The organism is Oceanobacillus alkalisoli, from assembly GCF_022213125.1.
In the GTDB taxonomy this organism is placed as follows: Bacteria; Bacillota; Bacilli; order Bacillales; family Amphibacillaceae; genus Oceanobacillus; species Oceanobacillus alkalisoli.
In genome coordinates this window covers 576,714-634,384 of the sequence record NZ_JAKNRA010000001.1, presented here as the reverse complement: position 1 = coordinate 634,384, position 57,671 = coordinate 576,714, and the positions used below count along the sequence as shown (strand labels likewise).

53 protein-coding genes, 2 pseudogenes and 2 riboswitches (2 of these 57 cut by a window edge) are annotated in these 57,671 nt (G+C 37.4%); of the genes and pseudogenes, 49 read left to right on the top strand and 6 right to left on the bottom strand.

Annotated features, from left to right (window positions below; all coding sequences use genetic code 11):
- From L3V42_RS02875 to L3V42_RS02860, 4 genes are all read left to right on the top strand, one after another.
- A protein-coding gene (locus tag L3V42_RS02875; protein ID WP_238471241.1) for an aldose epimerase family protein crosses the window boundary here: on the top strand, positions 1 to 132 show its end. 909 nt of this gene lie to the left of the window's left edge; the window shows 132 of its 1,041 coding nt (coding positions 910–1,041); its start codon lies off the left edge, out of view; it ends in the stop codon at positions 130 to 132.
- Between the two features lie 62 nt (positions 133 to 194).
- Positions 195 to 1,538, top strand: coding sequence for an ArgE/DapE family deacylase (locus L3V42_RS02870; RefSeq protein ID WP_235763241.1), 1,344 nt, complete (start codon positions 195 to 197; stop codon positions 1,536 to 1,538).
- A 218-nt stretch (positions 1,539 to 1,756) separates the two neighbouring features.
- Positions 1,757 to 3,133, top strand: coding sequence for an MFS transporter (locus tag L3V42_RS02865; protein WP_235763240.1), 1,377 nt, complete (start codon positions 1,757 to 1,759; stop codon positions 3,131 to 3,133).
- A gap of 347 nt (positions 3,134 to 3,480) precedes the next feature.
- Positions 3,481 to 3,711 (top strand): hypothetical protein, encoded by a 231-nt coding sequence (locus L3V42_RS02860; protein ID WP_238471240.1) that lies wholly within the window; start codon positions 3,481 to 3,483, stop codon positions 3,709 to 3,711.
- Between the two features lie 244 nt (positions 3,712 to 3,955).
- On the opposite strand, the gene L3V42_RS02855 is transcribed toward L3V42_RS02860, so the two are convergent.
- Positions 3,956 to 4,105: a hypothetical protein gene (locus tag L3V42_RS02855; protein ID WP_235763238.1), complete on the bottom strand. Its 150-nt coding sequence runs from the start codon at positions 4,103 to 4,105 to the stop codon at positions 3,956 to 3,958.
- Positions 4,106 to 4,302: 197 nt separating this feature from the next.
- On the opposite strand from L3V42_RS02855, the gene treP reads away from it, so the two are divergent.
- From treP to L3V42_RS02825, 6 genes are all read left to right on the top strand, one after another.
- A complete protein-coding gene (gene treP / locus L3V42_RS02850) occupies positions 4,303 to 6,237 on the top strand; it encodes a PTS system trehalose-specific EIIBC component (RefSeq protein WP_238471239.1) in 1,935 nt (644 codons plus the stop codon).
- A gap of 125 nt (positions 6,238 to 6,362) precedes the next feature.
- Positions 6,363 to 8,024, top strand: coding sequence for an alpha,alpha-phosphotrehalase (treC, locus tag L3V42_RS02845; RefSeq protein ID WP_238471238.1), 1,662 nt, complete (start codon positions 6,363 to 6,365; stop codon positions 8,022 to 8,024).
- Between the two features lie 6 nt (positions 8,025 to 8,030).
- A complete protein-coding gene (treR, locus tag L3V42_RS02840) occupies positions 8,031 to 8,753 on the top strand; it encodes a trehalose operon repressor (RefSeq protein ID WP_238471237.1) in 723 nt (240 codons plus the stop codon).
- Between the two features lie 147 nt (positions 8,754 to 8,900).
- The gene (locus L3V42_RS02835; protein ID WP_238471236.1) at positions 8,901 to 9,455 is read left to right on the top strand and encodes a maltose acetyltransferase domain-containing protein; all 555 of its coding nucleotides are present in this window, start codon (positions 8,901 to 8,903) and stop codon (positions 9,453 to 9,455) included.
- A 460-nt stretch (positions 9,456 to 9,915) separates the two neighbouring features.
- A riboswitch (SAM riboswitch) is annotated at positions 9,916 to 10,023 on the top strand.
- Positions 10,024 to 10,164: 141 nt separating this feature from the next.
- Positions 10,165 to 10,653 (top strand): OsmC family protein, encoded by a 489-nt coding sequence (locus L3V42_RS02830; protein ID WP_235763233.1) that lies wholly within the window; start codon positions 10,165 to 10,167, stop codon positions 10,651 to 10,653.
- Positions 10,650 to 12,266, top strand: a complete 1,617-nt coding sequence (locus tag L3V42_RS02825) for a sodium:solute symporter family protein (RefSeq protein ID WP_235763232.1) — start codon at positions 10,650 to 10,652, stop codon at positions 12,264 to 12,266. Before L3V42_RS02830 ends, L3V42_RS02825 begins: the two co-directional genes overlap by 4 nt.
- Before the next feature lie 137 nt (positions 12,267 to 12,403).
- Here L3V42_RS02825 and L3V42_RS02820 read toward each other — a convergent pair.
- Positions 12,404 to 12,565: pseudogene (locus L3V42_RS02820) on the bottom strand (IS481 family transposase); the annotation flags it as partial.
- A gap of 288 nt (positions 12,566 to 12,853) precedes the next feature.
- Positions 12,854 to 12,961: riboswitch (SAM riboswitch) on the top strand.
- A gap of 117 nt (positions 12,962 to 13,078) precedes the next feature.
- On the opposite strand from L3V42_RS02820, the gene L3V42_RS02815 reads away from it, so the two are divergent.
- The 22 genes and pseudogenes from L3V42_RS02815 to L3V42_RS02710 form a co-directional block, all read left to right on the top strand.
- Entirely contained in the window at positions 13,079 to 13,978 is a 900-nt protein-coding gene (locus L3V42_RS02815; protein ID WP_238471234.1) for a MetQ/NlpA family ABC transporter substrate-binding protein, read from the top strand.
- 1,090 nt (positions 13,979 to 15,068) lie between these two features.
- Positions 15,069 to 15,842: a class I fructose-bisphosphate aldolase gene (locus tag L3V42_RS02810; protein ID WP_235763230.1), complete on the top strand. Its 774-nt coding sequence runs from the start codon at positions 15,069 to 15,071 to the stop codon at positions 15,840 to 15,842.
- A gap of 55 nt (positions 15,843 to 15,897) precedes the next feature.
- Positions 15,898 to 16,947, top strand: a complete 1,050-nt coding sequence (locus tag L3V42_RS02805) for a zinc-dependent alcohol dehydrogenase (protein ID WP_238471233.1) — start codon at positions 15,898 to 15,900, stop codon at positions 16,945 to 16,947.
- A 191-nt stretch (positions 16,948 to 17,138) separates the two neighbouring features.
- Entirely contained in the window at positions 17,139 to 17,666 is a 528-nt protein-coding gene (gene srlA / locus L3V42_RS02800; protein ID WP_235763228.1) for a PTS glucitol/sorbitol transporter subunit IIC, read from the top strand.
- A gap of 15 nt (positions 17,667 to 17,681) precedes the next feature.
- Complete coding sequence (gene srlE / locus L3V42_RS02795) at positions 17,682 to 18,683, top strand: PTS glucitol/sorbitol transporter subunit IIB (RefSeq protein ID WP_235763227.1); 1,002 nt, start codon at positions 17,682 to 17,684, stop codon at positions 18,681 to 18,683.
- Between the two features lie 261 nt (positions 18,684 to 18,944).
- Positions 18,945 to 19,298 (top strand): PTS glucitol/sorbitol transporter subunit IIA, encoded by a 354-nt coding sequence (locus L3V42_RS02790; RefSeq protein WP_238471232.1) that lies wholly within the window; start codon positions 18,945 to 18,947, stop codon positions 19,296 to 19,298.
- 8 nt (positions 19,299 to 19,306) lie between these two features.
- Positions 19,307 to 19,693, top strand: coding sequence for a transcriptional regulator GutM (locus L3V42_RS02785; RefSeq protein WP_235763225.1), 387 nt, complete (start codon positions 19,307 to 19,309; stop codon positions 19,691 to 19,693).
- A gap of 140 nt (positions 19,694 to 19,833) precedes the next feature.
- Positions 19,834 to 20,595 (top strand): aldo/keto reductase, encoded by a 762-nt coding sequence (locus L3V42_RS02780; RefSeq protein WP_439651876.1) that lies wholly within the window; start codon positions 19,834 to 19,836, stop codon positions 20,593 to 20,595.
- A 356-nt stretch (positions 20,596 to 20,951) separates the two neighbouring features.
- On the top strand, positions 20,952 to 21,764 hold the full coding sequence (locus L3V42_RS02775) for a GntR family transcriptional regulator (RefSeq protein ID WP_235763224.1): 813 nt from the start codon (positions 20,952 to 20,954) through the stop codon (positions 21,762 to 21,764).
- Positions 21,765 to 22,034: 270 nt separating this feature from the next.
- A complete protein-coding gene (locus L3V42_RS02770) occupies positions 22,035 to 23,456 on the top strand; it encodes an NAD-dependent succinate-semialdehyde dehydrogenase (protein ID WP_238471230.1) in 1,422 nt (473 codons plus the stop codon).
- A gap of 168 nt (positions 23,457 to 23,624) precedes the next feature.
- Positions 23,625 to 24,842: a CynX/NimT family MFS transporter gene (locus L3V42_RS02765; RefSeq protein ID WP_235763222.1), complete on the top strand. Its 1,218-nt coding sequence runs from the start codon at positions 23,625 to 23,627 to the stop codon at positions 24,840 to 24,842.
- A 12-nt stretch (positions 24,843 to 24,854) separates the two neighbouring features.
- Entirely contained in the window at positions 24,855 to 25,226 is a 372-nt protein-coding gene (locus L3V42_RS02760) for an HAD family hydrolase (RefSeq protein WP_238471229.1), read from the top strand.
- Positions 25,227 to 25,499: 273 nt separating this feature from the next.
- Entirely contained in the window at positions 25,500 to 26,459 is a 960-nt protein-coding gene (locus L3V42_RS02755; RefSeq protein ID WP_238471228.1) for a sugar-binding transcriptional regulator, read from the top strand.
- A 39-nt stretch (positions 26,460 to 26,498) separates the two neighbouring features.
- Positions 26,499 to 27,971 carry an NAD-dependent succinate-semialdehyde dehydrogenase gene (locus L3V42_RS02750; RefSeq protein WP_238471227.1) on the top strand — a complete coding sequence of 491 codons (1,473 nt, stop codon included), beginning with the start codon at positions 26,499 to 26,501 and terminating at the stop codon, positions 27,969 to 27,971.
- A 141-nt stretch (positions 27,972 to 28,112) separates the two neighbouring features.
- Entirely contained in the window at positions 28,113 to 28,508 is a 396-nt protein-coding gene (locus L3V42_RS02745) for a PTS sugar transporter subunit IIA (RefSeq protein ID WP_235763218.1), read from the top strand.
- A gap of 161 nt (positions 28,509 to 28,669) precedes the next feature.
- Positions 28,670 to 29,161, top strand: coding sequence for a PTS sugar transporter subunit IIB (locus tag L3V42_RS02740; RefSeq protein ID WP_235763217.1), 492 nt, complete (start codon positions 28,670 to 28,672; stop codon positions 29,159 to 29,161).
- Positions 29,162 to 29,172: 11 nt separating this feature from the next.
- Positions 29,173 to 29,925, top strand: coding sequence for a PTS mannose/fructose/sorbose/N-acetylgalactosamine transporter subunit IIC (locus tag L3V42_RS02735; RefSeq protein WP_238471226.1), 753 nt, complete (start codon positions 29,173 to 29,175; stop codon positions 29,923 to 29,925).
- 29 nt (positions 29,926 to 29,954) lie between these two features.
- Positions 29,955 to 30,782 (top strand): PTS system mannose/fructose/sorbose family transporter subunit IID, encoded by an 828-nt coding sequence (locus L3V42_RS02730; RefSeq protein WP_235763215.1) that lies wholly within the window; start codon positions 29,955 to 29,957, stop codon positions 30,780 to 30,782.
- 52 nt (positions 30,783 to 30,834) lie between these two features.
- A complete protein-coding gene (locus tag L3V42_RS02725; RefSeq protein WP_235763214.1) occupies positions 30,835 to 31,719 on the top strand; it encodes a class II fructose-bisphosphate aldolase in 885 nt (294 codons plus the stop codon).
- Between the two features lie 35 nt (positions 31,720 to 31,754).
- Positions 31,755 to 32,810, top strand: a complete 1,056-nt coding sequence (locus L3V42_RS02720; RefSeq protein ID WP_238471225.1) for a zinc-dependent alcohol dehydrogenase — start codon at positions 31,755 to 31,757, stop codon at positions 32,808 to 32,810.
- Between the two features lie 30 nt (positions 32,811 to 32,840).
- Positions 32,841 to 33,725: an EamA family transporter gene (locus tag L3V42_RS02715; RefSeq protein ID WP_238471224.1), complete on the top strand. Its 885-nt coding sequence runs from the start codon at positions 32,841 to 32,843 to the stop codon at positions 33,723 to 33,725.
- A gap of 121 nt (positions 33,726 to 33,846) precedes the next feature.
- Positions 33,847 to 34,203: pseudogene (locus L3V42_RS02710) on the top strand (magnesium transporter); the annotation flags it as partial.
- 103 nt (positions 34,204 to 34,306) lie between these two features.
- On the opposite strand, the gene L3V42_RS02705 reads toward L3V42_RS02710, so the two are convergent.
- Positions 34,307 to 34,507 carry a DUF2188 domain-containing protein gene (locus L3V42_RS02705; protein WP_235763210.1) on the bottom strand — a complete coding sequence of 67 codons (201 nt, stop codon included), beginning with the start codon at positions 34,505 to 34,507 and terminating at the stop codon, positions 34,307 to 34,309.
- A 598-nt stretch (positions 34,508 to 35,105) separates the two neighbouring features.
- On the opposite strand from L3V42_RS02705, the gene L3V42_RS02700 reads away from it, so the two are divergent.
- Positions 35,106 to 36,101: a LacI family DNA-binding transcriptional regulator gene (locus tag L3V42_RS02700; RefSeq protein WP_238471223.1), complete on the top strand. Its 996-nt coding sequence runs from the start codon at positions 35,106 to 35,108 to the stop codon at positions 36,099 to 36,101.
- A 52-nt stretch (positions 36,102 to 36,153) separates the two neighbouring features.
- On the opposite strand, the gene L3V42_RS02695 is transcribed toward L3V42_RS02700, so the two are convergent.
- Together L3V42_RS02695 and L3V42_RS02690 are read right to left on the bottom strand one after the other, a co-directional pair.
- Complete coding sequence (locus tag L3V42_RS02695) at positions 36,154 to 37,599, bottom strand: glycoside hydrolase family 32 protein (protein ID WP_188859720.1); 1,446 nt, start codon at positions 37,597 to 37,599, stop codon at positions 36,154 to 36,156.
- Positions 37,600 to 37,612: 13 nt separating this feature from the next.
- A complete protein-coding gene (locus L3V42_RS02690; protein WP_238471222.1) occupies positions 37,613 to 38,860 on the bottom strand; it encodes an MFS transporter in 1,248 nt (415 codons plus the stop codon).
- Between the two features lie 449 nt (positions 38,861 to 39,309).
- On the opposite strand from L3V42_RS02690, the gene L3V42_RS02685 reads away from it, so the two are divergent.
- The 3 genes from L3V42_RS02685 to L3V42_RS02675 all read left to right on the top strand — a co-directional run bounded on the left by L3V42_RS02685 (position 39,310) and on the right by L3V42_RS02675 (position 41,850).
- Positions 39,310 to 40,275: a carbohydrate kinase family protein gene (locus L3V42_RS02685; protein WP_238471221.1), complete on the top strand. Its 966-nt coding sequence runs from the start codon at positions 39,310 to 39,312 to the stop codon at positions 40,273 to 40,275.
- A 43-nt stretch (positions 40,276 to 40,318) separates the two neighbouring features.
- The gene (locus tag L3V42_RS02680; RefSeq protein WP_238471220.1) at positions 40,319 to 40,879 is read left to right on the top strand and encodes a sugar O-acetyltransferase; all 561 of its coding nucleotides are present in this window, start codon (positions 40,319 to 40,321) and stop codon (positions 40,877 to 40,879) included.
- A 575-nt stretch (positions 40,880 to 41,454) separates the two neighbouring features.
- A complete protein-coding gene (locus L3V42_RS02675; protein ID WP_238471219.1) occupies positions 41,455 to 41,850 on the top strand; it encodes a VOC family protein in 396 nt (131 codons plus the stop codon).
- 102 nt (positions 41,851 to 41,952) lie between these two features.
- Here the strand turns inward: L3V42_RS02675 and L3V42_RS02670 are convergent, their stop codons facing one another.
- Positions 41,953 to 43,965, bottom strand: coding sequence for a glycoside hydrolase (locus tag L3V42_RS02670; protein ID WP_238471218.1), 2,013 nt, complete (start codon positions 43,963 to 43,965; stop codon positions 41,953 to 41,955).
- Positions 43,966 to 44,168: 203 nt separating this feature from the next.
- Here L3V42_RS02670 and L3V42_RS02665 point away from each other — a divergent pair, with 203 nt between their 5' ends.
- From L3V42_RS02665 to L3V42_RS02605, 13 genes are all read left to right on the top strand, one after another.
- Positions 44,169 to 44,846: a GntR family transcriptional regulator gene (locus tag L3V42_RS02665; protein WP_238471217.1), complete on the top strand. Its 678-nt coding sequence runs from the start codon at positions 44,169 to 44,171 to the stop codon at positions 44,844 to 44,846.
- A 90-nt stretch (positions 44,847 to 44,936) separates the two neighbouring features.
- Positions 44,937 to 47,015: an alpha-glucuronidase family glycosyl hydrolase gene (locus L3V42_RS02660; protein ID WP_255783366.1), complete on the top strand. Its 2,079-nt coding sequence runs from the start codon at positions 44,937 to 44,939 to the stop codon at positions 47,013 to 47,015.
- Positions 47,016 to 47,430: 415 nt separating this feature from the next.
- Positions 47,431 to 48,600, top strand: coding sequence for an extracellular solute-binding protein (locus L3V42_RS02655; RefSeq protein WP_238471216.1), 1,170 nt, complete (start codon positions 47,431 to 47,433; stop codon positions 48,598 to 48,600).
- A 56-nt stretch (positions 48,601 to 48,656) separates the two neighbouring features.
- Entirely contained in the window at positions 48,657 to 49,790 is a 1,134-nt protein-coding gene (locus tag L3V42_RS02650) for an ABC transporter ATP-binding protein (protein WP_238471215.1), read from the top strand.
- Between the two features lie 5 nt (positions 49,791 to 49,795).
- Positions 49,796 to 50,659 (top strand): ABC transporter permease, encoded by an 864-nt coding sequence (locus L3V42_RS02645; RefSeq protein WP_238471214.1) that lies wholly within the window; start codon positions 49,796 to 49,798, stop codon positions 50,657 to 50,659.
- 15 nt (positions 50,660 to 50,674) lie between these two features.
- On the top strand, positions 50,675 to 51,559 hold the full coding sequence (locus L3V42_RS02640; protein WP_238471213.1) for an ABC transporter permease: 885 nt from the start codon (positions 50,675 to 50,677) through the stop codon (positions 51,557 to 51,559).
- Positions 51,560 to 51,707: 148 nt separating this feature from the next.
- Complete coding sequence (locus tag L3V42_RS02635; protein WP_238471212.1) at positions 51,708 to 52,253, top strand: D-lyxose/D-mannose family sugar isomerase; 546 nt, start codon at positions 51,708 to 51,710, stop codon at positions 52,251 to 52,253.
- 81 nt (positions 52,254 to 52,334) lie between these two features.
- Positions 52,335 to 53,426, top strand: a complete 1,092-nt coding sequence (gene uxuA, locus L3V42_RS02630; protein WP_238471211.1) for a mannonate dehydratase — start codon at positions 52,335 to 52,337, stop codon at positions 53,424 to 53,426.
- Positions 53,410 to 54,258 (top strand): SDR family oxidoreductase, encoded by an 849-nt coding sequence (locus tag L3V42_RS02625; protein ID WP_238471210.1) that lies wholly within the window; start codon positions 53,410 to 53,412, stop codon positions 54,256 to 54,258. Before uxuA ends, L3V42_RS02625 begins: the two co-directional genes overlap by 17 nt.
- A gap of 89 nt (positions 54,259 to 54,347) precedes the next feature.
- Positions 54,348 to 55,292 carry a sugar kinase gene (locus tag L3V42_RS02620; RefSeq protein WP_238471209.1) on the top strand — a complete coding sequence of 315 codons (945 nt, stop codon included), beginning with the start codon at positions 54,348 to 54,350 and terminating at the stop codon, positions 55,290 to 55,292.
- Positions 55,293 to 55,448: 156 nt separating this feature from the next.
- A complete protein-coding gene (locus tag L3V42_RS02615) occupies positions 55,449 to 56,108 on the top strand; it encodes a bifunctional 4-hydroxy-2-oxoglutarate aldolase/2-dehydro-3-deoxy-phosphogluconate aldolase (RefSeq protein ID WP_238471208.1) in 660 nt (219 codons plus the stop codon).
- Positions 56,109 to 56,131: 23 nt separating this feature from the next.
- On the top strand, positions 56,132 to 57,277 hold the full coding sequence (locus tag L3V42_RS02610; protein WP_238471207.1) for a Gfo/Idh/MocA family protein: 1,146 nt from the start codon (positions 56,132 to 56,134) through the stop codon (positions 57,275 to 57,277).
- Between the two features lie 41 nt (positions 57,278 to 57,318).
- Positions 57,319 to 57,671, top strand: the 5' end (the start) of a protein-coding gene (locus L3V42_RS02605) for a Gfo/Idh/MocA family protein (protein WP_238471206.1). The gene runs 721 nt beyond the window's last position; only the first 353 of its 1,074 coding nucleotides appear in the window; its start codon is at positions 57,319 to 57,321; the stop codon falls past the right edge of the window.

The following is a 57,671-nucleotide window of genomic DNA, read 5'->3' as shown; positions in this document are numbered from 1 at the left end:
TTAGGTGTTACCCTTGAAACCCAATCCTCTCCAGCTTCTTTAGAATTTGAAGGATTCCCAAGCATTGTTTTAAAAGCTAACGAACCTTATCAAAAGCAGACTTCGTATAAATTCAGTATTGTAGATAATTAATGGATAGAAAGTTCACTGTTCCACTAATCTTATAAACTCATAAAACAGCAGGAGGAGAAAAAATGCAACAAAAAGAAAAGGTTTTTGCGAGAATTGATGAAAAAAGAGATGAAATTGTTGAACTAGTTAGAAGTTTAATTAGAACTAAGCCTATAAATCCCGCTTATAATGATGATACAAACGAGCGGAAAGCCCAACAAATCATTACTGACAGACTCAAGAAGATTGAGAATATGAAGATTGATCATTTTGATGTGGAACTCGATAAACTAGAAAAATACCGTGATCTGCCAGGATTTATAACGGGGTATACTGACAAATTACCTTGGGAAGATCGACCAAATATTTTAGCGCGTTTATCTGGTAAGAATCCTGAAAAAGGACGTTCACTGATTTTAACGGGCCATACTGATGTAGTAGCAGCTGACGATGTTTCAGAATGGGCACATCCTCCATTTGATGCAGTGGTTGAAAATGGAATACTGTATGGGCGTGGTTCTGTTGATATGCTAAGTGGGGTTGGCGCTATGTTGGCGGCTTTAGAGGCAATATTTGAAAGCGGTATCAAGTTAGATGGTGATCTTTGGTTTTCCAGTTCCGTGGGTGAAGAAGCAGGTGGAACAGGTTTCCTTGCGACTGCAGATTATATTAATAAGAATGGTATTAAGATAGATGCTGGAATCATGACTGAGCCTACTAATCTTGACTTGAGTTTACTATGTCGCGGAATAATTTGGGGGGAAGTAATTATTAAGGGACGTACTGGTCATTTAGAAGTTACTCAACCCCACTGGTCAAGAGGCGGTGCGGTTGATGCTATAGAAAAAGCACGATATATTATGGATGCAATCGATGAGTTAAATAAGGAATGGTCTGCGAGGCCGGATAAGAACCATCCTTTACTAACTGAATCAAATCAAATTAAAGTTGCAATGATTGAAGGCGGCCATCATTTCTCTAGCTACTCTGACCATTGCAAACTATCTTTCAATATACAAGTACTACCACAAGAGTCAGATGAAAATGGTTTAGGAACTGGTTCTCGTAAAGAATTTGAAGATTTCATACAAAGAGTAGCGGAGTCAGATGATTGGCTCAGGGAAAATCCTCCTAAGGTTAATTGGGTATTAGAAGCAGACTGTGCAGAAGTTAAGGAAGATCATCCATTTGTAGATGTATTTAAAAAGTCTGCAAAGGATCTTAATCCATTAATGAACACTGTGGGATCCGGGTTTCATACTGATACAGGATCGCTGGATAGGATAAGTAATATTCCTACCGTAAATTTTGGACCAGGTGATCAGAAGTTAGCCCATATAACAAATGAACATTGTAAAGTAGAAGATATTATAACAGCTACAAAAGTGATAGCAGCAACTTGTTTAGAATGGTGCAATGAAGAATAGTCTCATCACAGGAAGTGACTTACAAAAGATACAACTTGTCTATTTTTGGTGCTAGGTGTTTAACCACAGTTTTTAGCACCAAAAATAGATTAAAGAGGATACCAAAATTTGACGAAAAATACGCCGATGTAAATGTGAAATACCCTTAAATTCAGAATATTAACAATCTTATTGACTTAATTAATGTAACCGCATACAGAAAAGGGAGGAAAAGAAATATGTCTTTACCACAAACTGCTGATAAATCACCTAAATCGAATGGTAAAATCGGGTTTACCGAGAAAGTTGGGTATGGACTAGGAGATTTAGCTACTAACTTTGCTTGGGCGTCCATGAGTATGTTTATTGTATACTTTTATACAGATGTTGTAGGAATTTCAGCTGGTATAATAGGAACAATAATTCTCCTATCCCGGTTTTTAGATGGCGTTTCTGATATTGCGATGGGAGGTATTATAGATAAAACCAAGTCTAAACACGGAAAGGCTAGACCTTGGATACTGTGGTTAACTATCCCATTTGTTGTTGTGATGGTTTTACTCTTTACGGTTCCAGGTGTCAGTGATTTAGGGAAAATAATCTATGTTGCAATCACTTATAACCTAGTAATATTATTGTATACGGGTGTTGTAATTCCTTATGGAACACTTAATACTCTGATGACCCCAGATCAAAATGAACGTGGAGTATTAAATGTCTATAGAATGTTTTTTGCTACTATAGGTATAATTGTAGTTGGTAACTTAGTGCTTCCAATGGTTAATTTTTTTGGCGGTGGTCAAGTCGGCTGGATTGGAGCATATTCCGTACTTGCACTAGTTGCGGCGATTATGTATATGGTTACATTTTTTACTTCCAAAGAAAGAACGGCATATCTAAATAAAGACGTTAATAAAGAACCATTCTGGATTGGTTTTAAAGCTTTAGTAAAAAACAAGTACTGGATTATGGTACTCTTTATGTTTATTTTATACTATGTTAATGATGCCCTATATAATGGTGGGACGATTTACTATGCTGAGTATATCTTAGGAAATCCCGCCCTCGTTGGATTATTAACATTATGTATACAACTGCCTGCCCTATTACTCATTCCATTTCTTGCTCCATTAATGAAGAAATTTGGAAAAACTAAGCTTATGATAGGTGGAACGCTATTATTTATTGCGGGTTCAATTCTGATTATAATAAATCCAACAAGCTTAACGGTTGTTATAATAGGTTCTATCCTTCGAGGTATCGGAAGAGTACCATTATTCGGTTTAATATTTGCTTTGCTACCAGATACGGTAGAATATGGCGAATGGAAAACGGGAGTTAGAAGGGAAGGACTCGTATATAGTGGAGGAAGCATGGGTACAAAAATCGGTACTGGGATCGGTGCTGCATCCGTAGGGTGGATTTTAAGTTTCGGAGGATATGTAGGAGGTCAAGCTATACAATCTGATACCGCAATATTCGCTATAAACGCTTTATTCCTGTATTTACCAATAGTAACTTTTGTATTATTAGTTTTATTATTATCGTTTTATAAATTAGATAAAGAATATCCTCAAATTATTAATGATTTGAGAGCAAGAAAAGGTTTGTTATAAATTAGTGTTTACTTAGTAATTATGAAAACCAAATGAAAAGGTTCTGCTGAGATCTAATCAGGATAGGAAGTTTATCTATTAATAGTATTCCGAATAATACATTAAGAGGGAATCACTAAGGTTACCCCTATTGTTGTGAAACAATTTATAGTTAAGCTAGGACGGATGAACAATAGCGTTGAACCGTCCTAGCTTGTTGTGCGTCCGGCATGGGTGTATTCTATATAAAAGAACAAAACAAACACCAAGTAAAACAATCAAATCTAGAAGCACTCCAATTCGATATAAAATAAATCTAAGACATATTTTAAATTCGATGAACGAAATGTATAAAAAGGTGGTATGTCATGTTTATGCTATTTCGATCAAAGAAGAAAGAAAATATAAGAAAAATCGAAAGTGAATTATTTGTTTTAGTGGAAAGAAAAGAGAGGAAAGATCAAGAAATGGATGAGCACGGAAGATCAATTGTGCTGGCTTTACAGGAATACCTGCAAGGTGATAGGAGCGGGGGAAAGTATAAGAGCCTGATGAAGCAAGCCAAGCGTTATATCAAAATGAATCAAGACTTTTTTTAATTTCTTTCATAAAATATAAAAGCAGTGAATTCTTAAATAGAATGAACTTTTAATATTGTAATCTAAACGGTGTAAGTAGAAAAGCGTACGGTTTCTACTTGCCGGTTTAGATTATTTTATTTTAGCCTGGTTTCTGTCTGCTACAAAGGCAGAAGTAGCGGGTGGTTACAAAGAACACGAAGACTTTGTTTGAGTATAACAATAGAAGGAATAATATAGAGTAGATACTATCTATGATTCCAGTTCAGGCTGCATAATCAACCGTTTCCAAGCGGATATGATAAGAAAAAGAGAGCATATTATTAAAAATAAGCTCTCTTTTTACATCAATCACTTTTCCACGACTCAACACCCCCAGGATGCAGGGCTTGTCCATCGCTCCATAAAATTCCATCTGTAAGCACTTGCAAAAATTGTGTATACAAGTTAAACTACTATAGCTGGAGATAACATGTATATACAAGTGTGCTCTAACATTCGTTTTATCGGAAATCTTATATTGTCTTCACACCACTGCTGTTAGTGTGTTCGTGTTGGTAGCAGAGGGTATATATGAATAATTAATAGAGATATGAAAAGGAGTGGACATCCATGGCTTTACAAGGGAATGAAAAGGAAATCATTATTGCACCGCTGAGTGGAAAAGTTACAGCGCTTGAAAATGTTCCGGACCCGACGTTTGCTGAGAAAATGATGGGTGATGGGCTAGCAATTGAACCGACGGATGGCAAAGTTGTATCTCCGGTAAACGGAGAAGTAGTCGTCACTTTTCCGACAAAACATGCGATTGGTTTAAAAACAGAATCAGGCATTGAAATACTGATTCATGTTGGTCTTGAAACCGTTCACATGGACGGGGAAGGTTTTGAAGTGCATGTGGAACAAGGGGAGCGAGTAAAAGTCGGCGATCCTTTGATTACATTCGATTTGCAGTTAATTAAAGAAAGAGCAGCGAGCCATATTACACCGATTATCATCACGGCTGGAGATTCGGTTGAGCATTACGGAAAAACGAGTGATAATACGGTTATTGCGGGAGAATCCAACTTACTTGAGCTTACTCTAAAAGGGGCAAGGGAAACAAATGCCAATCCAGTTGAAAAGCGAGATGGAACGAATCAGGATTCAGAATATAAGGAAACGGCAAAGAAAATTGTGGAAGCAGTAGGGGGACTTGAAAACATCCATGCAGCAACCCACTGTGTTACAAGATTGCGTTTTGCACTAGATAATGAAGATGCGGTAGACAAAGATGCACTGGAGGATTTAGATGTTGTCAAAGGAACTTTCTCAACAAATGGACAATATCAAATCGTTATAGGACAAGGGACTGTTGATAAGGTATATCAATCCATGGTCAAAGAAACCGGTTTAAAAGAAGCATCCAAAGATGATGTGAAGGCTGCCGGTGGGAAGAAACTCAACCCGCTGCAGCGTGGCATTAAAGTACTGGCAGATATTTTTATTCCGATTTTGCCAGCGATTGTAACTGCTGGTTTATTGCTTGGATTAAATAATATTTTAGTCAATCCGATTTTCACGGATCAATCGATTATCGAGATGTTCCCATCCTGGGCCGGTATGGCAGATATGATTAATGTCATTGCTGTTACGGCATTTACGTTCTTGCCGGCTTTGATCGGCTGGTCTGCAGTGAAACGGTTTGGGGGCAATCCATTATTGGGTATTGTTCTTGGATTGATTCTCGTTCATCCAGCATTAATGCCTGCGGGTGATTATGCCATCGCTGCTGCGAATGGTGAGGCACCGACATGGAACCTATTCGGATTAGAAGTGAATATGATGGGATACCAAGGACAAGTGCTGCCAGTTCTCGTTGCTGCATGGGTTCTAGCAAGCATTGAAAAATGGCTGAAGAAGCGGGTTATTGATTCCTTGCAATTATTAATCGTTGCACCAATCGCCCTGCTTCTGACTGGTTTTTTATCCTTTATCCTGATCGGGCCGGTTACATTTACAATCGGTAACTGGATTACATCCGGATTAATTGCTGTTTTTGATGCGGCACCACTGCTTGGTGGTCTCATCTACGGGGCGCTGTATGCACCGCTCGTTATTACAGGAATGCACCACACTTTTCTTGCGGTTGACTTACAATTGATCGGCAGTACGGGATCAACATTCCTGTGGCCGATTCTAGCACTATCTAATATCGCCCAAGGATCCGCGGTGTTTGCCATATTCCTAGCGGCAAAAAATGAAAAACTGAAAGGATTGGCAGGCACTTCCGGGATTTCTGCTTGGTTAGGTGTGACAGAACCGGCATTGTTCGGTGTTAATTTACAGTATCGCTATCCGTTCGTTGCAGCGATAATCGGAACGGCGATTGCAGGGGCATTCATCACGGTTGGCGGTGTACAAGCTTCATCCGTTGGTGTCGGAGGGGTCCCGGCATTCTTATCCATCGCAAATAGCATGGGGGCATTTTTCCTAGGCATGCTCATCGTTATCATTGTTCCATTTATCATTACATTTGCGATTGCAAAACGGAAACTGAAAAACTAAAGTGAGACGCAATCCTTCGTGGACGAAACGTTTAACATAAGAACTTCGGTAACAACAGGACTGCTTTTGAGTGGACTTCCTGTTACCGATCATTTATAAATACCAATAGGAGAGGAGCCTTCAACATGAGTGAGGCATGGTGGAAAAAATCCACAGTATATCAAATTTATCCGAAAAGCTTTTATGATACGACAGGGACAGGAACTGGTGATATCCAAGGTATTATTCAGAAGCTGGACTATATTAAAAAACTTGGGGTGGACGTCATTTGGCTGACCCCGGTCTATAAATCCCCTCAAAACGACAACGGCTATGATATTAGTGATTATTATGCGATTGATCCATCCTATGGCACAATGGAAGATTTCGACGAATTACTTTCAGAGACACATCAGCGCGGTATGAAACTGATTATGGACCTCGTTGTGAACCATACTTCGACAGAACATGAGTGGTTCCAGCGGGCGGCTTCATCTAAGGATAATCCGTTCCGTAACTTCTATGTTTGGAAGGACGGAAAAGACGGCGAGATACCGAATAATTGGCAATCCAAATTCGGTGGCTCGACATGGGAATGGGATGAAAAAACAGAGCAATATTATTTGCATTTATTCGACGTGACACAAGCCGATTTAAACTGGGAGAATGAAGCGTTGCGTGAGAAGATTTTTGAAATGATGCGCTTTTGGGCGGAGAAAGGTATTGATGGCTTCCGTCTGGATGTCGTTAACCTTCTTTCCAAAAATCAAGATTTTCCAGATGATGATATCGGTGACGGGCGCAGATTTTACACAGACGGTCCGAGAATTCATGAGTATTTGCAAGCGATGAACCAGAACGTGTTCCAGGAGTACGATATGCTCACTGTTGGAGAGATGTCCTCAACGACCTTGGAAAGCTGTATCCTTTACACGCAGCCGAAACGCGAGGAATTATCGATGACTTTCCAATTCCATCATTTAAAAGTCGATTATCCGAATGGAGAGAAATGGACAAATGCGCCATTCGACTTCTTGGAGTTAAAACAAATACTCTCCGATTGGCAAATTGGCATGCATGAGGGGGGCGGCTGGAATGCTCTGTTCTTATGCAACCATGACCAACCACGTTCCGTTTCTCGTTTCGGGGATGATGGTAAATATCATAAAGAATCCGCTAAAATGCTCGCAACAACCCTGCATATGATGAAAGGTACACCGTATATTTATCAAGGGGAAGAAATCGGTATGACAAACCCCAACTTTTCCACGATTGAGGAATACCGTGATGTTGAGTCATTAAATGCGTATAAAAACTTACAAAAAGAAGGAAAAACCGAAGAAGAAATCATCGGTATCTTACAGAAAAAATCCCGTGATAATGGGCGAACACCAATGCAATGGTCGGCAAAAGACCAGGCCGGCTTTACAACGGGCACGCCTTGGATAGATGTAGCGGCTAACTATCCGGAAATTAATACAGAAAACGCACTAGAAGACCCGGATTCTATTTTTTATCATTATCAGCAGTTAATCGCGTTAAGGAAAAAGTATGACTGTATTACAAATGGAGATTACCAACTTCTTTTGGAAGAAGACCCGCAAATTTTTGCCTTTACAAGAAATTGGAATGGAGAAAGAATCCTTGTCGTCAATAATTTCTACGGGAAAGACGCAACGGTTGATTTGCAGTTAGAAAAGGCACAAGCGGCTCCGGAAATCTTGCTGTCCAACTATGAAGATTCACCGCAAAACCTGGAACAATTACAATTACGCCCATATGAGTCGATTGTTTATTATTGGAAGTGATGCACCTTGCAGAAGAAATATTTAATCATATACAACGATTTAGTTAGGAAAATCCAGGAAAGTGGATGGGCGATTGGGAACCTCTTGCCGTCAGAAAATGAGTTAGCTCGGGAATATGAAGCGTCCCGTGAAACGATTCGCAAGGCACTGGATCTTTTATCACAAAATGGCTATATTCAGAAAATCCAAGGAAAAGGATCGGTTGTTATTGATCGAAACAAGTTATCCTTCCCAGTCTCCGGAATTCAAAGTTATTCCGAACTGGCGGAGAAGTTAAATTTAAACAGCAGAACAATCGTGCACACCCTCAAGCGTCTGAAACCGGAAGACCAAAGGGAAGCGGCTAAATTTTTAAAGACGGACCCGACGGAATCGATTTGGAATGTTATTCGTACCCGGGAAATCGACGGGGAGAAGGTCATCCTTGATAAAGATTATTTCAATGAAACATACGTGCCGATGTTATCTGAGGAGATTTGCGAGACTTCCATCTATAACCATATTGAGAAGGAATTGAATCTGATGATCGGTTTTGCCAAGAAAGAAATTGTCGTTGAAACGCCGACAAAAGAAGACCACGAACTGTTAGACCTAGAAGGTTTCACAAATGTTGTAGTCATCCGAAGTCAGGTCCATTTAGAGGATACGAATCTATTTCAATTCACAGAGTCTAGGCACCGACCAGATAAGTTCCGATTTGTAGATTTTGCAAGAAGGGTAAAGGATTAGGGGGAAGCTTGAAAGAAGCTAGACGTCGTACAATCCTGCCCAATAGCCTGGGAGGTAGGGGGCGGTCTTATTTGAAAAAGCAGCACAACGTTTTTATTCCCCTCGTTGTGCTGCTTTTTAAGTATTACGGGAAAAGGAGTTATGTTAATGAACACAGAAAAAGAGAAAATGCTGGCGGGAGAAATGTATGATCCCGAAGATCCTGAATTAGTGAAAGATCGATTAGAAGCACGCCGCAACGTAAGGATCTATAACGAGACACTGGAAACCGAAATCGAAGAGCGGAAGGAATTATTAAAGGAATTGCTCGGCTCGACAGGCAAAGAAATCTATATGGAGCCCAACATCCGTTTTGATTACGGATATAATACATATGTAGGAGAAAACTTTTACGCAAATTTCGACTGTACGATTTTAGATGTTTGCGAAGTCCGAATTGGGGATAATTGCATGCTGGCCCCCGGCGTACAACTTTATACAGCGACACATCCGATTCAGCCAACGGAGCGAAATTCCGGAATGGAGTACGGAAAGCCGATTACGATCGGCGATAACGTCTGGATCGGTGGACGCTCCATTATCAATCCTGGGGTGACTGTAGGGGACAATGTTGTTATTGCCTCTGGTGCAGTAGTGACGAAGGATGTGCCGGACAATGTCGTTGTAGGAGGAAATCCCGCAAGCATTATCAAGCGAGTTTAAACAGTTGAGGCGCTTGGGGGCTTGTCCTTGCTCGCCCTACACGGCTGTTATTACCCAGTTACTTCCAACACTGAATGAAGTTTCGCATTATAAACGATGAGTCATAAAGGGAGTAAAAAACAAATACATAAGAAAAGGAACAATCGTCCGGATATTGCTTGTAAGAAGTAATCGGTGTTTACCCAGAGCCAAAAGTGAAGTAACCATTTATTTTACGGATATTGACTATATAAAGATATCTGAAGTTTCCTTTCAAAAAATCTTCGAGATTGTTTTATATAACAAGGAAGAGTATTTTTATCAACTGTCTTTTCATAATAAACCGGGTAATATAAAGTATCCTGTAAATTTAGTTTTCATGGGCTTTGCAAGTATATTAATCAAGTTTATAACTCATTAATAATCAAAACCTCTTGACAATTCAAATATCTGTATCTATAATTTATTCTAATTGAATGAAATCTTATCGAGAGAGGTGGAGGGACTGACCCTTTGAAGCCTCAGCAACCAGCAATTTTTTGTATGGTGCTAATTTCAGAAGAATACCTGGGTATTCTAAAGATGAGTTAAGCGTATTGGTATAGGATACATCATTGCCCTTCTCTCATCTTTTGATGGGAGGAGGGCTTTTTATATGGAAGGAGTGGAAAGATTTAACCCTAAAACCAAGTAAAACAATTAGAATAATTATATTTGAGGAGAGATGAATATGTCAGTGGACAAAACAAGTTCAATCAATACGAATCTAAGAAATGTTAAAGCAAGCAGCGAACGAATTGGTGTGTTAAAAAATGTTAATACAGTAAGAAAATTTTCTTTTACAATTGATGAACCGGTTAAATTAGGAGGGACTGATGAAGCGCCTACTCCAATGGAATATATTTTAGGTTCCTTTAACGGCTGTATCTTGATTGTTATCGAAACCATCGCAAAAGAAATTGATTTTGCATTTCATCGATTGAAGTCTGATTCGATTGGGACGATTGATCGTCGCGGAATGAAAGGGATAGATAATGTTAGTCCTCATTTCCAAGAGGTGATTAATACGATTTGGTTTGAAACCGACGAGAGCGAGCATCGAATAGAGGAATTGAAAGAAAAGGTGAAGGATAGATGTCCTGCCTACAATTTATTTAAGGATACAGGAATTCCGATATCATTAAACTGGATTAAGATAAAAGAAGGTGTAACCGAATGACTTCCTATGGTTTATGGTTAATTTTCTTTGCACTTGCTTATACAGCATTTTTATTGATAGCAGGACAAGTTTCCAGGAAAAAAGCTAACGCAACTGGGTATTTTGTTGGTGGGCGTACATTCAATAAGTGGATTGTAGCTTTTTGTATTACCGGGTTATTCTCGGGTTCTGCATTTATTTCTATTGTTGAACTTTCCTATCTTACAGGGATATCGGCAGTTTGGTATGGTGTCGCCGAAACGGTGCAAATATTAATTATTGCTTTTGTCATTATTGGACCATTTCGTGAAAAATTAGTCGTTACGGTATCTGGTTTAATTGGGGAGCGATATGGAAGAGCGGCGCTTGGAATTAGTGGAGCAATTACAGCTTTTGCATTTCCAATGTGGTCTGTCGCAACAGCGATTGCCTTTGCTTCGGCAGTCCACGTCTTTACAGGAATTACCTTATCTTTATCGATTGCATTTACGGCATTCCTTTTGTATCTATATTTGAAAGCTGGGGGGATGTGGTCCATTGCTTTTACGCAAACAATGAATTTCTTTGTTTTCATTATAATGTTCGCAATCGGTATCCTAGCATTCTTCATTAATCCTGGTTTAGATGGTTTGCGCGCTTTTGCGGTAACGAACCCGGAAATGTTTCAGTTGGGTGGAGCTGGAATACAAGTGATTGTGGCATGGTTCGGTACATTTCTCGTCAACGTCATCTTAGCACAGGCGGCTTTTCAAATGGCGTTATCATGTCGTACACCGGAAGAAGGACAAAAAGGATTGAAGATGGCAGCCGTTTTTGGGATTCCTTTTATTTTGCTTGGTGTCCTATTCGGTATTTCCGCAGCAATTGTGATACCGGACACGACCCTCGGGTTAGTAGCATTACCGCAGTATTTGATGCAAGTTCTCCCTGCGCCGCTCGTTGGATTATTTTTCCTTGGAATATGGGCTTGTGCTTTGAGTTGGGGTGCACCATGCCAATTTTCCGGAGCAACGAGCTTAGGGAAAGACGTTGGCCAAGCGATTTATCCGCACGCGACTCCAGAACAATTAGTCAAGTATACGCAGCGATCCTTATTGTTATTAACTGTGTTAATGATTGGATTTGGATTGCTCCGGACGGAACAAGCTGCATGGTGGAATATTTTAGCTTGGACGATGAGGAATTCTGCAACATTTGCACCAGTAGTAGCAGTCTTATTTTGGAGATTAGCAACAAAAGAAGCTGTAATAGGTTCTATGATTCTCGGATTTTTGTCCGGAATCTCATGGTACCATCTAGGCGGCTGGGCACCAAATGAATTTTATTATAATATCCATCCTGTTTGGATTGGAATGTCAGTTAATCTTAGTACATTAACGATTATCACATTATTGCAAAAGGCAAAGACACTTGAAGTGAAATTTACCTCTGTATCGAGGAAAGGGCTTTATGCTTTAATTGCGGGAGCATTCCTTTCAATAGGTCTACTGACGAATTATCAAGCGATTTACGATTATGGCTTACTGGGGATTTTCTTGTTTTCGATTCTTTTATGTTTATTTATCGCGACCATTATATTTATACCGTCGTCAAGAGATGAGTTGGAAGTAGGGAAATTAGCTCGGGCGAAGTAGGTTTAGGATTTGCGTACTTGTTGCTGTTTAAAAGGGGGAAAACAGGTCATTGAATTTTTTCAAGGGCTTGTTTTCTCATTGAATAGATTTCATGACCCCTCGAATCCATTTCTTCGATAATTTAAATGTCATTCTTGTATCGTTTTAGCTGCAACCTTTCGTTCTCCATAATAGGGTACCTGATGTACTGTTCCTTCCAGCTCTTGAAAATACTCTTTTGGTTCTCTTTGCTTATTAAAGAGCGGCGCAATCAAACCATAACGAAATAAAGCAATTTCTTCCCGCGTTTTTTCATCCATTGGATATGCCTCCTTTTTAGTAGAAGGACAACCTAATGAATTTCATAATACATATTTAATGCTGCACCATCACCATATGTAGTTGGTTCGTTCCCAACTACATATGGTGATGAAAAAGCCGACTTTGGTAATGATGAAATTCATTCAACCGGTTATCCATTGCTTTTATTCTACTTTCTACACCAATATCTGCATAGGAAAAAAGTTATGTGGGAACCATATTAATTGACAATTTAACGTTACTTCAGTACTATCATATATAATCTAACTACAAATTGAATAGAAGATCTCTTATCTAGAGTAGCGGAGGGACTGGCCCGATGAAGCTCAGCAACCATTCATGTCACGGCATGAAGAGGTGCTAATTCCTGCAAGTATTTTTTTGCGAGATAAGGGGGAGAATTTACATCTGTTAAGCGAACCTCCTATCTTAGGTGGTTTTTTTATTGGGAAAATTCATTTATTCAATCCACGTAGTTAGGAAACATAGAATAATAGGGGGAAGCAAGTAAAATGAGAAAGTTATTATTGTTATTCATTACAGTGCTTGTCATTGGCGTGCTCGCTGCATGTGGAAGTGAAAGCGGAGAAGATGCAGACGCAGACGTTGGAACAGATGCTACAGCAGAGGTGGAAGCGAGTGAGGAGACAGAAACTGATGAGGAGAGAGAAAATCAATTAAGTGATGAAAAATTAGTAGTGGGCGTAACTTCTGGTCCGCATGAGGAAATCTTTGAAGTGATTCAAGAATTGGCTGCAGAAGATGGATTGGAAATCGAAATTAAAGTATTCACGGATTATATTATTCCAAATACAGCTCTAGCGGAAGGCGACCTAGATGTAAACAGTTACCAGCATCAGCCATTCATGGAGCAATTTAATGAAGACCATGGAACAAATCTAGCGGCAATTGCATCAACTACATTAAGTCCAATCGGTGTCTATTCGGAGGAAGTTACAGATATTAATGATGTTCCGGAAGGCGGAGTCATTGGAATTCCAAATGACCCAACAAACGGTGCACGTGCATTAATTATGTTTGAAGAAGCGGGCTTAATCAAACTTGGAGATGATGTGAACAAAGAGACAGCATCCGTTCTAGACATCGAAGAAAATGAAAGAAATCTTGAGTTTAAAGAGTTAGAAGCAGCACAAATCCCAAATCTTTTATCGGAAGTTGATTTAGGTGTTGTTAATGGTAACTTTGCGGTAGAAAATGGCTTAAATCCAGCGACAGATGCCATTTTTTCCGAATCTAAAGACACCCCATTTGTAAACCAACTCGTTGTTCGAGACGAAAATAAAGATGATCCCGTATTAGAAAAGTTAGTAGAACTATATTACTCGCCAGAAGTAACAGAGTTCGTATTAGACCACTTTGACGGCGTTATTTTACCGAGTTGGGATTATTAATTATTAAAAGCCAATACCAGTAATCTCGTGTGATTATTGGTATTGGCTTTTTATCTATTAAATCTTACACCTCTTATGGGAAGCAGTCCCCCGTTGTGTTAGGATGCAGAGCCCTTGTGAAAAAATTATAGTTAAGCTAGGATGGGTGAACAAGCGTGTTCATTTGTCCTAGCTTATTTGCATCTGATAAGGGTTAGTCTATAGGGCGGGAATCCTGATCCAAGAAGGGGAAAGTGGTTTTAGCTCTACATTATGGCATAAAAGCCTAGAAAGATAGCCGGGCGAATAATCAAGGAGGCTCTATCGGGAATGTCGGTGGACATACACCGGGAAGCTAAGTTGTAGCTGTAACAATGAAAAAAAAGAGGTAGTTGCGCTGCCTGCCGATGTCATTCCTAAATATGATAATTGGAATTATGACTGGCCAGACCCTGCCGGAGCCATATGGAATCTGACGGAATTAGTGTAGGCGCATCAGTTGTTAAGGCGGAAAGCGAATATTGTGGTGCCGGAGTAAGGTTGGGGTGTTTGGGATGTTTTTGAGGATGGGGTTATTGTGTGAGGTGGAGAGGTAATTGAAATGGGAAAAGCTGTTGGGTTGTGCTTCGGAAGTGAGCATAACTTGGCGGCTTTTTTGTTTTAGTAAATGAAATTTTCTTATCATGCTGTTTACTTGCTTAAAACAGAAAACCATCAAGCAACTAGAACACTTGTAGGATAGTACACAGAATTTAGATGATTTTGTTCTTACAATATACCATTCAAGACAAAATGTTTTATTGGTAAATCATTTAATCCTCTTGAATATCCATTTGGTTGAATAATGATGTTCTATTTATAAAGACACACTCTATTATAGATAGAGTTGGATTACGATTAGTTATTCTCATCTACGTTTAAGTCTGTTTTTTGAAATAAACTAAAAACTTTAAATAAATAGTATTGACAAAAAAATGCTTCTCTAGTATTATAACATTAATCCATTATACGTACAAACCGAATTTAGATAATTTAATTAATATATAAAATTAAATTTACAAAGTAGTGGATTGTATCTAGTAAAAAAATAACATAAGGAGTGGGTGACAAAGTGGGAAAATCATTACGACTATCCCGGATTTTTAGGAAAGACACTGGTAACACGCTTGTATTGCCGGTAGATCACGGGATAGGTGGAAGTATGGAGGGTTTAGAAGATCCGGTTAAGACTCTCAGGGAATTGCAAACCCCTGGTGTCGATGCAGTATTATTAAATGACGGAGTTGCCAGGCAAGCCAGTGAAGTATTTCAGGGGAAAGGTGCACCTGGGCGTATGTTGAATGCCGATGTCTTTAGTTATGAAGTAAAAAATGAAAGAATGGAGCATCAATTAACGTTTAGCCCAGAGACAGCAGTTCGAAGGGGATACGATTGTATGAAACTCGTCCTATTTTGGGATCGCCCTGCTGCTGAAAGAATGCGTTCTATTAAATTGATTGCTTCAGTTATCGAAGAGGCCGAAAAATGGGAGATGCCTGTGTTGGTTGAACCACTTACTTCAAAGCCTATAGAAGATCCTGAGGAACGTGCAAATGTTTTAACTGACGCGAATCGGGTCGCCTTTGAATTGGGAGCAGATATCTTGAAAGTAGCTCATCCTGGAGACACGAAGACACTAGAAAGTTGGGTTAAATATTTCAACGTTCCAATTATTTTGCTAGGTGGAAGTAAGAGTGGGTCTACGGAAGACTTAGTTAAAATGGTGGATGAAGCTGTGGATGTAGGGGTGAATGGCGTGGCGATTGGTAGAAATGTGTGGCAACGCCCTCCGGAAGAAGCGAAAGAGTTATTAGAAAGGTTTGCTAATATTATTCATAAACCTTGAGATTAAACACTGTTTGTTATCTTAAGCAAGATATTATTTGGGAGGAACTATAATCATGACAAAAAGAAAATTTGCCGTTTTAACTAGAGTGAAAAATGCAGAAGTACATGAAGGACAAGTTCCGAAAGTTGGTGATAACCAAGTATTAATCAAGCAAGAAACCTGTAATATTTGTACAACAGATTTTGGTCAATGGTTGGGATTAAGAGAACATCAGCCTTATCCAATGGCTGGCGGTCATGAGGGTTCTGGTGTCATAGTTGAGAAAGGGAAGAATGTAAGAAATGAATTAAGTATTGGAGATCATGTTGCGGTTGCTTATGATTACTGTGGAGAGTGTTCTGCTTGTCAAGTAGGAAGGACAAGTGAATGTACGGAAGTATTAAACCCTTTTAAAGACCAAAATAAAGAGGGATATTATGGGCATTTGGGATTTGCAACCTATGATGTTAAAGACGCAAATGCAGTAATTAAAATGAATCCCAAATTACCTTTTAATGAAGCTGGCTTTTTGGAACCGCTTGCAACCGTTGTTGGTGGCTTAAGAAGATTAAGAATTACTGCTATGGAGCGAGTTGTTGTGATTGGCGCTGGAACGATGGGTGTATTGAATGCGCTAACAGCAAAAGCATATGGTGCAGATGTCATCGTTACCGAAATGATGGATAAAAAGATTGAAGCAGCAAGGGCGATGGGGTTAAATGTGATTGATGTAAAAGAACATGACCCAGTAGAGAGGGTGAAAGAGTTAACTGATGGTGAAGGTGCAGATGCTATTATACTTGCGGTTGGAAATACAAAAGCAAATGATCAGGCCCTTGAAATGGTTAAAAATCTAAACGGTAAATTATTATTATTTGCGGCTGGATATCCAGCTCCGAAGTTAAATGTAGACTCAAATTTAGTTCATTACAGAAAGATGGAGCTGATAGGTACATACGGAGCTGATATCCTTGATTTTAATATATCTGCAAGCTTATTAAATGAAGGAAGAGTTAATGTTTCTAAGCTGGTCGAAACGAATATTCTCTTAGAAGATATTCAAAAAGCTTACGAAATTGCTAGTACACAAGGAAGTTACCGTGTTAGTGTGTTGTTACGATAAGAGTCTAAATAGTTATTAAGGAATTGGTTATATTATTATATCTTAGTTAATGGAAGGGGGATTATGTATAAGTCCCCCAATTGCAAGATAGCAAACAACCAAGGAATGTGTTGCCATGCATTTGATTGAAGATATTATATTATCTGGCTTTTGACTATTATTATTGAAAATAATAAAGAGGGGGTCAAAATGTGGCGTTTATCGTTGATTTTGCGGAAACGTTTGTAGGTTTTTTTGAATTTGTAGGGGAGACATTTGTAGGCATGTTTACAGGTATAGTTCCTATCCTTATAGGAATGTTAACATTGATTCAATTCTTGGTAAATATTGTAGGTGAGGGTCGAATCGAAAAAATGGGTCAATTTTTAGCTAAAAACCCTATATTAAAGTATTCTATATTCCCTGTATTCGCTCAGTTCTTCCTTGGAAGTCCAGCTAGTGGTACTTTAGGTAGATTTCTACCAGAAAGATCAAAGCCAGGAATGTTAGAAGCATTATTCAGAATCGGACATCCATTAACAAGCTTATTCCCCCACGCAAATCCGGCAGAATTGTTTGTTTGGCTAGGAGTGGCCCAAGGTATTGAACAACTTGGTTTGCCTGTTGGTGCATTAGCTATCCGCTATATTATTACCGGTATAGTTGTAGGCCTCATAAGTGCAATTATTTTAGAAATAGTATTTACTATTATTGCGAAAAGGAACAATTATCAAGTTTAATAGGGGGGGTAAATCATGAATAAAATGGTTAAGGTTGAAAAAGGAAGTAGCGGTTGGGGAGGACCACTGTTTTTAAAGTGTGAGGGTAAAAAAAATAAGGTTTTATCAATGACAGGCGGCGGAGTTCATGAATTAGCTATCTATATTGCAGATACTATAGGTGCAGAAGTAGTAAATGGCTTTAAAGAAGTACCGAATGATGAGGAGATTGTTTGTGCAATTATTAACTGTGGTGGCACATTAAGATGTGGCATTTATCCACAGAAAGGCATAGATACAATTAATTTATATTCGATTGGTCCTTCTGGCCCGTTGGCCGATCATATAGTAAAAGATTTATATGTATCTGGCGTTAAAAAAGAAAATATTAAAATCGTTAAAGAAGCAGACCCAGTAGATGTTGAAATTAGAACTGTGGAGGAAACGGCATCTGAAATAGAGCTTGAAAAAATGGATGAAAAACAGGAGGAAGAAAAAGGTAATTCCGTATTTAATCTATTATCAAAAATCGGGTCATCTGTAGGCTCGATAGTTTCTATGTTTTTAGATGCTGGTAGAAAGACTGTTGATCTTTTATTAAAAACAATTATACCCTTTATGGCGTTTGTCAGTATTTTAGTCGCTGCAGTACAGTATACTGGTGTTGGGGAATGGATTGCAAATGCTCTAACTCCCCTTGGATCATCACTTTGGGGATTATTAATTATCTCGATTATCTGTAGCTTTCCGTTTTTATCTCCTGTGCTAGGTCCAGGAGCAGCTGTTGCCCAAGTCGTAGGTGTCCTAGTAGGAACTCAAATTGCAGCGGGATCAATTCCACCAGAGTTTGCCTTGCCAGCTTTATTTGCTATTAACGCCCAAGTAGGTGGGGATTTTTTTCCAGTTGGTATGTCTATAATGCAAGCGAAACCAAAAACTATTCAATATGGGACACCGGCGTTTCTAATTGCTAGACAAATTTCAGCCCCTCTAGCGGTAGTAATTGCTTATCTATTCAGTATTGGTCTCTATTCTTAATAAATATAAAACTATCAAACTTTATAATTTCAAAATAGATATGCGTACTGAAAGGTTGCTAGGAGAAGAGAGCGAGGTTTAATCTATCGATAAATTCCGTTATGAAAAATAACGTAGACATCGCCCGATGTATTCTCAGCTCTCTATATTTTTAATTCTGTTAAAACTAGGTAATATAATTTATGAGCGAAACAATAAGTGTAAAAAGAAATAAAATAAATATATATTATTAATAAAGGTTGAAATTTAGGAGGTTTAAGAGTGAAATATAACGTGGAAATTATTGAAATCGGCGCTAATGTAGATGAGATGTTACAGGCTGGTTTATTGATTTTATTTAATCAAAGCGCACCACAAGATTTAAGAGCTTATTGTGTAATCACCGAAGAAAACCAAGAAGAAGGACTAATTGAGGTGGGAGATAGTGTGAAGATTATTGATCAAATTTATACTATTACAGCTGTTGGAGCAGTAGTTAGTGAAAATCTTTATTCACTTGGTCATGTTTCATTGTGTTTTGATAATGCTAAAGAGGCGAAATTGCCAGGACATATCCATTTAACCCCAAGTTTTAAAAGTGACTTATCACAGCCTGGAAATATTACAATAAAATAGGTGAAGATATGAAAATTCTATTTTTATTTTTTATTATTCTGGTTATTATTCAATGGTATTTTAAAACAAAACAAACAAAAGAATTTCTTGGACATTACAATAATTTTTTACAAAATGGAAATGTATTAGTGGAGAGAAGTAAAGGTGTGTTTTCTGGTGCTATTATTCTAATTCAATTAGATGAAGAAGCAAATATTAAAGGTTGTCTTTTATTGACAGGTGCAACTTTTTTTTCGTCATGGTGCAGGTGTGAGGAATTAATTAGTAAGAATTTGCTGCATTTAGAACTAGAAGACTTTGATAATTATAAAAAGCCTGTAAGAAAAGTAATTGCTAAAGCTATACAAAGTTATCAAATTGACAGCGGAGTCGAACTAAATAGCAAAATGGTTTAATAATTTATTAAGAAGATGGTATTTATATTTTATTTTTATGGTAGTGAGGACTAATTCGATCGGAGGTATTTTATAGAATGACGTTAAAATGATTAAGAAATGGTGTTCTCATGCCACGTGTAGGACTAGGAGTTTTTAAAATGTCCGAACCAAAAGTTACTGTAAATGCTGTATTAGAAGCATTAAGGGCAGGTTATCGGGCAATAGATACAGCGAGCTATTATAAAAATGAAAAAGAAGTGGGGGAAGCAATTCGGTTATCGGAGGTTCCTAGAGAAGAGCTGTTTATTACTACTAAAGTATGGAATGATGAGCAAGGTTATGATGAAACGTTACGTGCATTTGAAAAGTCTCTTCGGACTCTTGGTCTTGACTATATTGATTTATATTTAATACACTGGCCACTTCCGGATATATTTGTCGATACTTATCGAGCGATTGAAAGATTATATGAAGAGAAGCTAATTCGTGTGCCGGGAGTATCTAATCACCATGAAAAGCACCTTTTGCAACTTGAAAATAAAGTGAATACTCATCCGATGATTAACCAAGTAGAATGTCATCCCTACCTACAACAAAGGGATTTGAAAGAATTTTGCGAGGAAAGACAAATCGCTGTAACAGCATGGTCTCCTCTGGTTAAAGGCAATATATTACAAGATGAACTCGTTAAAAGCCTTGCACAAAAACATGCAAAGACACCAGCTCAGATCATTTTAAGGTGGCATTTAGAACGGAATACAATTGTTATTCCGAAATCAGTTACCGCATCAAGGATAAAAGAAAACTTTGATTTATTTAATTTTAGGCTTGAGGAAAAAGACATGGAAAAAATGTCGAAGCTTGATTGCAATGGCCGACTTGGGATTGATCCAGAAACAGAAGATTTTAGGTTTCTCTAGAATGAAATGGTTACAAAATCTTTTTTCTGATTGAATACGGAGTTATAGTGATCATTAATGCGCTACCAATATAGTCATCAAAATTTTTATTTTCCTTTGATTATTTAGTCATTGTAATGAATATGTTGATCTGAATAATTAGCCTCTATATTCAAATGAATCAAAAATGCTTCGACAGTAGACTTTAGTGTCTGATTATTATCGAAATAAATGAAATAGAAATTTGACTTTGATAAAAATTATTTAACAAAAGATTATGAGGGAGGGTGTTTAACGTATTTATATTTAGTTAGCTTCTTTTGTCTTAAATTGAATATTTAAAAATAGTAATTATTTTGGAAAGGGAAATAAAATTAATGATTAATAACATTGGAAAAAGTAATTATTCAGAGGACCGCAAAGAATTACCAGAAGCAGTAAGAACGGCTGTTAAAAATATTGATCGTAATAATCCGTTACCTTTATACCAACAATTATTTGATGCTCTATATAAAGTAATTATTGATAAAAATCTAGAGCAGGGAAGCTTTTTCGCCACTGAAAGTTTACTGTTAAGAGAAACGCAAATGAGTCGTTCTACGATTCGTAAAGCATTAGAAGAGTTAGTTAGACAAAAATATTTGATAAGAATTACGGGAAAAGGAACATTTGTATCTATAGATGTTCCTAAGGTGGCTATTGATTTACCGAGATTAAAAAGTATGAGTCAAGAATTAACTGAAAAGGGGATGGAACCTGGAAGCATAATATTACAAGCTAAAAAAATAAAACCACATCAAGAAATAGCTGAAAAACTACATCTAAACCCATCTGATGATGTTCTTTTTATAGAACGGATACGAACTGGTAATAAAATACCCATTCTTTATATAAGGGGCTATATACCGTTTAATATAGTAGAACATACCGATTTAAACAATATACCTAATTCTTTATATCAATTGATAAAAGATTGTGGGAGAACAGTTCATAGTGCTATACACGTTATTAATGCATCAATTATGCCAACAAAAGTCGCCAAACTTTTAGGAGTGGAAAAATCAACTGCTGGATTAGCGATAGAGAGAACTACTTTTGATACACAACAAGTTCCAGTAATCTATGAGGAAGGTATTTTCCGAAGTGATCTATTTAATTATACATTGAAAATGCAAGATATTACTTTGTAATGCTTAATAAACCATAAGGAATGTGACCTTTTCTTATTTATCAAAGAATGCTGATCGGCAAAGGCTTTAGTATGTGAAAATCACTCCAATTTATAGAATTTTTTAATTCAGGTAATCTTATTAGCGCTATCTGAAATTTAATAATAGTAGACGTGTTTATCCATATAATCATATTTACTATTATCAGAAGTAGAGCAGTTGTAAAGCAGATTATCTTTATTGATTTAAAAGTGAATACATAGAGATAACAAATATATGAGGAGGAATAAAATGGCTTATATAAATGGAAGATGGATTGAAACAGCATCCCAACTCGAGGTGATAAACCCAGCAACTAATGAAATCATTGGAAAGGTGCCAGTCGTTGGAAAAACAGAGACTATCGAAGCAATAGAAAGTGCAAAAGAGGCATTCAAGAGTTGGAAAAAAACCACTTTCCCAGAAAGGGTGTATTACCTTGAAAAGGTAGTAACATTATTAAGAGAACAGCATGAAGAAATAGCTCAATTAATTACTAAGGAAAATGGAAAACCTATAGGAGATTCAAGAGATGAAGTCGAAAGTGGGATAGCATACATTGAATGGTATGCGGAAGAAGCAAAAAGAATTTATGGAGACGTTCTTCCCGCTTCTAGTCAGAATAAACATCTGATAGTAAAGAGGCAACCTATAGGAGTGTGCGCTGCTATTACACCATGGAATTTTCCTTTTTCAATGATTACTAGAAAAATTGCACCGGCTTTAGCAACTGGGTGTACAGTGGTACTAAAACCTGCATCGGCGACCCCATTATCGGCTGTTAAGGTATTTGAATGTTTCGATAAGGCGGGTCTGCCAGAAGGGGTGATTAATCTAGTTATTGGAAGTGCCCAGGAGATAGGTAATGAAATGACAAAGAGCGAGGATGTTCGTAAGATTAGCTTCACCGGCTCTACTGCCGTAGGAAAGTTACTATTCAGAGATTCTGCTGACACAGTAAAAGCAATTTCTATGGAACTTGGAGGACATGCCCCATTCATTGTATTTGATGACTCTGATGTAAATATAGCGGTGGAAGGGATATTAAATACAAAATTCGGCAATTCTGGGCAAACGTGTGTAAGTACAAATAGAATTTATGTACAATCGGGCATTGCCGAAAAGTTTACAAAAGCTTTAACTAAAAAAGTTTCAAAACTTAAGGTTGGAAATGGATTAGATGAAGATGTAGACGTTGGCCCTATTATTGACCAAAAGTCATTTGATAAAATAATGGAGCAAATAGAAGATGTTCGAGATAAAAAAGGTAAGATTATATGTGGAGGAGAGCAATATGCTAATAACACTGGGGGCAAATTTATTCAGCCTACGATTATTACTGAGGCGAATGAAAAAATGCTAATAGCGACTGAGGAAACATTTGGGCCTGTTGTTCCAATATTCACTTTTGAAACTGAAGAGGAAATTATAGAGAAAGCTAATCACAAACATTATGGATTAGCAGGGTATTGTTATACAAGTGATCTGGGAAGGGCTTTTAGAGTATCGGAAGAACTTGAATATGGAATGATTGGAGTAAATGATTCTTCTCCATTCGTTATTCAAGCGCCATTTGGAGGTATCAAGGAAAGTGGTCTTGGTCAAGAAGGTGGAAAGTATGGTCTAGAAGGGTACTTAATTACAAAATATATATCATTTAATGCGAATTATTAGTACTCAGAATAAAATACTTTTTTATTATAGGGGTTGCATGGAAATCGCATAGCAACCCTTATACTTATGCTGAACAAAATACTGTAAGTTTGACAAGTTTATCGTAAGCACTATTTATATTGTTGTTAAATCTTAACAATTACTATCTTAATCAGGGGGACACTTTATTTGGATGAGCATTTAGCACAAAGAAATACAAGCGGAGATACTAGAGCTCAAATAATATTAATAGTAGGAGTCATTTTATTAGCGATCAATTTAAGACCAGCACTTACTGCTGTGGGACCTGTTATTGGTATTATTAGAAATGAAATAGGCTTTTCTAACTGGAGTATAGCTATGTTAACTAGCCTACCGTTAGTGGTTTTCGCTATCATGTCGACAGTTACGCCCCAACTCGCGCGAAAATTTAAGAATGAAAGAATAATAATGTTTGGTTTAATTTCTTTAACGATTGGTATAATTCTTCGATCTACATCAACAGTAATACTTTTACTTTTTGGAACATTATTCATTGGTGTTGGAATAGCTATTTGTAATGTCCTTATACCAGGAATAATAAAACAGGAATTCCCAACAAAATTAATGTTAATGACAGGAGTTTATTCAACTGTTATGGGGATTTCTGCAACAAGTGCATCTGCTCTAAGCGTTCCTATTGCTGAAAGTTTAGGGCTAGGTTGGAGAATTTCCCTCCTAATATGGGTAATACCCGCAATTATTGCACTAATATACTTGAGTTTTATTATTATATCGAAATCTAAGCAGTCTATTAAGAATCAATCAGTTTCTGAAAAGGCCACTAATATTTGGAAATCCCCCCTTGCCTGGAAAATTGCCTTTTTTATGGGATGTCATTCTCTATTATTTTATATTATCATTTCCTGGCTACCAGAAATATTTATCAGTTTTGGATTAGATAAAACAACTTCCGGATTTTTATTATCTTACTTACAGTTAATAGGGATACCTGCTAGTTTGCTAATACCATTAATTGCAAATAAGTTAAAGAGCCAAGCTTGGTTAGTAGTTATTTTAAATGCTTTTTTAATTTTAGGATTACTACTGCTATTGGCATATAACGGTAAAGTTGTATACTTTATTTCATCCGCTCTGATCGGTTTTTCAATAAATGGTAACTTTACATTAGCTTTATTATTCCTATCTATTCGGTCAAGAGACTCTAACCAGGCTACTTCTTTGTCTGGAATGGCACAAACTATTGGTTATACTTTAGCGGCATTTGGTCCAATGATTATAGGACTGATACACGACATTACTTTTGAATGGAAAATACCTTTATTAATTCTTATTTTTTTAGGATTATGTAGTTCATTATTAGGCCTAAAAGTTGGGCAAAATAGATATGTATTTAATCAAGATTAGAGGGAAACTTAGATGTCTATCAAATTAGTTGTATTTGATATGGATGGCTTACTCTTGAATGATAATTATTCCGTTACTGCTTATACAAAAAGTGTCATGCAAAAATTAATAAATAAAGATGTGGAAATCGTGTTATGTACTGGTAGGTCAATATCATATTGTTATCAGTATATTGAAGAACTGAATTTAAACTCTTATATCGTTGTGGCTAATGCTGCGCAAATTTGGTACGTAAGTAAAAAGCTATTAGATCAATACTTAATGGTTACTTATCTAATTGAATCTATTTGGGATCACGGGCATGTAAACAACTTTTTTATGATGTTAGCTTCGGCTAATCTGAAACAAATTAACTTTAGTAAAGCCCAATTTTTAGTAGGTTAGTTTAATTGATGAAGATAATAATACATTGATCGGTAAGGCTGTTTTTTTTTTCTAACAAACAGTTTTATCGATTTTTTTATTTTAATTTTAACCCTGTAATGCCCCTGTTATCTTGTACAGCTGAAAATAAAGGGTGAATATAGCTGGGGAAATTTTATGCTTTTTTGATAAAAGGTCATAATAGTGAAGAAAAACAATATACTCTAATAACCTACAATTTTAATTTTGGGGGTTAAAACTTTTGTAGTATAAAACAAATGGAGGATTGGAACTTTGAAGTTAGAAAATGACCTAATTAAACAAGATGAGTTACAGTTAATGATCAAAATAGCACATTTACATTATCAAGAAGGCTGGCTTCAACGTCATATTAGTAATGAATTAGGATTAAGTGCTGCAAAAGTGAGCACCTTACTGAACAAAGCTTTAGAAAAGGGTTTTGTAGAAATTAGAATTCGCGATCCATTTGCTCCGCTAAGTGAACTTGAGGAGAGGATAAGAACAGAATACGGATTAACTTTCGTCAAGGTTGTTCCAGGCCCATTTCCGTCTAACATTGCTTTGAAGTCAAAATTAGGGTTGCATGCTGCTCTATTTTTACAAAAAATAGTTAGGAAAGAAAATATCGTCGGAATTACTGGTGGCAGTACAATTAATGGCATGGTCACAGCTGATGTATTTAACACGCATATTCCTGTTATGGTTGTCCCTATCAATGGTGGTGTAAGTCAATCGGATTACCACTATACCGGAAATACCCATGCAGAAAAATTAGCAAAACAACTAGGAGGCTCTTACCTACAAGTCCCTTTTCCTACTTTTGTTAGTTCGCCAGATACCAAATCAGCAGTTATGAAAGATAAAAGTGCAGAGGTACTGCTAAAGCAAGCTGGAAAAGCAGATATTATGGTGCTTGGTATAGGTACAGTGTGTACATCTTTATTGACTTTACCACATATTTCAAGAGAAAAAGAAATAAAGAAGTTGAAAGATAAAGGGGTAGTTGCCGAAGTTGGCGGACATTTTTTAGATAAGGATGGAGAGTTCGTGCAAACGGATTTTATGGAGAGATTAATAGGTATTGAATTTGAAAAAATAAAGCAAGCACCCATGGTAATGGCTATTGCAGGTGGGATAAAGAAATCAAATGCTATACACTCAGCTTTATTATCTGAAGTGATTAATGCGTTAATTATCGATGAACCAACTGCTAATAGACTTATCAATAGCTAATCAAAAATAATTGAAAAGAAAAAAATGGGGGTTTTTAATATGAAAGTAGAAAATGCTTTAAAAGAATTATCGCTTATTAATTTAGATGACTTAAGATGCTTTATTAATGGAGAGTGGAAGAAAGCTGAGGATTGTTCAACGATTGAAATTATAAACCCATCTAATGAAGAAGTATTGGCAAAAGTTCCAAATGCAAGTCGTTCAGACGCAAACGAAGCGATTGAAGCAGCCGCTAACGCCTTTCCAAAATGGTCAGGATTAACAGCAAATGAACGTGGAAGTTTTTTATTGAAACTGCGGGATCTTTTACTCAAATATGAACAGGAATTAGCATCCATTATAAGCTTGGAAATGGGCAAAGTAAAAGGCCAGGCGCTGGGTGAAGTTCAACAGGCATCAAGTTTCCTTACTTGGTATGCTGAAGAAGGCCGACGTATTTATGGTGAAACAATCCCAGCATCTAGCTCGAACAAACGTCTTTTTGTAATTAAGCAACCTATTGGAGTTGTGGCCGCTATTACACCGTGGAACTTTCCGCTTTCCATGTTAACAAGAAAGCTAGCCCCTGCTTTGGCGGCTGGTTGTGCAACAATCTTAAAACCAGCGGAACAAGGATCCTTAACGGCATTAGCCTTTGCTAAATTAGTAGAATTGGCGAAGTTCCCACAAGGTGTCATTAACATTGTAACTGGTATGCCCGAGTCATTTTCAGATGAAATTTTTGAAAACCCGATTGTTAAAAAGGTTTCATTTACTGGTTCAACTCGTGTGGGAAGGATTCTAGTTAAGAAATCTGCGCAGCAATTGAAAAAGTTATCACTTGAGCTGGGAGGGCATGCGCCATTTATTGTTTTTGAGGATGCAGATATTCAGAAAGCAGTCGAAGGAGCAATTAAGAGTAAATATCGCAATGTAGGTCAAACCTGTATTTGTGCTAATCGTATTTATGTACATGAAAAAGTAAAGCAAGAGTTCACAGAATTATTTGTGTCTCGGATTAAACAGTTAAGCATAGGAAGTGGTCTAGATGAGGGTATAGAAATTGGTCCACTTGTGAATGAAAGCGCTTTAAATAAAGTCAGTAGTCACGTTAAAGATTCTGTTGAAAAGGGTGCCACTATTATACAAGGTGGAGAACGTTGTTTTAAAAGGAAAGGCTACTACTTTGAGCCAACAGTTTTGACTGGTGTAACAAACGATATGCTAATTATGTCTGAAGAGACTTTCGGTCCTGTTGCACCAATCATTCATTTTAACAATATAGAGGATGTGATAGCTGAAGCTAATAATACTGACTATGGCCTAGCTGCCTACGTCTATACCTCAAATATGGAGAAAGCTGTTCGAACAGCAGAGGCATTACAATTTGGGATCATTGGTTTAAATGATTCTTCCCCCGCCGTAGCACAAGCGCCCTTTGGTGGGATAAAACAGAGTGGTTTTGGTAGGGAAGGTGGACATCAGGGAATTGCGAATTTTCTCGAGGAGAAGTTTATTTCTTTAAAAGTTTAATGAATTTCATAATACGTACTTAATGCTTCACCATCACCATATGTAGTTGAGTTGGTTCGTTCCCAACTACATATGGTGATGGGAAAGCCGACTTTGGTAATTATGAAATTCATTCAGTTTAGAAAGGGGAGGGAATTTGGCATGATAGGTATTTTAATTGTTACCCATGGCAAGTTTAGCACAGAGCTTCTCAATTCAGCTGAATTGATTGTCGGGAAGCAGGTTAGTGTAAATGCGTTAAATTTAAATGCGGATGACGATATTCATTTATTGAAAAAGGAAGTTGAATTAGAAGCCACAAAATTAGATACCGGAGAGGGGGTTTTAGTGTTAACCGATTTATATGGTGGAAGTCCGTTTAATGTAACGGCAGCAAATATGAAACAACGTAATATGGAATGCCTTACAGGTGTCAATTTGCCTATGCTGATCGAAGCACTCAGTTTAAGGGGAAATAGCAACCTCCAGGAGGTAACGAATGGGTGCTGCAAGGCAGGGATTGAAGGAATTAAAAATGTTCGTCAAGAATTATTTTAATGAATTTCATAATACGTATTTAATGCATCACCATCACCATATGTACTTGAGTTGGTTCGTTCCCAACTACATATGGTGATGGGAAAGCCGACTTTGGTAATTATGAAATTCAGTCATTTAATAAAGTTAATAAATAATTGTTTAAGAAAGGGGTTGTTGGAATGGCAAATATAAAATTAATTCGGATAGACACTCGTTTAATTCATGGGCAGGTAATTACTAAGTGGCTGAAGGTGGCGGGTGCCAATCGGATTGTAATTATCGATGATGATTTATCGGAAGACGATTTTATGGCGGACATCTATGTTGCGGCAGCACCTACAGGAATTTCAATTGAAATACTCAGCGTCAATGAAGCAACACAATTATGGAAAGAAAATGAATTAGGTGTGGGAAATATATTGCTGCTCTTTAAAGATGTTGAAAGTTGTTATAACTGCTATAAACAGGGTTTCCCTATACAATATTTGCAAATTGGCGGATTGGCAAGTGCGCCAGGGAGGGTGACAGTTTTGAGGGCAGTTTCATTTGACAAGAAAGATGTCGAACAATTACAGGAAATGGAAGAAGGAGGTTCTGATATTTACCTCCATATCATCCCCGAAGAACAAAAAGTAAAGCTAGAAAATGCAATTAAAAAATTTAATTTCTAGGGGGGCTCATTATGTCCATTGGACTAGCAACTTTTACCGCTTTATTACACTGGTTAGCTATGGGAAAGCTAGGTTACACCTTTCAAGCGGTATTACGCCAGCCTATCGTTATGGCACTTCCCATTGGTTTAATTATGGGGGATTTATCAAGTGCGATGAAGATTGGTGCGGCTATTAATATACTTTATATAGGTATGGTTGCCGCTGGCTCAAATTTGCCAGCAGATGAGGGTTTTGCAGGTGTAATCGCAATCCCTATTGCAGTACAAAGTGGGATGGATCCAGCTATGGCAGTAACTTTGGCTGTTCCTTTCGGTGTACTTGGGGTATTCCTTGATCAGATTAGGCGAACAATTAATGCGGGATTTGCCCACAGGGCAGATAAGCATGCATTAGATGCCAATATAAAAGGTATTTGGTATTGTGCAGTACTATATCCTTTGATATTGACCTTTTTCCTTAGATTTCCACCCGTGTTTATAGCAAATTTGTATGGGGCTTCAGTGGTAGAAGGGTTTATCGATACAATGCCTGAATGGATTCTTCATGGTCTGAGCGTAGTAGGTGGGGTTTTACCCGCACTTGGTTTTGCAATAACCGTGTTTGTTATTGGAAGAGCTAATCTTATTCCTTTCTTCATTATAGGGTTTTTTGTAGTCCAATATTTTGCAATTGATGTGATGGCTGCTGCTATATTTGGAACTTGTATTGCTCTGCTAGTTGTGCTTATGAAAAAAGAGAAAGGAGCTGGGACTACAACATGACAAATGAATCCATAGGAGTTACTAATGAAATGGATAAAACGAATGAAACTGGCATTAGGCTAACTAAAAGGGACATTAATAAATCCTTTATTCTTTGGTGGCTCATATGCGAAATTTCGAATTCATATGAACGAATGCAATCAGTTGCTTTTTGTGCAAGCCTTTCTCCAATCTTACGTAAGCTCTATCGAACTAAAGAAGAATTAAGTCAAGCGTTGACAAGGCATTTGAACTTTTTCAACTCACAGGGCACTTGGGGAAGTCTTATTCATGGGATAACCATTGCTATGGAAGAACAAAAAGCAAACAATGGAAAAATCCCAGAAAATGCAATTACTGGAATCAAAACAGGTTTGATGGGGCCATTTGCAGGAATTGGAGATACGATTGACTGGGGAACATTAAAACCAATAATTTTTGCATTAGCTTGTTCTTTCGGTGCAACTGGAAGTGTCTTTGGTGCCTTCATTCCCTTCCTATTTACAATAGTAACAGTTATAGAGGGTTACTATTTATGGAACTTTGGCTATTCTGTAGGGAAAGAATCAGTAAAATCCATCTTACAAAGTGGGTGGGTAAAAGAATTAATTACAGGTGCTAGCATTCTCGGTTTATTCATGATGGGGGCTTTAGCAGCTAGCTTTGTTAAATTGGATATCCCCCTTACAATTAACATTGAAGGCGGAGAACCATTAAAAGTCCAGGCGTTATTAGACAGTATCGCACCAGGTATCTTACCATTACTAGTTACATTTTCCATATACTGGTACCTGAAAAAGAGGGGACAAAACTTCACCATCATTTTATTATCTATTCTCATCCTTAGTTTAGCAGGTTCATATATCGGTTTATTCTAGCAATCTAGTATGTTTTAGTAAATCAGCAAACTAATAATAAGGGAGTATGATCATGCTTATACCGATGAAAGACTTACTGGATGACGCAAAAAAGAGAAGATATGGGATAGCTGCACCAAATGTTTTTAATTTGGAGTCAGTTGAGGCTGCGTTTCAGGCAGCTAGAGAATTAAATGCACCAATTATATTGGACTGTGCACCAGCTCATGGTATTGAAGAAGTGAGTGCAATTGCTCACTTCTTTGCTAGCAAATATAGAGACGTTAGTGCAGCTCTCAATCTAGATCATGGAGATACTTTTGAGGCTGCTATACGGGCAATTCGTTCTGGATTCACATCAGTCATGGTAGATAGATCAACATTGCCCTACAAAGATAATGTAGATCAGGTAACGGAAATTACCAAAATAGCGCATGCCGTTGGAGTATCCGTTGAAGCAGAATTGGGACACGTCGGTGTTGGGTTGAATTATAATGAAACACGAGATAAAGGTCTTACCAATCCAGATCAAGCAGCAGACTTTGTGAAGAAAACAAATATTGATTGTCTAGCTGTGGCAGTAGGGACCTCACATGGTAATTACAAGGGGGAACCTTATCTTGAGTTTGATTTAATAGAAACTATAGAAAGAAATGTCAATATTCCGTTAGTACTTCATGGCGGATCTGGTACTGGTGATATCAATCTTCAAAGAGCCATTGCCCTTGGAATCCAAAAGATTAACTTATTTACAGATCTCAATAAAGAAGGAATGGAGCAATTAAAAAGCTATGTAGCAAAAGAAGTACCAGATAATATTGATGGAGATAATGATGATGAATTTTCGGAAGGGGTTATGAAGCTAAATATACGAGAAGCTTCGCAAGAATCTATGAAAGGTTATAAAACAGCGCTCAAGTATTACATGAAATTATTTGGCTCTGCCAATAAAGTATGATTTAAAGAAGATAAATTTAAGGAGAGAAGATAAATATGTCAGATGAAATGAAGTTTGCTGTATTAACAAAAGTCAAGAACGCTGAAGTTCATACTCGCGCCTTACCTAACTTTGGAGAATATGAGCTAGTTATTCAACAACAGGCATGCAATATTTGTACAACGGATTACGGACAATGGTTGGGATTAAGGGAACATCAACCCTATCCGATGGCTGGCGGCCACGAAGTTTCCGGAGTTATTGTTAAAAGAGGCCAAAAAGTTCGTGAGGATTTACAAATTGGCGATTATGTAGCAGTTACACACAGCTTTTGTGGTAGATGTGAGCAATGTCTATTAGGATTTACTAGCGATTGCGAACAAAAGAAAAAGACAATGAATAAAATACCCTCAAGTGATGGGTATTATGGAAACTTCGGTTTTTCTAATTACTCTGTAAGGGACGAAAAATTTCTAGTGAAAATGAATCCAAATTTATCAGCAAGTGAAGCGGGCTTTTTAGAACCAGCAGCAACAGTAGTAAAGGGAATAAGAAAGTTAAGAGTCACCCCTATGGAGAAAGTTGTGGTTATCGGTGCGGGAACCATGGGTTTACTCAACGCACTAATTGCTCAGGCATATGGAGCACAGGTGATAATAACTGAAATAATGCAAAAAAAAATTGCAATAGCCCGTTCTATGGGATTTGAAGTTATTGATGCTAGTAAAAATAATCCTGTAAAATCCATAAAAGAATTAACGAATGGAAAGGGTGTCGACGCGGTTATTGTTGCTGTGGGGGTTACAATAGCGAATCAACAGGCTCTTGAGATGGTAAAACAATTCGAAGGACGTATATCATTTTTTGCGGCGGGATACCCAAATCCCAAACTGGAAATCGATTCGAACATAATTCATTATCGAAAAATAGAATTGATAGGCACATATGGTGCAGATATAGCAGACTTTTATCATGCAGGGCGATTGTTAAATGAAAGAATCATAAATATATCACCATTGATCGAGGAAAAAGTCCCATTGGATAATATTCAGAAGGCCTTTGAAAAAGCTAGTACCCTTGGTAATTATCGAATTAGTGTACTCCTCACTTAAGGGGTTGGATAGCATAGAGGGGGCATACAAATGGGATTTGTTTTTGCTTTTATGACAGCATTCCTTTATGCAGTAAGTAATATTTTAATAAAAAGGGGAATGAAGTTCTCCAAGAACAATAATGGAACATTTAACACTGCTTTTGTTAATGTGGCTATATTGGGATTGGTATTGATCATTTATCGGATGGTCGAACACCATCCCGATCCCATTAACGTTACGGGCTTTCTATTGTTTATACTTGCTGGTTTATCGACAACATTCATTGGACGGAGTATGCATTTTTTAGGCATTAGGAAAATTGGTTCTGCAAAAGCTTCGGTTATCAAGAATTCAGCCCCTATTTTTACTTTGCTTTTCGCGCTATTAATTTTGAAAGAAACAATTGGAGGATGGCCATGGTTAGGATTAGGCTTAATATTACTTGGCTTAATGACCCACGATACAGAGATATTTAAAAAGTCAACTGAAAGCATAAATCGATGGGGCGCACTCATTACCTTGTTAGGCGCAATAGGTTTTGGAATAGGCCAGGGTGTCAGAAAGCAAGCCCTCTTTCATTTTAATGATCCATTTGCTGGTGCTTTTATTGGGGCCTCCGTTGCATTATTAGGTTTTTTCTTTATTGAAGCTAAAAATAAATCTTTGATCTCATCCGTAAAAGAGATAATTTTATTGCAAAATAAATATTACTTAGTTGCTGGAATCGCAACTAGTTTTGCCTTATTGTTTTTCTTTATTTCACTTTGGTTTATACAAGTCGCTTATGTTGCTGCAATTGTAGCTATTGAACCTGTATTGTGTGTTGTATTAAGCAAGTTATTTTTAGCAAGTGAAGAAGTAATAACCCCAAAAGTTTTAATATCTGCAAGTTTTATTTTTAGTGGCGCAGGGATTATTGCTGTTATGGGATAATCTAAATCGATTACACCTTAATTTCTTATTCTTCATACCTTGATTATAATAAAATGAGCGAGCGGCCTGTTTTCTTAATGATAAATAGAGGTTATATCTTACTAAGCAGTTCGGCACGCAATCCCTGGCAGTTTCTGTTAGAGGACTTGCACTCGGAACAATTGATATGAAAGATTTGTGGCGCATGATGAGGAAAGAATTTTCAACCGGCTTTTTAATCGGATTGATTTGTATGATGCTCATTACCATCTTGATCCTTCTCTTTTATGGGAACATCATGCTAGGCGTAGTGGTTGGACTATCCATTCTTGTTACATTAAGTATATCGGCAGTTGTCGGATTAATTTTCCCATTAGTTCTTAATAAATTAAAATTTGATCCTGCTATTGCTTCCGGTCCATTTATAACGACGATTAATGATATTATCGGATTGATGATTTACTTTTCCATCGCTACAATATTGATGAATTATTTATAAGTGATCAGACGGATAAATAGAAAGTGATGACTTGTATGACTTCAACTCAGAAAATGATAAAAAAAGTGGCACTTCCATTTGATTGTGAAGTGCCACTCCTTCGTTATTGGAAGGTTATTTCATCTACTATATCATGTTCCATGTTTAAAATTTGGATGGTGCTCGGTCTATTTTCTTTGGCTAATTTTTCTGCTGCCTCCATTGCTTCTTCCTCAGAGTTGTATTGTTCTTCTGGTGCCACATCCTCCAGTTTGACCAACCATCCTGTTGCTTTCGGATTCGGAACGACACTATACATGTTCATGGTACCAACTCCTTTTCATTATCTTTGTTTAGCTTTTTCCCTGGATGAGAAGTAGTGAAACGTGCTGAGCGATAGAGAAGGAGATCGGGAGACTCGGAGTAAATTGCTTTTGAAATAAGGATGGGTCTAGAAAGGATTCAGTCAATGGGGTGGATCGTGTTTTTGAGTTGGATACGTGTTGTTTTGATAATGGAGGATATGGTGGGAGTGTCCTATATTTCTGGGAAATTGCTTGTAGTTCTTGATAGATGAATGACGGTGAAATTTAAAGGAATAAAATGGACGTGTACAGTTAGTCAAAACTTCTATTCGCACTGTTAACAAAGCTAAGTGAATCGAGCGTTCTAGAAATAGTGTTATTGCTTTTCTGAAATGGATTCATTATAGAAGAAAATTTCTTATATATGAATGAATTTCATAATTACCAAAGTCGGCTTTTCCATCACCATATGTAGTTGGGAACAAACCAACTCAACTACATATGGTGATGGTGAAGCATTAAATACGTATTATGAAATTCATTAATATGATATAATAATTATATCATCTTTGCTAGACAAAAATACGAAAGTGGTTACCAGAAAGGGGTGAGCATTCGTTGTCTCAGCCTAAAATTAAGGATGTTGCACGAGCGGCAGGTGTCTCAACCGCTACTGTTTCTCATGTAATTAATAAAACCAGGTATGTGTCGGAGGAGACAACTGTACGGGTTTTACAGGCAATGGAGGAATTAAATTATCGTCCAAATCATGCAGCTCGTAGTTTAAGAAGTGCAAAAACATACACAATCGGTCTTATCATTCCATTCCGAAAAGAAGATACGTCAAAGAGCTTTTTTATGTCCATTGCAGAAGGAATAGAAGAGACCCTTAGAGAATACGGTTATCACTTAATTATTAGTAATTCCAAGGAAGATTTAAAGCAAGAAATAGAACAGTTACAACTACTAAATGACCAAATTACGGATGGCATTATTCTTGCATCTACTTACAGTGAGTATCAAACACTTGAGAAACATATTCTTAAGGATCATCCTCTTGTTTTAATTGATCGAATACCAGAAGAAAACCAACGAGATTCCGTATCTATTGATTCCTATCAAGGCGTCTATGATGCAATAAAATACTTAAAGAAAAAGGGTTATAAACGCATTGGTTACGCTGGTGCGAATTTAACGATAAGTACAGCAAAACAACGATTAGCTGGATATCAAGATGCTCAAAAAGATGAACCTGATGTAGAAAATATTGTATTTATTGGAGAACCTACATATGAAAGCGGTTATGAAATGGCTGCTCAACTCCTATTACATGATTTAGACGCTATATTTATAGCGAACAATGAGGTAGCTACAGGAATCATCTATTATTTTATTGAAAATAAGATAACTATTCCGGACGATATTGCTGTCATTGTATTCGATAATTTTAAATGGACAAGAATTGTTTCTCCTCCATTGACCGTAGTGGACCAGCCGGCATATGAAATGGGAATAGAGGCAGCTCATATGATTCTTTCACGAATTCAATCTCCTGATAAAAAGATGAAAAAGGTTGTTTTACAACCCATGCTAATAGAACGAGGATCCACATAAAGAAAGCAGACAGTTCAAGGTTATAGACTGTCTGCTCTTATCAACTAAATATTTACTTTTTTAGTTCCCATACATTGAGTTCTTTCACAGCTACATTTTCTTCCCCGAAAAACTCAATTTGATTACTTGTGTTTTTTGGATATACTCTGTTTGTAATAACCTTTTCTCCATTGTTAATAAATAATTCCACGGAACATCGGTCAATATAAATATGAAGCAACAATTCTTCACTTGGTTCTACCTCTGCTGATGCAATACCTGAAACATGTCCTGCCTTGTTTAAATCAACAGTGACTTTACTTGTCTTGGCATCGTATTTTATTTCAGTAAATTCTTCCCCGTCATCCGATTTTAAAACTTTTAATCCGAATGTTTCACTGTTTGTCGTAGAAAGATCAAAACTTGATTTGATTTCGATAGACTGACCTTTTGTCTCAGGTGAAAACGACTTCGTAAAGTTCAATTCATGATATTGTTCTTCTTTTGCTCGTAACATCTTTAATTCTTCTACTGGTTGGAACCGAACGTTACCTTCATTGTTTAATTTTATTTCTCTTGGTATCGTCATCGCCCCGGCCCAGCCTTCTTCTTTTGTTGGGAATTTAGAGGCCCAATGATCCATCCAAGCAATTAAAATACGACGCCCTTTTTCATCAAGAAATGTTTGAGGTGCATAAAGATCAAATCCTTGATCAATCTCGACATCATAATCTTTTGTAAAACGTTTGGTGTCGTAATCCATATCTCCGATTTGAATCAGAGCTTTACCATGCCCCTCATCTTTCATAGGTGAGAAAATTAGCGCATGTTTATTTTGGATGGGGAATAGGTCAGGACACTCCCACATATCCCCTAAAGTACCATCACTTTTAGCAACTGGGCCACAATACTCCCAGTTTATTAAATCATCTGATTGAAATAAAGCTGCTGCACCATCCCCATTGTGACTTGTTCCAACTACCATATACCATGTATCTTCATATGACCATACCTTAGGATCACGAAAATCATTACTCAATGAATGCGGTGGTTTATCTATAATAGGATTATTAGGATGTTTCTCAAAGTGTATTCCATCTTGTGTTGTCGCTAGACATTGTACTTCTTTTGGATTTTTGCTATCAATATGTCCTGTGTATAAGAGGAATAAATCACCGTCTTTTACTACAGCGCTACCGGAGAAGCAGCCATACCCTTCGCCAGGATTACCTAAATCATAGTCCTCTGAAGGAGCAAGTGCTACGGGTTGATGTTCCCAATGAACTAAATCACTGCTGGTTGCATGCCCCCAATGCATCGGTCCCCAATCCGCCGAGTAAGGATGAAATTGATAGAATAAATGATAGATACCTTTATGTTGAATTAAACCATTTGGGTCATTCAACCAGCCAACCGGAGCAGTAAAATGATAAGTAGGTTGGTAATCCCTTTCTTTTTGATTCGAATTTTCTTTTATAAATGTATTTGCTTTCTCAATTTGTCTCTCATGATTATTCATTATAAAATCTCTCCTAACTTATATTATGATACAAATCAGTTTCTCTATTACCTGAAATAGCCTTCTTATCCTTGCTGAGCGTAAACATTGCTGTAATAACAAACAATGCGACAATTGATCCTAATACATAGAAAGTGGTTTCATAACTTGTCAGATCATATAAACGACCTACAAGTGTTGAGAATACAATAACTCCAATCTCACTCGAAACTTTAACTCCAACAAGATACACTGTTGCGGATAATCTTGAATCAAAATGCAGGCCAATGTACTTAAATGAAGCAATCAAAAGAAGCGGAACTTCAACCGCATGAAGCATTTTCATAAATGAAATCCCAATTCCACTTGACACATAGGCGGAACCTACGATGCGAAAGAACATAACCCCACCAGCTAGTAATAAGGATCGCTTCACCCCGACTTTACTGACAATAGACGGTGCAAGGAATAAAAACAACGCTTCCACAAATACTTGGATGGAATTCAAATAACCATAAACTTGGTTACCTGTTGCCTGATCAGCAAAGAGTTCTACAAAATATACAGGGAATAATTGCTGATCATATACAGTGTAGATACAGACGGTACCAAATAAGAAAATAACTAGAAACCAAAATACTTTATTTTTAAAAAGCCCCATGATGTCTTCTTTTGAAAGATTACTTGTTTCTTTCTCTTCTTTTTCTGATACATCTATCTTAAAGAAACAGTTTAATATAAAGAACAGAACTCCAGCAGCAGAAGCGAGCCAGAAGTTAAGATGTGGATTGATACTTAGCAGTGTACCAGCACCAAATGCAGCGACTGCGTATCCTAAAGATCCCCACATTCTTGCCTTACCGAATTCAAAGTTGTATTTTCTACTAATCTTTTCCGTATACGATTCTAAAAACCCGGCCCCCGCAACGAAACCTAGACCTAGATAAATTGAACCCAATATAGCACCTATGTAAAAGTTAGAAATTAGTAATGGTTCATATACATAGATGAGAAAAGGTCCGATGAAAACTAGAACAATGCTTTGGAACCATACTAAATGCTTTTTCGTTCCTAATTTGTCTTGGATGACCCCATAAAATAACATGAACAGCAAGGCGAAAAATGAATTTAAAGAGTATATGGTTCCAACTTGTGTACCACTCAAATCGAGGGTGTTATTTAGCCAAATTGCATAAAAGGACCACCAGATGGACCAAGTGACAAAGAATAGGAATAAATAACCTGATGAAAACCAGTACTTACTGTTTTTATAAGTATGCATGTCTTCCCTCCATTTTTTATTTATAGTAAAATAAAAGGTAATCGTTTACGTAATCGATTACATTATATGTTAAACGGTTCTTAAGAAAAAGTCAATGACAACTTAATAAATGAAACAATGGTTTGATAGACAAGCCTAACATTTAGCAAAATTATTCATGGAAAATATACTGGAAGAGAGAGTTGAATAGAATTGGACTTTCATGAAATGAATTTGACATTTTTAAACTTATTAGTATATCGTAGTACATACGTAATCGATTACCTTTAGTGAAGAAGGATGAAATATCTAAGCGTATGAAAAGGGGGAGCTGAGCCAAGCAAAATCAATTGTAGAAAAAGTATCATAAATGATTACTACTGAATGGAACAACGGGTATATGATATCCGTAAAAAAAGGAAAGCGCTATTATATATAGGCTTCTATTTCATATAAAATGAGGTGGCACAATGACAGGAATTAATGTAGCTTGTATCGGAGAGCTATTAATAGACATGTATTGTATCGATGTAGATGTAAGTTTAAAAGATGGGGATAACTTCAAAAAAATGGCAGGTGGTGCACCCGCTAATGTCTCTGCAACGATTGCTAGACTGGGTGGAAAAGCCTCGATGATAGGAAAAGTTGGAAATGACAGTTTTGGTGACTTTCTAGTTGAAACGTTGGAAGATTACCAAGTAGATACTTCGATGGTGGTAAGAGATAAAAGTCTCCCAACCACGATGGCACTTGTTTCCTTGGTAACGGGGGGCGAACGTGACTTTCAATTTTATCGTGGAGCGGATAAAAATCTTAGGATGACAGATTTCTCCCTTACCGATGTAATGGAATCGAAGGTCATTCACTTTGGTTCAGCCACTGCTTTACTGGAAGCACCGCTAAGAGAGACGTATTTTTCCCTGATTAAAAGAGCTTATAATGAAAAGAAATTCATCTCATTTGATCCAAACTTCCGAGAGGATTTATGGAAAGGAAATGAAAACGAATTTATAGAATTGTCAAGGGAAATCCTGGCTTATACGGACTTTATTAAAGTAAGTGATGAAGAATTGGTTATTTTGACAAATGAGGATGAAGTTTCCAGTGGAATAGCTAAACTTCATCAATTCGGAGCAAAAATAGTTGCTGTTACAATTGGTGAAGAAGGATCGATTATATCAAATGGAGAAAAATATGAAGTTGTTCCGAGTAAAAGTATAGAAGCAATTGATACAACCGGTGCGGGGGATGCCTTTGTTGGAGCAGTACTTTATCAGTTTTCAAATAGGCTAAACGAAGAAAAAGCGATTTCAGTTTCTGATTTTAACTATTTAAAAGAAGTAACCCGCTTTGCAAATTATCTTAGCGCGGAAGTATGTACAAAAGTAGGTTCATTAACAGCTTTAGCATCTATTGAAGAAATAAGTATTTCTTAATTCTTAAAATGCCATAATTCAAAAAGGCAGGTGCTACTTTCTTATGAAAACAGAAATGGAGAAGATGTTAGCTGGGGAGGTTTATAATCCTTCTGACCCAGTCTTATTAAAGAAACGTGAAGAAGCTAGGCGCAAGGTTAGAATATATAATCAAACTCTGGAAACGGAAGAGGAAAAACGCACACCATTATTAATGGATTTACTTGGATCTGTGGGAGAAAATGTATATATGGAACCAAATATCCGATTTGACTATGGGTTTAATACATATGTAGGAGATAACTTCTTCGCAAACTTTGACTGTACCATCTTAGATGTCTGTGAAGTACGATTTGGAGATAATTGTATGCTCGGTCCTGGTGTGCAAATTTATACAGCAACCCATCCACTTGATCCAACCGAACGTAATTCAGGAAAAGAATATGCCAAGCCAATCTCTATTGGAGATAATGTATGGGTTGGCGGAAATACAATAATAAACCCCGACGTAACGATAGGGAATAATGTTGTCATCGCTTCGGGTGCGATAGTTACGAAAGATGTTCCGGATAATTTGGTAGTAGGCGGGGTGCCTGCCAGGATAATAAAACGGGTGGAAGATTGAATTTCTGAGATTGCGAACTCAGCAGATATTAAATTTGGATTGATTAGCTGAAGGCTAGGGATGCGTTCCTATCAAATAACTGAAATCAAGATGAAGAGGGAGCTGGGCGTTAAAGTCAAGCTCCCTTTTTGTTTTACTTTTATTTCTTTTAATAACTTCTTGACTGTAATATCATGGTAAACCGTTAGCAAAATACATATGGATATATTTCCCGCCTTAAACTTTACTCATTCAAAAGACGAACTAAAGCGGGACTGTTATAATATTTGCAAAAGCACTTTCGTTTACTATTTATTCTTATTGTTCTCCCAGACCGATTAAGCGCTTTTGCAGAAGAGCAAGTTTAAATAGATGTTTGCGATGAAGTATGTTAATAGTGTAAATTAGATACAAGTTCTATAAGAATCCTCTTAGTCAATCAGGACTACGAAGTGAAGGGGGAAGCTTCTAAATCCAATCCATTGATTCAAGAGAAAACGATTGTTTGATGAAATATCGGAGTTAATAATTGGGTAGGACTATCTTTGGATAGACCTTAAACTTCTAAAGAAATTCATAACAAGGGGCTGAATGATATGATTCATATTGAACAATTCCACCATGTAAGTTTATCAATCACAAAATTGGAGAAGGCAAAGAGCTTTTACGGAAATATTCTTGGTTTTGAAGAATTGGATCGGCCTGATTTTGACTTTCCAGGTGCCTGGTACAAAATCGGGAATCAACAATTACATTTAATTGTTTATAATGATTCTGAAACATTAAGATCAGGACGGAAAATTGAATCGAAAGATGGGCACTTTGCTATTCGCGTTCGTGATTACTACGAGACCCTTAAATATTTGGAAAAAGCAGGTGTGGATATCCTGTTAAAACCGGAAAGTAAGAGCGGATTTGCGCAGATCTTTTGTCAGGATCCGGATGGTAATATTATAGAATTTAACGTGGAACAAAGTTCAATTGGAAAATAGAGAGAACCAAGGTGTAAGAGAGAAAACCTAAGAAAACTAACTAAATAAAGTAGAAATAAAAGAAAGGGCACCTGCAAGAATCAAATGGTGCCCTTATCTAAGTTATTCTTCAGTAGGTGAGACGATTTCGTCACTAAACTCAAAAGAACCTACTTTAAACATGTTTCGATTACTGTTATTACCACTAGAGAAGACGAGATATAAATCATGAAAATCATATGCACCATTTGTAGCATTCGTATCAATCATAGTGGAAACGTTAATCCAATTATTTGGATTCCCATTCCTTGGAACTTCCATTTTTCCGACAATCTTCCCGTTATGAGGGTTGTCTAATCTAACTTCTATGGTCCCGCCTGCAATTGGGGCTACGCGAGCTTTCATACTTAAAATTCCACGTTTATCTGCTTGACCTGAGGCAGATCCATCAGCAAAGTTAACATTGGAGTATTTAATATAGGAACCATTTCTAACATTGGTAATTACCTCATCCCCATCTTTCGTTTTATCCACTTGAAGTCTCGGTGATTGTCCATCATTCTCAGAAGCTAAATAAGTGGAAAATACATCTTTCATATCAGGTAATGCTGGAAGTTCAAATTCTTCAGGTATGAAGGTTGTTACACTAGAACCTCTTAATTTCATAGAAAATTGGTTATCGTTCACTTGAATAGCATCTAATTTTTTTAGGTTTTCACTAGCAGATGTACGATATGGAACCAATGACTCTACTGCTTTTGGGAAGTCTTCTAACTCGAAAGTGATTGTTTGATCTTCGGTACTATTATTTACAGCAACAAGTGTAAAATTACCTGTATCTGGTTCCTTGTAAGCAGTAATCATGACATCATCTACTGGTTGTTTATCTGCCTCAATCATCATATAGCCTGGTTGGATAAACCTGCTATAGTTGCCAAAAGTATAAAAGCGCTTAAAAATACGGAATAAGCCGTTTTCTGTTGGGGCTATTGCTTGGTCGCTGCCATCATGAACGAAGCGAATTAAATCAGATCCATCTGCACCGTTGTTAGCTGCAGGCCACCACCAAAAATAAGCATTTACTCCAGTCACTTCAAACATATTTCCTATAAGATTTGCATACCTTAATCCATCACGAATCGTATTATTTTCAAATGTTTGTCGACTGTCTCCTTGGTTCATATACTCGGTTTGCCAAATTCTTTTATTTAGTTCTTTTGATTTTGCAAATTCATTTGGGTCTGGAGTAGTTTCCCCTTCTTGTAAACCTGTATATGCATGGGCAGCGACTACATCAACATATTCATTTGTGATAGGGTCATTCAATGCAGGAAGAGCATATTCTTCGTTAAACCCCATCGATTCGCCTAACACAATTTCAGCTGGAATATCTCTTTCTTTAAAAGTAGGTCCCAAATAATCCCGAACAAAGGTGTTTAACTCTTCCGGAGTCCATCTACTACTAGAATATCCTGTATTCAGGTCAGGTTCATTCGCGGGAGAAATATGGGTGATATCTAAGTCAAAGTGTTCCTGATAACCTTCGACATAATCTGCCAAATATTCCGCATATTCTTCTTTCATATTTTCCTTTAATTTGTTTGGCCCTTCCCCATTATCTATCACACTATTATTTTGTTTCATCCATGCTGGCGGACTCCATGCTGTGCTCAGGAAGGTTTCGACCCCGCGTTTTTTTGCCTCGTTCATGATCCAGATTTGATATTTATCAAACTCCTCTTTGTTCCAATCTGGATCATCCCAAACATATTCATCTGGATTGGGCATAATTGTCTCCGTTGGGCCGTCATAGTCAGTATTTCCCCAGTCATCTATTCCTCCATCGCCAATCATGTTCCGGACAATACTTATACCAATTCCTTTTTCCTGGCTAAAGAGCAAGTCTAGTATTTGCGTTCGAACTGGTTCTTCTAACCGCATAATAGAACCGCCTTTATGAAAGGCGAAGGATCCTCCAAATCCATCCATTTCCTGTAATTCCTTGTCCCATTTAACGACGCTGACTGGTGCATTGTTTGGTTCAGCGAATATGGCAGGACCTGTCCCGAAAGTACCTAAAACCAAGAAAATGCTTAGTAACGAACTGAGAATTCTAATCGAATTTCTGATCTGCATACACTGATTCCTCCTATTTTCTTTTTTTGTGAAGAGTACAACCAAACTTTTACTATATACTTGGGATATTGTCAATACATAATGTTGTAAATAGTCTGAAATAACTAATTGTAAAAAAAGGTTGAAATTGTAGAATTCATGTTTTATAATAAAAGCAGAACTAACATACTAGTACAATTAGAATATCGGAGAAAGAGGTGAGAATGATAGTATCAGTCATTAAAAGAGAGAATCTTTCAACCCGTGACTTTGCCTATGAAACAATAAAGAAAAGAATTATAGAACTTGAGCTTGAACCCGGGCAAAAGATATCTGAACAGGAAATTGCTAGCGAGTTAGAGGTTAGCCGTACGCCGGTAAGGGAAGCCTTTTTAAAACTTTCACAAGAAGGTTTGCTCGGCATATATCCTCAGATTGGCACCATTGTCTCAAAGATTGATTTGGATCTTGTTGAGGAAGGAAGGTTTCTTCGGGAAAATATTGAGAAAGCAGTGGTACGAGAGGCCTGTCATGTCCTTGATGAAGAACAGCTTTTTAAACTGGAATCCAATATTGCGATGCAAGAATTATGTTTAAATAAAGGGTCATTCCATCGGTTGTTGGAATTAGATGACGAATTCCACCGGTTGATATTTGAAGGATGCAACAAATTGAGGACTTGGAGAACAATCAGACAAATGAATAGTCAATTTGATAGGCTGCGTGTCCTTAGATTAGCATCAAATCTGGAATGGGATATACTTGTCTCTCAGCACAAAGCTATCCTTGAATTCATTAAGGATAAAAAAGAGGACGATGCAGAGAATTTGATTGTTAGCCATTTAAACTTAGTAAACTTTGAAAAAAGAGAGCTAAAAAAAGAATATCCCAATTATTTTTAGTAATTATAAGTTCTAAATAAATACATTGATCATGTCGTTACTGGAATTTGAATCAATGTATTTATTGTTAGAATAAGGAGGTTAAAGTAATTGCAGAAAACAGTCAATTTTGATAGCAATCAATTGTTAACGAATAGTTATCACTGCTGGTTGCAGTATAAGAGGATTGATAATCCCCTGACATATAGCAGCATAGCCTCTACTATATCATTTACTGCTAAGACGATTCTGATAGATTCTGCGATAGCTGAGTTGAAATACGCACTTGAGTCCATGTTAAATATTGTACCAACTGTTCAACCATATCCAACAAATGAGTTTTCAATAGTTTTAGGGACTTTTGAAAGCGTTAACTTAAAGGGATATGGAATCTCACCAGAATTATTTGATGATGTAAATGAAGAGGGTTATTTATTAAAAACTACTGCTGATAAGAAAAAGGTACTTTTAATAGGCAAGACAGATAAAGGAACGTTATATGCTACTTTTCATTTCTTAAGGATATTACAGAGGGAAGAATCGATAGAATCATTAGAGATTGTTGAGGGGCCAAGAAACCAGCTGAGAATGATGAATCAATGGGATAATATGGATGGGTCGATTGAAAGAGGCTATTCAGGAGATTCAATTTTCTTCCATGGTAATGATTTCAGTGAAGATTTAACAAGAGTGAGGGATTATGCGCGGCTCTTATCATCTGTTGGTGTGAATGCGATTTCTATCAATAATGTAAATGTATGGGATGTAGAGACGAATTTAATAACGAAAGCGTTTTTGCCTAAAGTAAAGAAAGTCGCAGATATTTTGAGGTCCTATGCCATAACCACCTATCTAAGTATAAACTATGCTAGTCCAATGGAATTGGGAAACCTGTCAACCGCTGATCCACTTAATGAAAAAGTAGAAAAATGGTGGGCGGAGAAAGTAGAGGAGATCTACAACTATATCCCTGATTTTGGCGGTTTTGTAGTTAAAGCGGATTCAGAGGGCAGACCAGGTCCGTTTACATATGGAAGAGGACATGTAGAGGGTGCAAATGTCCTGGCTCGTGCATTACAGCCATTTGCTGGAAAGGTGATATGGCGCTGCTTTGTTTATAATTGCTTGCAAGATTGGCGTGATAGAAAGACGGACCGAGCTAGAGCAGCCTATGATAACTTCAAGCCGCTAGATGGACAATTTCTAGAAAATGTCATTTTACAAATTAAAAATGGGCCAATGGACTTCCAAGTCCGAGAACCGATTTCACCGCTATTAGGAGCATTGAAAGAAACAAACCAAGTTTTGGAATTTCAAATTGCACAAGAATATACTGGTCAGCAAAAGGATGTTTGTTATCTAATCCCTCAATGGAAAGAAATTTTAAATTTTGATACACATTCTGAGGGAGAAGGATCGACAGTTAAATCAATTGTCGATGGCTCATTATATGATAATAAATATAGTGGTATTGCAGCAGTATCTAACATCGGTAATGATGTAAACTGGACAGGAAATACATTGGCGCAGGCGAATCTCTATGGATTTGGGAGATTAATTTGGAATCCAGAATTATCAACAGAGGAAATAACGGACGAGTGGATTCAGTTAACCTTTGGGGACGACCTTCAAGTTGTCGAACAGATTAAATATATCCTTCTCCATTCTTGGAAAACATATGAAAATTATACCGCACCACTAGGCATAGGCTGGATGGTTAATCCAGATCACCATTACGGACCAAATGTGGATGGATATGAGTATTCGAAATGGGGGACGTATCACTTTGCCGATCGAGATGGTATTGGTGTAAATCGTACAGTTGAAACTGGAACAGGTTATACAGGGCAATACTTTGGACCAAACGCAAAAGTATATAATTCGGTAGAAGAGTGTCCAGATGAGTTGTTACTATTCTTCCATCATGTTCCATATTCACATAAGCTTCATTCCGGAGAAACAGTAATACAACACATTTATAATACACATTTCCAAGGTGTAGAAGAAGTGGGGAAATTTATTGAAAAGTGGAATGGTTTAGAAGGGAAAATAGAAAGTTGGATATTTGCAAATGTGAAAGAACGATTGCGGATGCAACTAGATAATGCAATGGAATGGCGTGACCGTATCAATACTTATTTTTATAGAAAGTCAGGTATTCCGGATGAGTTAGGCAGAACGATATATTAATATTAGGGGCCTCACCTGTTGGGTTCATCTCCCAATTGGTGAGGCAATATAAAAAACGAATTTCGAATATTGTAATCAGTCATTACAATTGGAATAGACAGAAAAGTATTGCCTTTCTACATTAGAAGGGTTAATATAGGGGTATGTCTAACATACTAGTATGATTAAAATGGTAACTGACCTAGATGGAAACACTAGTATTATGATAGGAAGCCCAATTAAAACCGTAGTTTGGGAGATATTTTTTCACGCCTGATGCAACCGTTTACAAAAAAAGGTGATGCTACTTGTGATAAGGAGGTGGATTGAAAGAACAAGGCCTACATTAGAAGGAGTAGTTGCATTATTATTTATTGTTTTATGTAAGCGCTCAATAATTATTGAACACACTTATAAAAATAGGGGAGGTATAATTTTGCAAAGAAAAGGATGGCTCTTATTAATCGTAATGATTACAGTCAGTTTACTGCTTGGTGCTTGTGGGGGAGATGAATCTTCCGGCGGTAGTGGGGACGGTCCAATGACACTTACAATTTATACGGCTGCTGGTGGGGATGAGTATTATAATGATATCGTTATTCCAATGTTTGAGGAAGCAACCGATGGAAAATATAAAGTTGATTATGGCCGAGGTACACCACAAGAAGTAATTAATAAGATTAAATCTCAAGGAGATAATGGAACAATTGACTTGGTCATAACAGGTTTAGATGGACTTCCGCTTGGTATTGAGGAAGGAATTTGGGAACAGTTATTACCTGAATACGCAGAGGAGGTACACGCTGAACAATGGAATGAAATAGGACAAGCATACATCGATAAATTTGATGGGCATGGTGCACCAGTCACAACTGGTTCTGGTGGTCCAATCCTAATGTATAACACAAAAACAGTAGAAAACCCACCAACTACTTATGCTGAACTAAAAGATTGGGTTGAAGAAAATCCTGGGAAATTTACTTATCCAGCAGTCCCCTCTAGTGGTCCTGCACGAGGATTCTTCTTTGGCCTCGTTCAATCGATGGGTGAAGATTTCAATGATCCAAGCTCATTAGATGAAACTTGGACTTACTTAGAAGAAGTTGGTGAGACAATTGAGTTTTACCCGACGAAAACATCGGATGCCTTTGATCTGTTGTTTGAAGGTGCTGTAGATATTGTCCCACATACCCCGTTCTGGTATGCAGACAATAAAGCTATAAATACGATCCCACCACATGTAGAAGCTGTGAAATTAGAAGATACAAAACAAGTTATCGATTCCCACTTCTATGTTATGTTGAAAGATCTACCGGAAGATCGCAAAAAAGCAGCATTAGAGTTTCTTGAATTTGCAACATCTAAAGAAATACAGGCACAAGGATTTGCGCGAGGATTCCTTCCAGCAAATGGTGAGGCAATACCAGATATGCTAGAGACTGAATATCAAGAATCCTACGACACACTGGTTGATGCAGTTATGCCAGAGTTTAAAGAAGATAATAAAATGGTAGTTAAAGAAGATGATTGGGTACTATTCCCTGACTTAGAACCAACAAATGAACTGTATAACCTTTGGGAAGAGAAAATACAAGCGCAAAAATAGTGATTTTCCCCTGGTCTCTTATTTGATAGGGGCCAGGGAGATAAGGAGGAAATAAAATGGCACAATCTGCATTAGCGAATAAGAAACCGACAACACCAGAGAAAATAGTGAAGAATACGAGCAGTACAAAGGTTGAAATAAAAAACCTTGTAAAACGATTCGGTGATACTACTGCAGTGAGAAAAGCAAACTTGACGATTGAGAATGGAGAATTTATGACATTCCTCGGTCCGAGCGGCTGTGGTAAAACAACAATCCTCTCGATGGTATTAGGAATCCTTGAGCCAACTTCAGGTGAAATTCAATTTAATGGTCATACAATCAATCATATTGCTATGAATAAACGCGACATTGGAATGGTATTTCAAAACTATGCTTTGTTTCCACATATGACGGTTGCCCAAAATGTTGCGTTTGGTTTAGATATGCGTAAAGTAGAAAAAAATGAAAAGAAAAGAAGGGTTCAGGAAGCAATTGAAATGGTGCAGCTGAATGGTCTGGAAAACAGATTCACCAAAGAGTTAAGTGGTGGGCAGCAGCAACGTGTTGCGTTAGCAAGAGCACTTGTTATTCGACCGAAAGTTCTGTTATTAGATGAGCCGTTAAGTAACCTCGATGCAAAACTACGAAAAGATATGCGTATTCAAATCAAGAAGATTCATGAAGAACTTGCCATCACAACGATTTATGTAACACACGACCAAGAAGAGGCACTATCCCTCTCAACGAAAATTGCGGTTATGTCTAAAGGTGAAATTCAGCAAATTGGCACGCCCAAAGAAATCTTCGGTAGACCGAAAAATTACTTTGTCGCAAATTTCCTAGGATACTCCAACTTCATTAGAGGGAAAGTAGTTGGCGAAAATAATAACCACCTTATCTTTGAAACAGATACGAATATTCGTTTAGAAATTAAACCAAACGGTCGTCACCAAGTCGGTGATCATGTACGGCTGACGATTAAACCTGAAATGATTGATATTGTGCCAAATGATCAAATCGGAGCCAATATATTGGAGGGTGAGATTTTAGTAGGGGACTATGTAGGGAGTACAACAGGTTATGAAATTAAAATACAAGATGGTACCACTTTAAAGACAAGTGTTTTAGGTCTTGACCCTTATACCGTTCATCAGAAAGTGCAGCTTTACTTAAATCCTGAGAAAATCATTATTTTGGATGAGGAGTGAAAAGCATGAATCAACAAGCTGAAACGAAAAAAAGTGATTATTTATTGCTTCTTCCAAGTTTACTCCCAGTACTGCTGATATTTGTTTACCCATTAATAAGAGGTGTTCTGATGACATTTCAGGAAAATGGAACATCTAACTTCACATTGGGTAATTATGTTGAGTTTTTTACAAATCCAGATTACTATGAAACGATATTTCGAACCGTTGCTTTAGTAATCCCAGCGGCATTCCTTGAATTATTTATTGCATTTGCAATTACATATTTTATAAGAGGTAAAATGAGAGGGAAGGGAATGATCGCTGGATTAATAATCTTTCCACTTACATTGGGTTCATTAATTATTGATATGGCAATTATTGCTTTCTTTAAACCAACAGGATGGTTTAACACAATCCTCATGAATATGGGGCTTATTGAAGAACCAATCAACCTAGTATACAACTATACTGGTGCATTTATTGCCTGTGTGATTTTAGGTGTTGCATTTTTGGCAACAAACTTTATTGGAATGATGGATTCCATCGATCCGAATCTAGAAAAGGCTGCAAGATCACTTGGAGCAAGTGAATGGGTAACATTCCGCCGCGTATTCTATCCACTTGTTCGTTCTAGTATATTAAGAGTTTTTGCTTTAAATATCATTATGCAGATTGGTGTTTATACTTCAGCAGTAATCGTAGGTAACCCTGCGTCTTCCACTCGAACATTTGCAGTAGTCGCTTTTGAAGAGGCGATGCGGAACTTTAACTATAGTATGGCAAATACGGTCGCTGTAGTGATGGCGATTACTCAATTATTGATACTTGGAATTGTCTATGCAATACGTAAAAGAGGATTTGTTGGCTCTGCAAGTACATTTAAATAATGAGAGGTGAGATTCATGGAAAATACCTTTAAAGATGATATAAATAATCCGTCTGAGGCAAGTGTCCCAAAGAATAGTAGAATGGCTGGATTACTAAAACTACTATATAAAATGTTTACATGGTTGCTTATTATTGTCTTTATTACCGCTATTATCGGAATGACTATTGCAGTTTTGCTTAGCGCTTTTGGGACAGAATGGTTTGGTACGTTCCTGCCTGCTGGTTATACGCTAGATTGGTTCATGCAGGCTTGGCAAGCATATGAGATAGGGCACTTTTATAAAATAACTTTACAGATTGTTGTGACAGCAACGGTTATTTCATTACTATTAAGTATACCGACAGCCTATGTGTTAGGACGTAAACAATTCCCTTTTAAAGAAGCATTGATTAGTTTCTTTCAAATGCCATTTACTTTGCCAGAACTTGTTTATGCAATTCCAGTTGCATCGATTTTCTATTCTATTGGATTAGCTGAAACAATCCCAGGTTTAATTTTAGTTAACTTAATTGTAGGTATCCCATTTTCGGTATTTATTTTGCTTCCGTTTATGGAATCTCTTGATCCACGATTGGAATGGGCAGCTGAATCGTTGGGAGCAACGAAATATAAATTATTTAGCAGAGTTGTAATACCACAGTTGGTCCCTGGTCTAACGGCATCTGCAATAAATATCTTCATTAGAATGTTTAGTACCTTTACTATTATCTTACTCATTTCTGGACCTAAGACACAAACATTAGGTGTTATGGTGTTTAGTGTGCTCCAAGGATCAGGTTCACAGCCACAGCCAATGCTGAATTCGTTAGCATTAACACTAATGTTCCCATTATTGTTATTTGCTTTTGTGAGTTTATGGATTTCGAGCTTCACACAAAGACGTCTTGGTAAAAAATAACCTAGATTTATAGATAATTAAAATCAAACGTCATCCCCTTCCTTGATGGGGGAGGACTTTTAAAAACTTATCTACCATACTAATTATACTAGAGCGTTATTAACAAAAAAATAATTCAAATGAGAATGACTCAGAAAGTGGGTGTCCGATGTTAACGAGGAATGTATACGAAGAATACCGCAAGCAGACAATACAGTTTTTAAATAATATAGAAATTACCTTGACTAATGAGGAAAAAGAACGACTAGAGGTTGCTGATTTCGGATTAAATAACTTGGAAGTGCAGGGACTACAGTTAATTACATATATAAACAATGAATATTATTGTGCGAAGGAACTCGTCCTTTTCCCAAAGCAAACCTGTCCGGAACATAAGCATCCATCTATAGGGGATAAGGAAGGAAAAACGGAAACATTTCGTTGCCGTTGGGGGAGAGTATATCTTTATGTCGAAGGTGAGTCAGCGGGAGAAATTAAGTCAACCATTCCTAAAGATAGTGAACCATATTATACGGTATTTCACGAAATTGTGTTGAACCCAGGGGATCAGTATACGATTCCTCCTAATACACTGCATTGGTTTCAGGCCTGTCCTGATGGAGCAATTATTTCTGAGTTCTCTACCCCAAGTAGGGATGAATTAGATATATTTAGTGACCCTAACATCCGTCGAATTCCACAGACAGGAAGTTAAGGTGCATAATTAATTAAAGCAAAAAAGAGAGATTTATTATCTTAATAAGCAGTAAACTTGATTTGTGAAGGGTGATGCATAATGAAAATGGTATTTCGCTGGTTTGGGGAGGGGAATGACTTTATTCCCTTAGAACATATTAAACAGATACCAGGCGTAGAAGGAATAGTTTGGGCTCTTCATGATATTCCAGCAGGTGAAGTGTGGCCAATGGAAAAGATAAACGAAGTTAAACAACAGGCTGAACGATTAGGTTTTAACATTGATGTCGTAGAGAGTGTTAATATCCATGAAGACATTAAACTGGGATTGCCTACTAGAGAGACGTACATAGATAATTATATTAAAACAATTGAGAATCTGGCACAGGCTGGTATTAAGGTAATCTGTTACAATTTTATGCCAGTATTCGACTGGGTACGAACTGATTTATTTAAAGAACTTGAAGATGGATCAACGGCCTTATTTTATGAAAATAGCAAAATAGCAAATATTGAGCCGACAGATCTTGTTAACACGATATCACGTAATTATGATTTTACAATGCCAGGCTGGGAACCGGAGAGATTGGATTATTTATCCGATTTATTTGATCAGTACAAAGATGTAACTGAAGAAGACTTGTGGGATAACTTACATTACTTTTTAAATCGTATTATTCCAGTAGCTGAGAAAAACGGTATTAAAATGGCTATTCATCCAGATGATCCGCCTTTCTCTGTTTTCGGCTTACCTAGGATTATCACGAATAAACAGAATATTAGAAGGCTCCTAAACTTGATAGATAGTCCGTATAACGGTTTAACATTATGCAGCGGTTCTTTAGGTGCAAGTGAAGATAACAATATTGTAGAGATGATTCAAGAGTTTTCGGATCGAATCCCATTTGCTCATATTCGGAACGTGAAACGATTTGAGAATGGAGATTTTATCGAAACATCCCATCGAATAACGGATGGTTCCATTAATATCTATGGAGTTATGAAAGCGTTATATGATTCGAATTTTAATGGGTATGTACGACCAGACCATGGGCGACATATTTGGGATGAAAAATGCAGACCAGGATATGGTCTCTATGACCGAGCGCTAGGAATTATGTATCTATGGGGAATATGGGACTCGCTCGTTAGAACTCGAAAGGAGACAAATCATTATGCTGTCAATCAATGAGAATTTAAAAGATAAAGTTGCTGTTATTACGGGAGGAAGCGGTGTTTTATGCGGGGCGATGGCAAGAGAACTTGGAAGACAAGGAGTTAAGGTAGCGATATTAGGTCGGAGTGAAGAGAAAGCGAAATTAGTGGAACGGGATATTATCAATCAAGGCGGAGAAGCCATTGCAATATCCTGTGATGTACTAGATGTAAAAAGTATGGAAAGAGCAGAACAAATTGTTACGGATACATTTGGTTCGTATGACATTCTAATAAATGGTGCGGGTGGAAATCATCCGAAAGGGACGACGACAAATGAAACACTAAAACCTAAAGACCTTGAAAACAAAGATATATCAACATTCTATGATTTATTACCAGAAGGCTTCGAGTTTGTCCTAAATTTAAATCTACTTGGAACGGTTATACCTGCCCAAGTCTTTTCAAAAAAAATGATCAATAAAAAAGGTGCAGTAATTATTAATATGTCCTCCATGAGTGCTCCATCTCCTATGACAAAAGTGCCGGCATATAGTGCGGCGAAAGCGGGGATTGAAAATATCACTCAATGGTTAGCAGTTCATATGGCAGATGTGGGAATTAGAGTTAATGCGATAGCACCGGGATTCTTTGAGACAGAGCAAAATAAGAACCTGTTAAAAAATGAGGATGGTTCATTAACGGAAAGGTCAGAGAAAATCATCACCCATACACCGATGAAACGGTTTGGGGATCCTGAAGATTTATTAGGAACAATGATTTGGCTAGTTGATGAGAATATGTCGGGGTTTGTAACTGGTATAACAGTGCCTGTTGATGGAGGATTTATGGCTTATTCTGGAGTATAGGAAAGACGCGATTTGGGGCAAAGCATAGTTACATTTCAAAGCAATTCTATGATCCCCTTCAGGAGAATCATGGATTAGGAGGATGACAAATGGACGTAATTACAATTGGTGAAAGTATGGTGCTTTTCACACCGCAGTCTGTAGGTGCTCTTCGCTTCTCTGATACGTTTCATCGAACGATTGGGGGAGCAGAGTCAAATGTTGCTATTGCTTTATCCCGCCTTGGGCATCAGGCGGGATGGATGAGCCGTCTAGGCAATGATGAATTTGGTATCTATATCCGAAACTATATTCGCGGGGAAGGGGTAGATACTTCGGCAGTAAAGTTCGATTGTTCATCACCTACTGCCGTATTCTTCAAAGAAACCAATCCCGGTAAAGATCCGAAAATTTATTATTACCGAAAGCACTCTGCTGCAAGCGCGCTTTCACCGGATGACGTAGATGAAGCATATCTTTCTAAAGCGAGATTTATTCATCTGACTGGAATTACACCAGCATTAAGTGCATCTTGCAAAGACACTATTTATAAAGTAATCGAACTCGCGCAGAGGAATAAACAGACTCTTGTCTTTGACCCAAATGTACGTTTGAAATTGTGGTCGAAAGAAGAAGCATCTAACGTGCTATTTGATATCGCAATGCAATGTGACATTGTCATGCCAGGATTAAGTGAAGGTAAATTATTAACTGGAGAGAAAACCCCCGAGAAAATTGCGGGAAAACTATTACAGGGTAACGCGAAAGCAGTTGTTATTAAACTTGGTGAAAGTGGTGCTTATTACCAGACCAAAGAAGAAAATGGGTATGTTTCAGGAGAAAAAGTCACAAAAGTAATGGATACCGTTGGAGCAGGGGATGGTTTTGCAGCAGGATTTTTATCTGGCCTTCTGCGTGGCTGGGACTATCAGAAATCGGTTGCTTTAGGAAATAAACTGGGTGCCTATGCCTTAACAGTTACTGGAGATACAGAAGGATATCCATACTGGTCAGAGATCAATCCTGATGACAGTGAAGAAGTGGTATTACGTTAAATCACATCATCACACACATTTAAAAATAGTAGGATTTCATATGAATCTCCGGATGTGTGATAAAAATTAACATCCAAAAGCGTCCTTTTGTAAGTTTACTTCATCAAGATAACTAAACGATTCATGCGATTTAATATTGAAGGGACAGAATGAAAAATGAAGACAAAGGTTAAGACGATAGATCGTTTAACAGAAAGTGGAGTAATAGCCGTTATTCGAAAAGTACCTAAAGATAAGGTGTTAAAGGTAGCCGAAAGTTTAATTGAGGGCGGTGTTAATGCCTTGGAAATAACCATGGATGGAGAGGGTGCTCAATCTTTAATCGAACAATTGACGAGGGAATTTGCTGGAGACGCCATTATTGGAGCAGGTACCGTATTAGACGGGATAGCAGCGGATGCTGCTATCCGAAGCGGCGCAGCGTTTGTAGTTAGCCCGATTTTGAAAAAAGATGTCATTGAAACTACCATCCGCTACGGTAAAGTAAGTATCCCAGGGGTTATGACACCAACTGAAATGGTACAAGCGGTGGAGTGGGGAGCAGATATTGTTAAGGTCTTTCCTGCATCTGTCGGCGGGCCGGCATTTATAAAAAATATTAAAGGTCCGTTACCGCAAATTGACATTATTCCTACAGGGGGAGTTGACCTGAAGAATGGTTCCGATTTTATAAAAGCTGGTGCCGTTGCAATTGGGGCAGGTGGTAATCTAGTAGATAAACAAGCAATTTTAACCGAAAATTACACCATAATTAGAGATAAAGCTAGACAGTATGTGGAACTAGTTAGGCTGGCAAGAGAAGAAAATATAGATTAACTCATACAAGAGGAGAGGATTTTATGTTAAACGTAGCTATTGTTGGATCTGGAGCAATTGCACCATCCCACATAGAAGGGTATTTACAATTCCCTGATCGATGCAAAATTGTAGCCTTGTGCGATATTTATCCAGAAAAGGCAGAGCAGAAGGCAAAGGAGTTTAATCTTGATGTAACCATGTATGATAACTATGAAAAAATGCTGGAAAGGGAAGATATTGATTTAGTGTCGGTTTGTACTCCACCATATACACACTCGGAGATATCAATTAATTTCCTGGATGCAGGTAAAAACGTACTCGTTGAAAAACCAATGGCATCTTCACTGGAAGAGTGTGATGCGATGAATGAAGCTGCAGAAAGAAATAATAAAGTGCTATCGGTTGTTTCACAAAATCGTTTCCGTACGCCGATGATGAAGCTTAAAGAAGTACTTGATACGAAGTTAATGGGGCCGATTGTACATGCACAAGTTGATTCGTTCTGGTGGAGAGGCCATAACTATTATGATTTATGGTGGAGAGGAACATGGGAAAAAGAAGGTGGGGGCTGTACTTTAAACCATGCTGTACACCATATTGATATTTTTAACTGGATGAATGGAATGCCAAAAGAAGTAACTGCAGTTATGAGCAATACTTCTCATGATAATGCCGAAGTGGAAGATATTTCAGTAGCTATTTGCCGCTATGAAGATGGTAGTCTTGCACAAATAACAAGTTCTGTTGTCCATCATGGGGAAGAACAACAGTTGATATTCCAAGGGAAAAATGCTCGTGTATCGTCACCTTGGAAGGTAAAAGCATCGAAATCAATGGAAAATGGGTTTCCAGAAGAGGATAAAGAATTAGAAGCTGAAATTCAAAATTATTATGACCAGCTGGATGAAGTTCAATATGCGGGACATGCAGGTCAAATAAATGATGTATTGACTGCCCTAGAACAAGGAACAGATGTATTAATTGATGGAAAGCAAGGAAGACAGACGCTTGAATTAATTTCTGCCATATATGAATCCGCTAACACAGGGAAGACCATTAAGCTTCCATTAAATAAAGATAATTTATTTTATACGAGAGAAGGTACTTTAAATAATGCCACTCGTTATTACGAGAAAAATAAGGTAATAGAAAACTTTACAACTAATGATATTACAACTGGTGGATGATGCGAGTACTAAAATAGAAGGATTGAAAGGGGAGAATATCCTTGGATAAAAATGATGGAATGAATTACGCACCTAAAGGTGAAGTGCGGGCGGTAGTTGAAAAAGGGGAATTCCCATTTGGGGTTATTGGGCTGGACCATGGTCATATATATGGTATGTGTAATGGGTTATTAGAAGCTGGTGGAAACTTAGTTGCTGTCTATGATCCCGATCCTGAAAAGGTGAAACGTTTTATCGATACATACCCGGAAGCAACTGCTGCGGAATCTGAAGAAGAAATCTTACAAGACTCAACAATTAAACTCATAGCAAGTGCAAATATTCCTGTTCAGCGTGGTCCTTTGGGATTGAAAGTATTAGATTCAGGCAAACATTATTTTGTCGACAAGCCTGC

Excerpts from the sequence above, each read along its gene's own strand:
- L3V42_RS02615 (WP_238471208.1), top strand. The coding sequence starts at position 55,449 with ATGAAGACAAAGGTTAAGACGATAGATCGTTTAACAGAAAGTGGAGTA.
- L3V42_RS02625 (WP_238471210.1), top strand. The coding sequence starts at position 53,410 with ATGCTGTCAATCAATGAGAATTTAAAAGATAAAGTTGCTGTTATTACG.
- L3V42_RS02865 (WP_235763240.1), top strand. The coding sequence starts at position 1,757 with ATGTCTTTACCACAAACTGCTGATAAATCACCTAAATCGAATGGTAAA.
- L3V42_RS02695 (WP_188859720.1), bottom strand. The coding sequence starts at position 37,599 with ATGAATAATCATGAGAGACAAATTGAGAAAGCAAATACATTTATAAAA.
- L3V42_RS02815 (WP_238471234.1), top strand. The coding sequence starts at position 13,079 with ATGAGAAAGTTATTATTGTTATTCATTACAGTGCTTGTCATTGGCGTG.
- L3V42_RS02835 (WP_238471236.1), top strand. The coding sequence starts at position 8,901 with ATGAACACAGAAAAAGAGAAAATGCTGGCGGGAGAAATGTATGATCCC.
- L3V42_RS02670 (WP_238471218.1), bottom strand. The coding sequence starts at position 43,965 with ATGCAGATCAGAAATTCGATTAGAATTCTCAGTTCGTTACTAAGCATT.
- L3V42_RS02780 (WP_439651876.1), top strand. The coding sequence starts at position 19,834 with ATGTCCGAACCAAAAGTTACTGTAAATGCTGTATTAGAAGCATTAAGG.
- uxuA (WP_238471211.1), top strand. The coding sequence starts at position 52,335 with ATGAAAATGGTATTTCGCTGGTTTGGGGAGGGGAATGACTTTATTCCC.
- L3V42_RS02825 (WP_235763232.1), top strand. The coding sequence starts at position 10,650 with ATGACTTCCTATGGTTTATGGTTAATTTTCTTTGCACTTGCTTATACA.
- L3V42_RS02730 (WP_235763215.1), top strand. The coding sequence starts at position 29,955 with ATGGATAAAACGAATGAAACTGGCATTAGGCTAACTAAAAGGGACATT.
- L3V42_RS02760 (WP_238471229.1), top strand. The coding sequence starts at position 24,855 with ATGTCTATCAAATTAGTTGTATTTGATATGGATGGCTTACTCTTGAAT.
- L3V42_RS02680 (WP_238471220.1), top strand. The coding sequence starts at position 40,319 with ATGAAAACAGAAATGGAGAAGATGTTAGCTGGGGAGGTTTATAATCCT.
- L3V42_RS02750 (WP_238471227.1), top strand. The coding sequence starts at position 26,499 with ATGAAAGTAGAAAATGCTTTAAAAGAATTATCGCTTATTAATTTAGAT.
- srlE (WP_235763227.1), top strand. The coding sequence starts at position 17,682 with ATGAATAAAATGGTTAAGGTTGAAAAAGGAAGTAGCGGTTGGGGAGGA.
- L3V42_RS02690 (WP_238471222.1), bottom strand. The coding sequence starts at position 38,860 with ATGCATACTTATAAAAACAGTAAGTACTGGTTTTCATCAGGTTATTTA.
- L3V42_RS02675 (WP_238471219.1), top strand. The coding sequence starts at position 41,455 with ATGATTCATATTGAACAATTCCACCATGTAAGTTTATCAATCACAAAA.
- L3V42_RS02685 (WP_238471221.1), top strand. The coding sequence starts at position 39,310 with ATGACAGGAATTAATGTAGCTTGTATCGGAGAGCTATTAATAGACATG.
- L3V42_RS02735 (WP_238471226.1), top strand. The coding sequence starts at position 29,173 with ATGTCCATTGGACTAGCAACTTTTACCGCTTTATTACACTGGTTAGCT.
- L3V42_RS02635 (WP_238471212.1), top strand. The coding sequence starts at position 51,708 with ATGTTAACGAGGAATGTATACGAAGAATACCGCAAGCAGACAATACAG.
- L3V42_RS02770 (WP_238471230.1), top strand. The coding sequence starts at position 22,035 with ATGGCTTATATAAATGGAAGATGGATTGAAACAGCATCCCAACTCGAG.
- L3V42_RS02775 (WP_235763224.1), top strand. The coding sequence starts at position 20,952 with ATGATTAATAACATTGGAAAAAGTAATTATTCAGAGGACCGCAAAGAA.
- L3V42_RS02645 (WP_238471214.1), top strand. The coding sequence starts at position 49,796 with ATGAATCAACAAGCTGAAACGAAAAAAAGTGATTATTTATTGCTTCTT.
- L3V42_RS02740 (WP_235763217.1), top strand. The coding sequence starts at position 28,670 with ATGGCAAATATAAAATTAATTCGGATAGACACTCGTTTAATTCATGGG.
- L3V42_RS02705 (WP_235763210.1), bottom strand. The coding sequence starts at position 34,507 with ATGAACATGTATAGTGTCGTTCCGAATCCGAAAGCAACAGGATGGTTG.
- L3V42_RS02745 (WP_235763218.1), top strand. The coding sequence starts at position 28,113 with ATGATAGGTATTTTAATTGTTACCCATGGCAAGTTTAGCACAGAGCTT.
- L3V42_RS02725 (WP_235763214.1), top strand. The coding sequence starts at position 30,835 with ATGCTTATACCGATGAAAGACTTACTGGATGACGCAAAAAAGAGAAGA.
- L3V42_RS02785 (WP_235763225.1), top strand. The coding sequence starts at position 19,307 with ATGAAAATTCTATTTTTATTTTTTATTATTCTGGTTATTATTCAATGG.
- L3V42_RS02665 (WP_238471217.1), top strand. The coding sequence starts at position 44,169 with ATGATAGTATCAGTCATTAAAAGAGAGAATCTTTCAACCCGTGACTTT.
- L3V42_RS02620 (WP_238471209.1), top strand. The coding sequence starts at position 54,348 with ATGGACGTAATTACAATTGGTGAAAGTATGGTGCTTTTCACACCGCAG.
- L3V42_RS02830 (WP_235763233.1), top strand. The coding sequence starts at position 10,165 with ATGTCAGTGGACAAAACAAGTTCAATCAATACGAATCTAAGAAATGTT.
- L3V42_RS02870 (WP_235763241.1), top strand. The coding sequence starts at position 195 with ATGCAACAAAAAGAAAAGGTTTTTGCGAGAATTGATGAAAAAAGAGAT.
- L3V42_RS02610 (WP_238471207.1), top strand. The coding sequence starts at position 56,132 with ATGTTAAACGTAGCTATTGTTGGATCTGGAGCAATTGCACCATCCCAC.
- L3V42_RS02715 (WP_238471224.1), top strand. The coding sequence starts at position 32,841 with ATGGGATTTGTTTTTGCTTTTATGACAGCATTCCTTTATGCAGTAAGT.
- L3V42_RS02640 (WP_238471213.1), top strand. The coding sequence starts at position 50,675 with ATGGAAAATACCTTTAAAGATGATATAAATAATCCGTCTGAGGCAAGT.
- treC (WP_238471238.1), top strand. The coding sequence starts at position 6,363 with ATGAGTGAGGCATGGTGGAAAAAATCCACAGTATATCAAATTTATCCG.
- L3V42_RS02720 (WP_238471225.1), top strand. The coding sequence starts at position 31,755 with ATGTCAGATGAAATGAAGTTTGCTGTATTAACAAAAGTCAAGAACGCT.
- treP (WP_238471239.1), top strand. The coding sequence starts at position 4,303 with ATGGCTTTACAAGGGAATGAAAAGGAAATCATTATTGCACCGCTGAGT.
- L3V42_RS02855 (WP_235763238.1), bottom strand. The coding sequence starts at position 4,105 with ATGGAATTTTATGGAGCGATGGACAAGCCCTGCATCCTGGGGGTGTTG.
- L3V42_RS02650 (WP_238471215.1), top strand. The coding sequence starts at position 48,657 with ATGGCACAATCTGCATTAGCGAATAAGAAACCGACAACACCAGAGAAA.
- L3V42_RS02860 (WP_238471240.1), top strand. The coding sequence starts at position 3,481 with ATGTTTATGCTATTTCGATCAAAGAAGAAAGAAAATATAAGAAAAATC.
- L3V42_RS02805 (WP_238471233.1), top strand. The coding sequence starts at position 15,898 with ATGACAAAAAGAAAATTTGCCGTTTTAACTAGAGTGAAAAATGCAGAA.